Below are 55262 nucleotides of genomic sequence, written 5' to 3'. Positions count from 1 at the left end.
TTTGCTCACATCAAACAATTTAGGCGGGTTGCAACGCGATACGACAAACTCGCTGAACGATTTGCTTCATTTGTGGCAATTGCAGCTTCGATGCTTTGGTTAAAATAAATGTCAACACGCCCTAATATCTTTTTAGACTTCAAGTCTGTGAAAAACGAAGGAATGCTAATGAAACCACTGTTCTCTCTCCAATTTCTGACTGCATCTCTCCTCAGCAGTATCATTTTGTCAGCATCAGCGCAGTCTGTAAGCCCAAAAAACAAACTTCAAGAAATCATTCAATCCAAAGAATTAAAAGTCTGCATCTGGCCTGATTATTACAGCATCACTTTTAGAAATCCAAAAACTAAAACATTAACCGGCATTGATATTGATATTTCTGCCGAATTAGAAAAAGAACTTGGCGTAAAGGTCAAATATATCGATAGTTCCTTTCCGGAACTGATTGATAATCTGGTCAAAAATAAGTGTGACGTTGCCATGCATGCCGTTGGCATTACGCCAGCAAGAAAAGCGAAGCTGGACTTCTCTCAACCATACTTGCGCAGTGATATTTACGCGATCACATCAAAGTCTAATGACGCTATTCAGACATGGCAGGATATTGACAAGCCAGGACGTATCATCGCAGTTCAGGAAGGCACGTTAATGGTAACCATCATGCAGGGTAGTCTCAAGAACGCCAAGCTGTTGGTCGTTTCGCCGCCCTTGACGCGCGAACAAGAAGTTGAATCCGGACGCGCCGACGCTTTTATGACGGACTATCCTTATAGCCGACGCATGCTAGAAACCACTGATTGGGCACGCATGGTAGCACCGCCCAAACCATTTCATATGACAGATTATGCCTATGCTGTAGCACCAGGTGAGCCGGAATTTTTAGCACGTATCAATGCTTTTATTGATAAAATGAAAAAGGATGGTCGTCTACGTTCAATTGCTGTCAAACACAGGTTAGATCCCATTGTTCTTACCAATTAGCAAACCCATCATATAAGAATGCCAGTCAACACAAAGATCATTCGCGTCCTGCGCCAATTTCCGCTATGGATCATTCTGGGTGTAATCTTCAGTTTTGGCATTCTACTGGGTACCGTTTTCTTACTTAATCACGATAAAGCATTAGCTATTCAGGAAGCGAACACCCAAGGTGAGCTACTGGCAAAAATGCTCGAAAGCCATTTAACCAGAACTTTATCGTCAATTGATAACTCCTTGAATGTCATTACTGGCATCCTCAACAACAACAACAAAGATGAGATGTCAACGAATGACATCACCACCACAGAGGTTAGTCGCATCATCGAGGCGACAGTCAGCAACTCAACCCACCTCCGCTCAGTCTCCATTCTCAATCAAGAGGGTGATGTCCTTGTCAGCTCCAATCACCACGCACTGAACAAACATATCAACCTCTCGTGGTTGGGATTTAAAGAAACACTGAATACTACGCTAGAAGCGGGACGGCCCGTTTTTATCAGAGACATCAACGAACTCGACACGACAGGGATCGCCCAAGAAGACCAATCGAGTACAAACCATTGCGTACCTTTTGCCAAGCAAGTGCGTGTGCGTGATAAAAATTACATCCTACTCACTATGGTCAATCCCAACTATTTGCTGACTGATTTTAGCAACATGTTGGGTTCAAAAATGAATTTCGTCACCATTTTCGACTACGCTGGAAAAGTACTAAGTACCACACCGAATGAGAATTTCATTCTTGGAAATCTGTATCCTGAATTACCATTTTTCAAAGCACTTCAAAGTGAAACTGATTTTGGACGCGTGCACATCACCAGTAAAGATAGTTTTGCGCTACAGGATACGTTTGTCATCAATTTCCGCGCCCCGCATGCTTACCCTATCGTTGCGGTGAGTGCCATCTCGGAAAGTTATGTTGTTGCTCAATGGTCAGAAAGCTCGAGAAATCTCAAATGGAGCGGAATAGCTCTCGCCTGCTTTGTTATGGTATGCGCCTTTTTGCTCACCTGGCTTATGCGAATTCGTGACCATTTTGAAGCAGAACTAGAACTGGAAAAAATTCGAGCAGAGCAAGCGAATAATGCTAAAAGTGCATTCCTGTCTACCATGAGTCATGAGATCCGCACCCCGATGAATGGTGTAATTGGAATGACAAACTTATTACTCGATAGCGATCTCGGCGTAAAGCAAAGGGAATTTATCAAAGTGATTGATGAATCCGCGAATGGATTATTAGCGATTATTAATGACGTTTTAGATTTCTCGAAAATCGAAGCCGGGAAAATGAAAATCGAACATTCAGAATGCGACCTCCTCAACGTCATTGAGGCCAGCGCCGAAATTCTCAATGAAAGAGCAAACAGAAAAAATATCAGACTCATCACGACGATTGATCCAGCCTTACCCAAATTTGTTCACTCTGACGCAGGCAGGTTGCGACAGATATTATTAAATCTAATTGGCAACGCAATTAAATTCACCACCCAAGGCGACATTATTATCAAGGCAGGACGTAGCGACACCGCGGGTGATAAAGACATTGTTCGTTTTGAAGTTATCGATAATGGCATAGGTATTAGTCACGACGTCATACCGACTTTATTTGCACCGTTTATTCAGGCAGACAACTCCATTACCCGTCGCTTTGGAGGAACGGGTTTGGGTCTATCAATTTGCAAGCGATTGGTCGAGCTAATGAAAGGTGACATTGGTGTCGACAGTCAACTTACAAAAGGCAGTTGTTTTTGGTTTGAAATTCCACTGAAAGCTTGCGGCAAAAAGACGATATCTCTACGTCACCAACAACTAAAAAAAATTCAGCCATTGATATTTTGTGACAGTCAGCCCTTATCCGATTGCTTGACAGTTTATCTTGAGTCTTATGGGCTAGACCCTATTGTGATAAAAAATAGCGCAGCATTTGCACTCCACCTAGCACAAGTAAAAACGAATGATCTTTGCTTCATCGAACAACAAATAATTCAGAAAAACGGCATCAACATTGATGCTCACCTCAAAGAGAGGCTCGCATCAACCGTGCTCATTTTTGTTGGCAATGATGAAGCCAGCAAATCAGAATACCTAAAATATCCAGTAGCAGACACTCTTCCTGTGCCGGTTAAATACGATCAGCTATTTAATCTACTTCATAAAAATTTGAACCCACAAACACATATTTTATTGACGACTTCAACAGAAGCAATCCAAGAACCTGTTATCAACAACGCGACTATTGATCAAGCAAATTTTGAAAAAGCGTCGAAAGAAAAAGAAAAAGAAAAAGAAAAAATCCTGATCGTAGAAGACAATTTGATCAATCAAAAGGTCGCGATACACATGTTAGAGCAATTAGGCTATACAGCTGATATCGCAAATAATGGTCAGGAGGGGGTCGCCATGGCCAATGCTGGAAACTATGGATTAGTACTGATGGATTGCCATATGCCAGTCATGGATGGTTTTGAAGCGACAAGGCAAATTCGTCACCAAGAGAAAGAAACGGGACAACACCTGCCTATCGTCGCGCTGACAGCAAACGCAATGCAAGAGGAAAAACCCCGATGTCTCGCCGCAGGCATGGACGACTACTTATCTAAACCAATTACGAAACCCGAATTAAAAGCAACATTAATACGATATCTCACAAAATCAACAATCTCCCTCAGTCCGAAAGAACCGACACCATCAAAACAGGAAGTAACTGAATCGGAAACGCTGGTTGATCACAGCCGCTTGGTGGATATGCTGGGCGATGACAAAGAGGCACATCTGGAAATTCTAGGTCTCTTCTTAACAACAATGCGACCTTTGGAGTTAAAAATCCATGCTGCACTAACGACGGATAACTTTGAGGACATCAAGGCTATTGGTCACCAAATCAAAGGAGCAAGTTCTAATCTAGGCATAGAGCAGTTAAGAATGATCGGTGAAAACTTAGAACTTGCCAGCAAAGAATTCACCACAGAAAAAATCGTTGAACTCCAGCGCTCAATGACGATATTCCTAGATAAACTGGAAGCGTACATCACCACAATTGAACTATAAACGACGGTTTATTGACGGCGTGATGGTAGCTGGGTATCGAGACTGAATTTGCCAGGACCAAACATGACCAATACCAACAGCGAGATACCCCAGTAAAAGTGGTCATTAATCGCCGCAGGGCATTCAAACTGAAACAACTGGGGGTAAGAAATCACCGCCATGGCATTGACCACAAACAAGCCCAGCGCGGCCGGACGAGAAAACAAACCAACGGCTAAAAAAATCGGGAAGACCAACTCTCCACCAGCGCCCATGACGGCCGCTACTTCTGGTGGCAAAACCGGCACCTTGTATTCATCCTGAAATAAAGACAATGTTGCCGACCAATCAGAAATTTTAATTAAGCCTGCCTTAAAAAACTGCCAGCCAACAAAAAAACGCAACCCAATACTCAGCAAGCTACCACCCCAACGTTGTAATTGTTCATCAAAGCGCTGGCTTAAAGCGTGCAGACGTAAAAAGAAATCCATCAAGTTCTCCCTGTTTATAAATCATGACGACCTACTCCGTATCGCGAGTGCAATATACGTTTCACTCAATACTGGTGAGTCGGTGACATCTCTGGATTCTTACAAGCAGTCACGAAAATTTTTATTTGGAGAACACGATCTGAGTGAACGTTTCGCTAGAAAACCAACGCTGCAACCCAAGACCGATGTCAAACGTGGCATCGTCACACAATACCAACTCCAAGGCATCGCCAAGGCTCTTTCGTTCAAACAGTGCCTGAAGTCCCAGGTAATCTGCATGGGTTAGTTGAGTGAGCGATGCATGCCATTGAGGACGCGTAATCGACCCTAGATTTTCTTTGAGTAAATCTACCGGAAACACAACATCACCGTGACCTTGATGCGCCTGCCATATATCAATAGCACTTGCTTGACTCCGAAACAAAGAAGTAGCCGGGTGAACAACAAGATATGCTGTAGCCAAATCACGACCAGAAGTCTCGGCAGCAAATAACGCCTCTCTCAAACTCAAGTGTGGCGCATCAGCAGCATAATAGGTGCGATGTAACTGCCACTCCAGCCTTGCAACATCGGTGAAATATGGATACGCATCAATGAAATCACTTCCCTGCAAAAACGTTGCGAGGTGCGCTCCGAACAGATTCAGATCACCCGACTGAGAAGGGTGAGCAATACCATACGCCTTCGCTATTTCCATAAAAAAATCTACCCCGACAAGCTGTAGAAGAACTGGGTAAGCACCACTCAGGGCCGCGTTCCAGATGCCGTTCTGATTTCCTCGATAATAAGCGAAACGCTCTTGTAAGCGAGAATGCGTACTTAGTTCCTGGCTTAGCGACCCAAATGCAGTCGGATCCAGCAAGGCCTCAGAAAACGACTGCTGTATTTGGGCAAGCTTCATTTTTTAGGCGATCGAAAGCATTTATTCATCAGCAAGTGCTTGCAAACGACGAACCGTTTCAACCTCATCCAGAAGCAGCGGCAGCGGAGGGATATCCGTATCCCATTCAACCAGAACAGGAATATTCGTACCGAACAGAGCGCACGCGTCTGAAAACAGTTGCCAGACGGGCGGGCTAACGCGGCTACCATGGTTATCAACTAGGCACTCAGGGGTTTCAAGATACCCTGCCAGATGAATTTCCCCGACAGTGCCAACCGACAGCGATGCAAACCCCCGCAAAGCAGCAAGCGCATCTTCACCATGATTGACCTGATTGACGTAAAGATTATTCACATCGAGCAGCACACCGCAACCAGTTCGTCGTGCTAATTGCTGCAAAAATTCAGCTTCAGACATTGTGTCATCAACAAACCGCACGTACGTCGAGACGTTTTCAATCAACACTTGCCGACGCAAATAATGTTGTAACGCGTCGACACGATCACAGACCAAATTTAAGGCGGCTTGGGTTAGCGGCAAAGGAAGAAGGTCGTTCATACTACGACCAGCAATCGCCCCCCAGCACAAGTGTTCTGACACCAGCGCAGGCTCAATGCGATCGATAAGGCGTTTTAATTTGGTGAGGTGTTCTTGGCGAAAGCCCTGAGCTGAACCCAACCCTAGGCCAACGCCATGAACACTCACTGGCATTTGCTGCCGCAATTGCTGAAGGACAAATAAGTCATACCCACCGTCAGCAAAATAATTTTCTGCATGTACCTCGATCCAGTCGACAGCGGGACGCTGCTCCAAAAAATCGGAATAATGCAGGGTTCGCAAACCCACACCGGCCCCCTCAAGAACGAGCGGTGGGTGGTGCAATTGAGCAGTTTGCGTCAGCATATGCGAGCATATCTCTTCAGATAACCCCCGGAATTAAACGGGTTTATTTAGCTTGATCCGTTTTACCGCCAGCCTTTTCGCAAGTACCTGCTGGTACTTTTTTCCACTCGGCTGGATCGTTGTCTTTTTTACCCTGCCCTGCGCAAGAATGAGAACCAGTTTTAGTAGCGCAGTCGTTTTGACCCGCTTTTGCAATGCCATAACACTTTTCTGTTTTTGGTGCATCTGCTGCCATTGCCATCGAGGATCCGACCAAACCTGCCAGAGCGACTGCGATCATTGCTTTATTGTTCATTTGATTCTCCGTAAATGAGTTAGGTACTTCAGTGAAAAACATCTTAACTACCAACGATAGTCGAGCTAAAAGGAATAACCTTACACGTGTTATAAAAAAAATTAATTTATCGCGTTCAATATATCTATGCAATCGTTGGCAACTGTTATTCGACTTCAACGTACCAGAAGTTTGCATCCTACTAGGAATCATTAAGTTTTCAAGTACTGCATAGTATTTTTATTAATAATCAAGAAATTTACTTGCAACAAGACTCTATTCAATCGCCGAGGTCCAAACAAAAATACGACGCAACACAACACCGCGGTCGATAGTCAAGTTAAACTTAATCACAAAACGGTGACTTTTAGTGTATTCTTCGCCCTCTTTTTGAATACTCGCGTCGGAGCGCACATGCAAACATTAGATTTCAGCCTGCAAGGCGAATTTGTAGAACTTAACCAACTGCTGAAGCTAGTTGGCCTATGTGATAGCGGTGGTGCGGGAAAAGCCATTGTGGCAAGCGGCGACGTTTTTGTCGATGGGCAGCAAGAATTGCGAAAAACAGCCAAAATCCGCGCTGGTCAGGTCGTGCAGTTAGGTGATATCAGCATCACCGTCGCTGCAGAATAAGGTGTCAATCAGGCTGGCAGAGCAAGCTCTGCCTACACTGAGGTCGCAACTACTACAATTGAGCAGTTAACTCAGAGATCGATTCCGTGCTTCTATGTGCAGCCATAAAACGTGCCAGCATATTATCCATGGTATCGACGTGATGCTCAAACCAATGAGGTAACTCTTCAGCTAGTCTTGGTGCTAAATCAGCATCGCCACTCAGAACACGTTGACGCACTTCTCGCATTACTTCCAGTACGGAATCATGCTCTTGCTTATGGCAGCCAGCAGGGGGGAAAGCGGTTTCTTCCATCCATTTGTTTTCTTGCTCGAAATGGTCGACAGAATGTGCGATTAAGGCATCAAGTCGTTGAATGAATGTTTCCGGATTGTCTTCCGACAATGCGGCACATAGCATGACAAACTCTTTGTGTGTCTCGTCCATTGGCTCGTAACTTAAGACCAAGCGATCAGACCATCCCCATGTATCTTGACTCATATTTTCGTCCTCTTGCAATAAAGTGCCAAGATTATGGCCGATTGGTAAAAACTTTGCTTGTTGAAGATCATTCTACAAACAAAAACAGCGCACCTCAGGTACGCTGTTTTCAGCATTTAACTGCCTCCCGCTGTATTTAGGACAGCGATCACTACGACATCAGAACTCACCACATCACAATCAGTCGCTTAAATACGCTTCGAATGGATCGGGTTTTACGCTACTACGTCAACATGACGCCCTAAGTGTGGGGGTAAGTTAGATGTAGGCGCATTCGCCGTTGGCGCTGTCGTCGGAATTGCAGCAATTAACGCTGTCGCATTTTCGGTTTGCAATTCATTCGCTTTTTTTAGGACTGCAATATTAACAGCCTGACTTGTGCCGACCTGTGCCAAGGTCGTTGCTACTTCAGCAATTCCAGTAACACTCATGATAATCCCCCTTATCTGACAACTACTTTAACGGCAGCCTTGAGGCACTTCTTTAGTATTTTCTTTTAAAATCTGGATAGTTTTTCATTCTGCATCGCAGCAATTATCCAATCAACAATTGCTCTAGGCGTATTCAAATCCAGCCAAACGATGCCCTCTCGCAAATCACTGGGCGCCGCAATATCCGATGCGACGACGATGATATTTTTATCATCCCAGAAATTCGCATCTCGCCCAAGATCGGGTCTGAACACTTCGAGTTTAGTGATCGCAGCCCATTTATATCCTTCAACCAATACAAGGTCCGCCTCCGCAAGTCGAGGCAACAAGTCTTCCAGTGATGGTTCGGGAGTATGATGCAGTTCATGCACAATCGCATATCGGTAAGGTGAAACGAGCATCACCTCACCTGCCCCTGCCGCCCTGAACCGCGCACTATCCTTATGTGGCGGCTCCAAAATCACGTCATGATGACTATGCTTGATGACATTGAGTTTTTTGCCGTGTTTCCCCAGCTCAGAAATAAGAAACTCAAGCAATGTCGTCTTTCCACTTCCTGACCATCCCACCACACCTAATAACTGCACAGACATTACGACCTCTTACACATCGGAAATGCGATTAATAAAAATATACTCTAGCACCCATGAGCATCCGGCCCATCACCATGATTTACCCAAGCTCGCCAACCAACGTCGCCAGAAAAATACAGTTTCAGCAAGAGATGACTTAAACAGTGATAAAGCAGGCTGCGACTATGTTGATAATTTAATTTAGTGCAATATTTTTCTCTTGCATCACGGCATTTTATCGGCAATTAGTTACGCTAGCACAAGCGCCACCATATTGGCTAAAAAATAATGCAGATATTGAGCCTAAATTCACGGGTAAAACGCCGTGTGAGTAACTCAGCATCACACCTCTTTGACAACCACAATATCAGCCCACCTCCATCCATCGCCAATGAGTCACGAAAACTAAAAAAACCGCACACGTTGACGTGGTGCGGTTTTTTTTTGCATTCATTGGCAGAGAATACTCAAAGAGGATTAACCGCTATTACGCAAACCAGCTGCAATCCCGTTGATTGACAAGTGAATTCCGCGACGAACACGCTCATCCTCATCGCCGTTACGGAATCGTTCCAGTAGTTCCACCTGTACGTGATTCAGCGGTGACAAATAAGGGAACCGATTACGAATGGAGCGCGCCAACAATGGATTTGCCGACAACAACTCTTCCTGACCAGAAATCGCTGTTAACACTTTAATCGCTAAAGCATGCTCAGCAGCAATGCGGGGAAAGATACGCGCACGTAGCGCATCATCTTTGACCAATTCTGCATAACGACTCGCGATACCAATATCACTCTTCGCTAACACCATTTCCATGTTCGATAGAACGGTAGAGAAAAATGACCATTCTTTAAACATCGTTTGCAGGGTTTGGAGGCCATTTTCAGGGTGCGCTTGCAAATAATGCTGAACTGCCGCACCAAAACCAAACCATCCCGGTAACATCAGACGACATTGTGACCAGCTGAACACCCAAGGAATAGCACGCAAATCTTCGATCGCAGTAGATTTTTTACGTGATGCCGGACGACTCCCAATATTCAAGCCAGCAATTTCAGAAATGACGGTTGACTCCCAGAAATATTGCTCAAACCCCTCGGTCTCATACACCAGATCGCGATAGGACTTGAACGCATGATCAGACAATTCTTCCATCACCGATAAGAATTCAGGGCGTGGCGCCAACTCGGTTTCAGATAATAATGTCGCTTCTATTGTCGCCGCTGCTAACACTTCCAGATTGCGACGACCGACTTCAGGGTTACCATATTTTGCTGTAATGACCTCACCTTGCTCAGTCAGACGAATCTGACCTTGGACAGCACCTGCCGGTTGCGCAAGAATCGCTTGATAGCTCGGGCCACCACCACGACCAACAGAGCCACCACGACCGTGAAATAAACGCAATCTCACTTGATGGCGCGCGAATACCTGCACCAAATCCAACTCTGCCTTATATAACTCCCAACCAGAAGTCAGGAAACCTCCATCCTTATTACTATCGGAGTAGCCAAGCATTACTTCCTGTGCATTATTTCTGCTGGCAAGTAAACGGGCATACGCCGGAATGGCAAACAAGCGATCCATCACTGGTGCACTGTTTTGCAAGTCACCGATGGTTTCAAACAATGGAATGATATTAACGTCAAGGCGCCCTTCCGCTGGATGCAACAAACCAGACTCTTTTAGCAATAATGCCAACTCGAGCATGTCCGATACGCCATCCGTTTTAGAGATAATGCAGTTTGGAACAGCGCCATCGCCGTAACGCTTTTTAGCCGTTGCCGCCGCGCGGTAAATCGCCAGTTCAGATTGCGTCTCCTCGGAATAAACCAGATAAGGGGAAGCCAATGGTCGGGCTGAACTGATTTCCTGAATCAACGCCTCAATCCGCTGATCTTCGGTCATCTCCAGATAACGTACTTGTGGATTTGCCGCCTGCAACAACTCTGCGACAACGCGTTCATGCACATCAGAGTTTTGACGCAGATCAACGGGCGCCAAGTGGAAGCCAAATACCCGCACAGCACGGCGCAGATGACGCAAGCGCCCACGTGTAATTGCTGCAGAGCCATTCTCCAATAACGATTGGTGAACGATATCGAGATCCGCTGCCAGTTCTTCTGCAGTCTCATACACGTCAGCTTCACCGCTAGGAGGAATCGCCGGCAGAAAGCCTAACAACTTCGTATAAGTAGCAGCAACCCGCGCATAGATCCCACTGATGACCAGACGATACGGCTCATCAGAACGATGCGGAGAGTGATCAGGCGAACGTTGCGCCAGTGCTTGCAGATCATCCGACACTTTCACCAGCAAGGTAGCCATCGACAATTGCGACCCCAATGTATGTAATTCATCGAGATAAAACTCAAAGGCTCTCGTGCTTTGCATCGCCAGCGTTTTTTCGAGAATCGTCGCTGTCACGAATGGGTTACCATCGCGATCACCACCAATCCAGCTGCCCATCTTCATAAAGCTAGGCAATTCTGTTTGCTTAAACGACGGATCTTTACTGACCAGCAAATCTTCCAGACCCGCATACAACTGCGGCAACTCGCGCAAGAAGGTGTAATCGTAAAAACTCAGACCGTTCTCGACTTCATCCAACACCGACAACTTGGATGTCCTGAGCATACGGGTCTGCCATAAAGTCAGTACTGCACGACCCAGCGCTTCTTCATTGGCTTCAGCCTCTTCTGGCGTCAGTTGCATACGATCGCGCTCATCTAACAAACGCGTAATCACCATCTGGCAATTCAAAATACTCTTACGCTGCACTTCCGTAGGATGTGCAGTCAATACTGGCGCCACCTGTGCTGTCTGAAAAAAATCGATCAGTTGCTCAGATGTATGTCCTGTGTTGTACAGCGACTCGATGGTATGCGCCAAACTACCCGCACGTGGTGCTGATCCGGCTATCTGATGCGCGCGCGTACGGCGGATGTGATGCTGATCTTCCGCCAGATTGACTAAATGCGAAAAGTAGCTAAACGCACGAATCACCTGCGTTGTCTGGTCATTCGTCAGGCCATCCAGCGTTGCTTCCAGTTCGGAGCGGGCTGCTTCATCCGCGTCGCGGCGGAAACGGATCGAGTTTTGCCTTACTTGTTCAATCAGATCAAACACCTCGTCGCCGTGTTGATTGCGTACGGTGTCACCTAATAGGCGTCCCAGTCGGCGAATATCCTCGCGCAAACTTTGGTCTTTATCGTCGTCTTTATCGTTCATTTTAAGTTGGGGATGGAGGTGAGTATTCATGCTGACGAAATTCTACGGTATGGGTAAACAAAGAAAGATGAAAAATCTTGATGCGTTTTCCTGGATATCGCTATCCACGTTGAATCCTTAGGTATTTCAGCGTATTGAGCTTAAAACGAAGAAATGACATGAGGCTTACACACAACAAATTTCCTCATTGCAAAGTCAACAATCAGCCCAAACGAGCAGAAAGTAACATCAGGAAGCTACTTTCTTCGCCCTGAACATCTTTGCAATGAAGTGTGAACGACGAAAAACGGCCTAAGCAGCGTTTTTATATTTCTGACTACGTTTTACCGCCAGCAGCAAACCTTTGGTCGAACTATCGTAGTCTTCTTTGACCGCAGCAGGATCGAGGCTGATCAACTGTTGCGCCAGGGATTTACCCAACTCAACACCCCATTGATCGAACGCATTGATATCCCAGATCACGGACTGTACAAACACCTTATGCTCATACAACGCAATCAACGCGCCCAAGGAACGTGGCGTCAACTCATTAAGGAGAACCGTTGACGTCGGACGATTACCCTCAAACACCCGTGGCGCGAGCATTTTTTCTGGCAAATCGCCCAATTCTGCGCGCACTTCGTCAATGGTCTTACCCAGCGCCATCGCTTTAGATTGCGCAAAGCAGTTTGCGAGTAAGGCCTGGTTATGCCCAGGTAGACCTGCATCATCATCCGCGACAACAATAAAATCGGTCGGGATAATGGTTGCACCCTGATGCAACAACTGAAAGTAAGCATGCTGACCATTGGTACCTGCTTCACCAAATAAGATTGGTGATGTCGTGTAATCGACGCGCTGGCCTTCTCGGGTAACAGATTTACCGTTACTTTCCATTTCCAGCTGCTGCAAATAGGCAGGTAATCTTGTCATACGCTGATGATATGGCGCAATAGACAACGCCTGGAGACCCAGGAAATTGATATTCCAGACACCAATCAATCCCATCAGTACCGGCAAATTCTGTTCGAGCGGTGCTTGCGCAAAATGCAAATCCATCTCATGCGCACCAGCAAGCATTTCTTCAAAACGATCAGCACCCACATACAGCGCTATCGATAGTCCAATCGCACTCCACATCGAATAACGCCCCCCTGCCCAATTCCAGAACGGGAAAACATTTTCTGGAGCGATGCCGAACTCCGCTGCGGCACTGACATTCGTACTCAATGCAACAAAATGCTGACGAATCTGATCAACAGGACATCCATGTGCCAACATCCACTCACGTGCCGTGCGTGCATTGGTCAGGGTTTCCATTGTCGAAAAGGTTTTTGAAGCGACAACGAATAATGTCGTTTCAGGGTCAGCATTGGCGAGTGCATCAGCCACATGGCGACCATCAACATTCGACACAAAGTACAAAGAGAGATTTTTTTGTGACCAAGGCGCCAAAGCAATACAGGCCATCTGTGGACCGAGATCAGAACCACCGATACCGATGTTGACGATCGTGCGAATGGCCTTGCCTGTATATCCCAGCCAACGACCTTCACGCACAGCATCGCTAAAGGTACGCATTTGCGCTAACACTTGGTGCACATCGGCGGCAATATTGATGCCATTTAAATCAAACGATTCACCTTTAGGCAAACGTAAGACCGTATGCAACACAGCGCGATTTTCTGTGTGATTGATTGCTTCACCACGCAGCATCGCATCACGACGCTCTTCCACATTCTGCTGCCTTGCCAACGCCAGCAAATTTAACTTTGCTGTTGTATCGATACGCTGCTTAGAATAATCGAGCAAAATGCCACACGCCGACGCAGAGAAATGCGTAAAACGTTGCGGGTCAGCGCGGAATAATTCTTTTAAACTCGGTAAATTCGTTGCACGTTGCTGCAACAAACACCAAAGCGGAGTACGGGAAACAGAAGTAGCCATGATCTTGCTTTTACTCTTTGAATTTTGATTATTTGCAAAAAAAAGGGAGTACTACCATGGTCGTCGGATCAGTACCCGAGTTGGCATGGCGTCTCACAAATACTCCCTCTCACATCCTAGAACACAACATTAGGACAACACTGAGACAATATTACTTCTTCGCTGCGTGTGCAGCTGCAGCAGCCAGACCAGCAATCGCTGTCCAGTCACCTGCATTGATCAGCGACGCTGGACACATCCAAGAGCCACCTACACATAAAATGTTCGATTGCTGCAACAACGCCGGGGTCGATTCCACTGTGACACCGCCAGTTAAGCAAAAGCGTACGTCAGGGAATGGTCCGCCCAATGCTTTTGCCATTTTTGTGCTGCCAACGATATCCGATGGGAACAGCTTCACCACATCAAAGCCATACTCCAGCGCCAACATCAGATCACTTGCACCACCAACACCCGGGAAGTACGGCAGACCGGACTCAGCCGCTGCTTTTGCCAACACTGGCGTGATCCCTGGGCTAATACCAAAAGCCGCACCGGTTTCTTTGACTGCCTCTAACTGTGCTTGTGTCAGAATCGTACCTGCGCCCACGGTAACAGTCGGGCATGCTTTCACGACTTCACGCAAGACCGTCATTGCATTTGGTGTACGCAAGGTAATCTCGACCGCTGGCAAGCCGTTCTCTGCCAGTGTGGTTACACAACGAATCGCCTGATCGACATCATCAGTCACTAAAATTGGCAACACGCGCAGCTGTTCAAGTTGGGTAATGATATTTTGCTTAGTCAAGCTCACGGAACTCATATTGGTCTCTCCAAAATTAATCGATAAATTAATCGATAAATCAATCTATAAACAGTGTTGATGCACCATGTTCAGGGGCAGTGACTACGCGGCGTTGCGCAGCAAATAAGTCACGACCATAACCAAAAGTGGGCTCTTTACTTAACTCACGAACAGAGCGCTGGCTCCATTCTTGCTCATCCACCAACGCTCTCAACTCGCCGGTGTGGACATTCAATTCCACCAGATCGCCATCACGCACTTTGCCTAAAGGACCGCCTTGTGCAACCTCTGGGCTGACGTGCAATGCAGCTGGAATGCGGCCAGATGCGCCAGACATACGGCCATCGGTGACCAATGCCACTTGGTAGCCTGCAGACATCAGGCTACCAAGTACAGGTGTGAACTGATGCAACTCTGGCATACCATTTGCCTGTGGGCCCTGGAAAATCACCACGGCAACAAAATCCATATTCAACTCGCCTGCCTTGTAGGCCTTGACTAACGCATCTTGCGATTCAAAGATTTTCGCAGGCGCTTTCACGATCCAGGCTTCTTCTGGTACGGCTGATGCTTTTACAATGGCGCGACCGAGATTACCTTGCAACAAACGTAATCCACCAGTTGCTGCGAACGGTTCGGTGACATTGCGGACTACTGACGTATCGGTCGATAAGGCTGGCAGCGCTTGCCATTGCACTTTGTTTTCTTTAGTCAATACAGGACGACCAGTATGCGAATGCAATCCTTGATCGCCGTACACCGTCATTACATCGCCATGCATCAAACCAGCGGACAGTAATTCGCGGATCACAAACACCGGGCCACCCGCGTCTTCAAACGCATTCACATCTGCTGTGCCATTTGGATAAACACGGGTGAGCAATGGAATGACTGCGGAGAGCTCGTCAAAATCCTGCCAGTCAATCAAAATACCGGCAGCACGAGCAACAGCAACCCAGTGAATGGTGTGGTTAGTAGAGCCCCCTGTCGCCAGTAACGCAATAATCGCATTGACGATGGTTTTTTCATTCACCAGCTGACCAATTGGCTTGTAGTTACCACTTTGCTCCGTCATTTGTAGAACACGCTCAACGGCGGCGTCTGTCAATACGTCCCTCAACGGATCATTAGGATGGACAAACGCTGCGCCGGGAAGATGCAAGCCCATGGCTTCGAGCAACATCTGATTACTGTTCGCAGTACCGTAGAATGTACAGGTACCTGCACTGTGATAAGCGGCGCTCTCGGCAGCAAGCAATTCTTCTTTAGTGGCTTTACCTTGCGCGTACCGCTCGCGCACTGCCGCTTTTTCTTTATTGGACAAACCAGAGCCCATCGGACCAGCTGGAATAAAAATCGTTGGCAAATGACCAAAAGCCAAAGCACCAATCAGCAAGCCTGGCACAATTTTGTCGCAGATACCAAGGCACAAAGTCGCATCAAACGCATCGTGCGATAACGCAACTGCTGTTGCCTGTGCAATCACATCGCGTGAAAACAAAGATAATTCCATGCCTGGACGTCCCTGCGTTACCCCGTCGCACATGGCAGGCACAGCACCGGCTACCTGCGCGGTAGCACCAAAACGCAATGCAGTCTGGCGGATTTGTTGTGGATACGATTCATAAGGTTGATGCGCAGACAACATGTCATTGTAGGCAGTCACAATCCCGATATTCGGTTTTTGCGCCTGATTCAGCCAGATTTTAGTGCTGCTATCCATGGCAGCGTTGGCATGCGCCTGATTGGCGCACGATAAGCTGGCACGACGTGGGCCGCGACCACGCATTTTTTCAAGCTGAGAGAGATAAGCACTGCGAAGATGTTTGCTGCGATCAATAATACGTTGAGTGACCTGGCTGATTACCGGATGCAACGCTACGGAAGGAGATGTCGTCATAAACTCACCTGATACCCTAATGGGCAGAAATAATAAAGCTTGTCGAAGATACTGATTTAATACAACCAAAGATAGCATGAAAGATAGCATAATTCAGAAAATTTCCGTAACAAACTTTCAGAAATTTCTTTAAACGCTACTTTTTTATGCATTATTATCAAATTTCTCGTAATGAAACTACATTTCTGAAGTTTTTCTGGCATAATCAAACTGCTCGTAAATTCAGAATAGTTTTAAAAACATACCCTTACCGGAATTGAATAGAGTGCGGCAGACTAGGCAAACTCCCTTCTCGCCTTGCTTCGCGGCGCACCTATAGATTCAGAACAAAACAACTCAAAAAACATCACGGAGTCAGCATGACCACATTTGTTTTATTTGGCGGCACAGGCGATCTGGCAAAGCGCAAGATCATCCCAGCGTTATACAGCGCGTTTGTGAACGGCAGACTAGATAATGATTTCAAATTTATCGGTGCGGCACGTGAGAAGTTGACGGACGATGAGTATCGTTCACGAGTTGGTAGCAGTATTTCTGAGTACGCCTCTAAAGTAAGCGGCGCGACCGCTGCAACACTGGCCGCCTTTCTTGACTTAACGCATTACACCAAAATTGATGCACGTGTTCCTACAGATTTTGAAGCGCTGAAAGCATCGCTCAACACATCAGAAACAAACGCTACTCTATTTTATCTGGCAACGGGCCCGGATATTTTCATCCCTGTCGTTGAACAACTGTCCAAGCATGGCCTGGTTGAAGGCAATGCACGGGTCGTTGTTGAAAAACCACTTGGCCGTGATGCACAGTCAGCACGTGACATCAATCAGTCCCTGCGTAATTATCTGAACGAAAACCAGATCTACCGTATTGATCACTATCTCGGCAAAGAGATGGTGCAGAATCTGCTGGCACTGCGTTTCGCCAACTCATTCCTAGAGCCGCTGTGGAATCGCAAGTGGATTCAGGATGTACAGATTTCTATTTCCGAACAAGTCGGCGTTGAATCACGCGGCGACTTTTATGACCATACTGGCGCCTTGCGCGATATGGTACAAAACCATCTACTGCAATTAGTCTCTATCGTCGCGATGGAACCACCGGTCAATGCCAATCCAGATGCGATCCGTGATGAAAAAGTGAAAGTCTTACGCGCCTTACGTAAGTTCACACCAGATGAAGTCAGCAAGAAAACAGTACGTGGTCAATACCGCGCCGGTGCGGTGGATGGTCAGCCAGTGATTGGCTATCAGGCAGAACCAGGTGTTCCACAAGCGACCCGCACTGAGACTTTTGTGGCGATCCGTGCAGAGATCGACAACTGGCGCTGGGCTGGTGTACCGTTCTATCTACGCACTGGCAAACGCATGGCAACGCGCTGCGCAGAGATCACGATCAACTTCAAGCCAATTCCTTACTCAATTTTTGGTCAGTCTCAAGGACCGATGCGCTCGAACCGTCTGGTGATTTCTCTGCAACCAGAAGAAAGCGTTCAACTGTTCATGAAAGCCAAAGAACCTGGCGAAGGCATTCGTTTATCTGATGTCGCATTGAATCTGGACTTTGCTGAAGCATCCAATTCACGTCGCGTCGAATCCTATGAGCGCCTGTTACTCGACGCGATGCACGGCGATCTGACCCTATTTGTCCGCGATGATGAATTAAGTGCCGCCTGGAGCTGGATCGATCCGATTATGAGCGCCTGGCAGAACGACCATGAAGGCTTGAAATCCTATATCGCTGGCAGCTGGGGCCCATCGGCATCGAGCTTCTTGCTTGCGCAAAATGGTGCCGCTTGGGGCGAAGAATACGTAGACAACTGATCGATATGGCACAAATGAATTATCACACTTTCGAGAACTTCAGCGCTCTGACTGAAGCACTCAGTCAACAGTGGCTGACCATCATTGAGACAACACCGGATGGCTCCAGCTTTGCGCTCGCTGGCGGCTCTACGCCCGCCCCCATCTATCAGCGACTCGATGAGTTGTTGGCAAACTCTGGCACCAAAAATCCAGTGAAGCTGGTGGCCACCGATGAACGCTGGGTCAGCGATGCCGATCAGCAAAGCAATGAAGGATTATTCCGCCGTTGCCTGCACACGTCGGCACTGAACAAAAGCTGGAAACTGGTTTCACTCAAAAACGCCAGCAGCTCGCCAGAAGTCGCAACTGATGCGATTGATGACCGCCTACAAATACAACTTCCACGCCCTTTCAGTGCAGTATTGCTTGGCATGGGAGCAGATGGTCACATTGCGTCCTTGTTCCCCGGCGCGCCAACGCAGCACGATCATCTGACCTGCCTGGCAGCGGTACATCCACAAACCCGCCAAAGCCGCATGTCGTTGTCATTGCCACGGTTATTGAGTACAGAACGCATCTGGCTAGTAATTACTGGTGCCGAAAAGCGTCAGGTGCTGGATAATGCCTTCAACGGGGACTTGCCGGTTGCCGCGTTACTCCGCGAGGCAAGCTGCACAATTGACGTTTTCTGGTGTCCCTGATTACTATACTGAGCTACCTCACCAAATAACATCAGCAAGCAACATCAGGGCTAGTGCACATGGCAGCCTGCCACCTATTTTATTGAACCAGTCCTGATCGCGAAACGTACACCATGGCCATTCCTTTTTCTGACAACAAATCTTCAACCCCTTCTGAAAAAGGGCTATTGGCGCGCATCCGCACCGCCAGCACTGCCTTAAGCCGCGCAGAACGGCAAGTTGCTGAATTTTTACTACAAAAACCGCACGATGCGCTTGAAATGTCGATCCGCGTCTTGGCGCAAGCATGCGATGTGAGCGAACCTACCGTTGCCCGTTTCTCGCAGAGTCTCGGTTTTGATGGCTTTAAGAGTTTTAAACTTGCCTTCGCCAAAAGTTTAGCGACCGGAATCCCGTATCTGCATCTGGACGTCAATCAAGCTGATCACGTACGAGACGTGTTGCCGAAGGTTTTTGATAGAACCATCGCCACCTTAATGGAAGCACGCAATAACGCCAACACCGCAAGCTTTGAAGCGGCAGTCAGTTTATTGGCGCGCGCACGTCGGATAGAATGTTATGGACTCGGCTATTCAGGCGCGTTGGCGATAGATGCGCAATTAAAATTTTTCCGCTTTGGCATCCCCACCACGGTCTTCTGCGATGCACATTTGCAAGCGCAATCCGCCTCATTGCTCAATAGCGACTGTGTTGTCGTGGCATTTTCCCGAACTGGCCGCACACGAGACCTGATTAACAGCGTACAACTAGCAAAACAAGCGGGCGCAAAAGTCTTAGTTTTGTGCGCCAGCGGCGGCCCCTTAGCTGATTACGCCGATGTGCACATCAGCGTCGACGTGGAAGAAGATCCAGATATCTACACACCAATGACCTCACGTCTGGCGCACCTGACCTACATTGACGCACTTGCCGTTGCCGTCACCCTCTTACGTGGCCCTGCCGCTATCGATATGCTCGAGCGCGCCAAAATCAGTATCAGCGAAAAACGCATCGACTCTAAAGTGTAAGTAATACCACCGTCTTTGACGACGTCAAGACCGCCACCATGGCGTAAATGCGACAAATACGTCCCACAAACTAATGTGGCGACACGCCTCGGCACGTTTTAGGCAATACTTAGACATGTTAGCGAGTGACATCATCCTTCATTCGCCATAAAGCACTGTACCCGCAAGTATCAGACGCACATTCAGGAGTAAAGCATGGCGCAGATTGCAATTCAGGAAATTATTGACGATGTAAAAGATTTACCTACGCTGCCCGCAGTGGTCATGGAGATCCTTAACAACATCGACAAAGAAAACCTTGATACGATGGAATTAGCAAAAAAAGTGACGCATGATATCGCTCTCACTGCAAAAACTTTACGCTATGCCAATTCTGCGTATTACTCGACCGTCATCAAGGTAACGACGATACAGCAAGCTATCGCCATATTAGGTCTCAATACCGTCCAGCAAATTATCGTTACCGCCTCACTAACAGGCTGCTTCCCAGAAAACAATTGCCGCGGCTTTAGTCATAAAGAATTTTGGAAACACTCAAATATCGTTGCCATCGTCGCAAAATCAATCGCCTCCCAATTAAATTTCAATCAGGATGTCGCGTTCACCGCTGGCTTATTGCATGACATCGGCATTCTTGTTCTTGTCACATACCACGGGGCTGATTACGAGCAAGTCCTGGCATGGCAAGCGAATCACCAATGCTCCCGATTTGAAGCAGAAAAACATGTCATTGGCATCACACATGCGATTGTAGGCGAAGCGCTGGCAAACCAATGGAATTTTTCAGAGCAAATGACGCATGCCATTGCTGGACACCATCATCCGGAAACGCCAGGGTTACGGTTTCTGGCCTCCATCGTCAACCTTGCCGACCACATTGGGCACATACTCAATACCCACGAGAAGCTCGACGATGTCATGCCAGATATTACGGCACTCCCCTGGGAAAAACTAGGACTGACCCATTCGTCACTCAACCAAATATTGACACATGCCAGTAAAGAATTTCAGCATCTCCAAGAGAGTGTTGACTTGTAGAAAATGGTAATGATTAAAAACTGCTAGCGAACTTTGCAAGCCGCTAACAAAAGGAGCTAAAAAAGCTTTAATCCGGCAAGACCTCTTTTTTAACTCAAACCTAGAGGCTCCGAGAAATTGAATCAGGGCCTCTTTATTTTTAGTCGGAAAGAGTTTGTGAAGAATTAGCCAATAGTTAGTAACCCAAAACAACTTTCTTTTTGCCACCAATTTGACTTCAATAAATAGCGCGCGATTTCGGATGAAATAAGCCATCGAATGGCCTTTCAAAAAGGTCACCCAGACGCATTTAAAGGAGCCAGTGATTGGCGCCAAAAACGACAAACCCACCTACAAAGTTGACCTAATTGAGTCTACTCAATTGAGCCACAGTCCAACGAATATTTTTTATTGATGACTGACCGGTGAACAACAGTTTGTAGTCATTGATATTTTTCTGCGACTGCCTGCTCCGTGCCAATAGCCATCATTGGATTTTTGAAAAGCAAACAGTCAGTTCGCTGGATAGCAAGCAACGAAGTTGTTTGTATTCACGTTGAGCTCAACGGAACTGCGCACTAAGCGCAGCAGCCAAAGAGCAGATGGTTGAAATAATGCTGAACATCGAAAAATCCAGATGCGCAGATCCCGCGTTGAGTGTCGTGTTAAAAGTCATAGTGCGATGAAGTCTCCCGATTCAGCATCATCTTCAACCGTAAGTATTAATGCCAATGGCGTGCCATCATTCGAAACACATTTCTCAATGGAGAAAAAAACCACCTCATGTGAGCCTAGCTGCTGAGGTACCCAATCAAGTGGTAGCGACTCCAACTCGCGATCTGCTCGAACAATGAGGGCAGTACTGCTCATGATTTTTAACTTGAAGTTAACCGAACCACCAACACAAGCGGCGAAGCCGCCTCATACTGTTGTGGGCCCGTGTCGATTGATAAGTTATCCATCTTGCAGTAGCTTCTTGATCATGTTCTTCCTCGCCGTATCCGAACGATATGGGACAAATTTCTCAAGCAACTCGAGCAACTCCAGCCAGCTTGTGAGAAACACTTTATCCTTCGCGAGATTAGTCTTTGAATCTTCCCACTGTTCCGCGCAGCCGACTAGCTCCTTACGGATTTCGAGAGACTGGCGCCAGCAATCGTTGCAGAGAATTCTGCGCTGATCGATTGACGCCTTTTTCACTTCAAAGACGTGCTTCTGATCTTGCGCCGTAAATACAGCCGGTGAGCTACACCGCCAGCATTGATATTCGATGTCGCGGTATTACTTCGTCCAAAAGACGCTGACGAACCTCTGACTTTGCTCAGACCAGAGATTTGTATCAGCAGGAGCGACGTCAAACCGAATTGGTGAGGTCATGGTGATGGATGCTGCCTCTAGTTAACCGGCGCCGGGGCGCGAAGCGCGGAGGGAATTGTTAGCGAAGTCATTGACTGATTTGGAGATGGCTTTACGAGCCTATTTTTCATAATTGTTCTTTGCGCGGGCTAGTTCGGCCGCTACGTAGGCTAGTTCAAAGTTTCTTTCTACAGGCTCAGGAGGATTGAAAGCTTTGGTATCCGGCGCCCGTTCTTCTCCGACTTTGAAGCCGGCTCTATGAATCGAGGATGAGTGCGTTAGTAAAACACGACCGCCGCCCAATCTTCCGGTTAACCTTTCACATAATCCCGTCATTAAATGGCGTGCGAGCAATGGCTGACTGTTGTGTGTGACAGAGCGTTGGTTTACTTTGATGATACCCAATCTTCTAGTTCGCACTTTTTGTTATAGGGCATAGCTGTGTTTTCTTGAATTACAGCACTTCGGACGGAGTTTCCTTTTATCATAACGGCTACCAGCATTTGATATGGCATTGTGGTCATGCCTTGAAAATTAATCCGAATAACCGCTGAGCGCTCAGCTCCATATTGCCATGCTCGATCCCAAGGTGTTGCGACCACATCCGTTTGCCTGAATTTCGCCGTTCGGTGATAGCAAGTTAGTATTCCCTTGGAAAGGTCTACGAGGTTCCCTTGCATCTTTTCGACATCGACTGTTCCGGGTTTGAGGACGGCTCCGGCGGCTGATGCAGCGAGTTCGGGATTTTTGGCCAATGCCATTACAAGAAGCGAGACCGGATCCATTTTTTCTCCTTTGCGCTGGGATGTCCAGCGAATTTGATTGTGATGCCTAACTTTAATTAGGCGGACAGATGCCGTCCACCTAATTCAACTGGTTACCACCTAATTCAACCAATCAAATCCATGAATAGGCTTGTCACACGGTCATTTGAACAATGTACTGTATAAAAAAATAGTACTAAATAACCATGAAAAGCGTTACTCCCAATGTACAGCCTTCAGACACGGCTTTAAAACCAAAATTGCTCGAAAAACTTAAACATTACATTCCTGATAAGTACTATAGCTTACGTACCGAAGAGGCCTATGTCTAGTGGGCGCGTTGGTTTATTCGTTGATTTTCTCAATGACTGGTGACGCCGAAAGGCCGCGAAGTGCCGACAACCGCCACTCTCCCCGAACGCCAACCGACTCTTCGCCACATATTGCAGCCACGCATCAACGAGAACAGTAATTTAAATTTTTAAAATAGCAACTTCATTGCAGGCACATTTCAAATAGAGCATAGCAAAACTTTCACTATGCGCACTAGAGTTACTGAGCTATATGGTTAAACGCCGTGCGTAGCATTGTCATGATAATCAATGGCTTATTTGATATGTCAAACAGCGAGATATTTTATGCGCATAGGCATGTTGAGATGGAGGTGCAACTTGACAAGGTGCACGAATGGCTAAAAAGCTTTGTAGACTTGGACTAATGGCAGGCATTTTCCTAGGCTGGCCATTCCATTGGCAAGCCCAGTATTTTCTTCGTCAGTGGAGGTCAAGCAGTGATCGGTTGCGAATAACGTACCCTACCGAGACCGAATCCTTACGATCTTCGGTACGCTGCCCCGATTTTCAACGGCTTCTTTCAACAGCTTGCGAAATTTTCTGGGATTTTTAAGTCAGTTATAAACCAGCCTCGATGAGGTGTCCCAGTTTTGTGGCTTTCGTATTCAAATAGCGGTTGTTGTATTGATTGCGCTCGATAATGAGTGGTACATGCTCTGCTACTGTCACATTCAGGCCGGCCATGGCGGCGAGTTTGCGCGGGTTATTAGTCATCAAACGCAACGCATGAATCCCGAGATGCTTGAGCATCGGATCACACAAGCCGTAGTTGCGCATATCAGCCGCAAAACCTAACAATTGGTTCGCCTCAACGGTGTCTGCCCCCTCATCTTGTAAATGATAAGCGCGGACTTTATTGAGCAAACCAATGCCGCGCCCTTCTTGGCGCAAATACAGTAGAACACCACGACCTTCCTGTGCGATTTTCTGTAAGGCCATTTCAAGTTGCGGACCGCAATCACAACGCTGGCTGAATAAGGCATCGCCAGTGAGACACTCAGAATGGATACGCGCTAGCACTGGTTCGCCGTTCGCAACATCACCCAATGTGAGCGCGACATGCTCCTTCCCTGTTGCCGGCTCAAAAAAAGCGTGCATACGGAAATTAGCCCAAGTGGTCGGTAATTGACAGGAATCGACAAATTCCAAGACCTGCTCTTTATTTTCAGCAGGCGAGTTGTTGCTTGACATACGTTTCTCGCGAATTCTTTTTATAACAGGCCTTTGGCAGTCAACTCACTAACAACAAAGCAATGCAGAAGCCTGAAAGAGGATGCTATTCAATTTTAAAATGGCAAAGATGATAACAAAATGTATCATCAAAAGGGAGAGTATAAACGACCTGCGAAAAACATACCGGAATCGCTGTTACTTTTACCAGAAACCAGCGTGGTAGATTGACATCCAACGTCCCATTGACGGGGGACGTTGAGTTCTTATTTTCTTGCAGTGATGGCTACAACGTTGACTAAAATAAACGTTGTAGCCATTTCTTGAACTTATTATTTCCGTTTTAATTGGGAGATATCACGCACCGCACCACGATCAGCAGATGTTGCCAATGCAGCGTAGGCTTGCAAGGCCTGCGACACATAACGTTCACGATTCACCGGCTGCCATGCTGCATCACCACGTGCTTCCATCGCAACGCGACGTGCAGCAAGATCAGTATCACTCACTTTCAGATGAATACGACGTTCAGGAATATCGATTTCAATGATGTCACCCTCTTCCACCAAACCGATAGCACCACCCTCTGCGGCTTCCGGCGAAGCGTGGCCGATGACCAGTCCTGATGAACCGCCTGAAAAACGACCGTCAGTAAATAAAGCACACGCTTTACCTAAGCCTTTGGACTTGATGTACGAGGTCGGGTACAGCATTTCTTGCATACCAGGGCCACCTTTAGGGCCTTCGTAACGGATAATGACCACATCACCTTCATGGACCGTATCACCAAGAATCGCTTCCACTGCAGCATCTTGACTTTCAAAGACACGCGCTTTACCAGTGAATTTCAGGATACTTTCGTCTACACCTGCAGTTTTAACGATGCAACCTTTTTCTGCCAGGTTGCCATACAACACCGCTAGGCCACCGTCTTGTGAATAGGCGTGCGCTTTATCACGGATGCATCCCGCTGCGCGGTCTGTATCTAAACTGTCAAAACGTTTGTTTTGCGAGAATGCAGTTTGCGTAGGAACACCACCTGGTGCAGCCATGAACAAGGTTCTCACTGCCTCATCGTTGGAAACCGCAATATCGTTTTGCGCAATCGCCTCTGCCATCGTTGCACTATGCACGGTTGGTCTGGTGGTATCCAACAGACCGGCACGCGCTAATTCACCCAAAATAGAAATAATGCCACCAGCGCGATGAACATCTTCAATATGATATTTATCGGTCATCGGCGCTACTTTACACAGACACGGTACGTTACGCGAAATGCGATCAATATCGGCCATCGTAAAATCAACACCGGCCTCATGCGCTGCCGCCAGTAAATGCAAGACTGTATTGGTTGATCCACCCATCGACACATCCAGCGCCATCGCATTTTCAAACGTCGCTTTTGTGGCAATAGAACGCGGCAATACCGAGTAATCATCCTGCTCATAGTGGCGTTTCGCCAACTCAACGACCAAGCGACCAGCGCGCAAGAATAACTCTTTGCGATCAGCATGCGTTGCCAGAATCGTGCCATTACCTGGCAGGGACAAGCCGAGCGCTTCGGTCAGGCAATTCATGGAGTTCGCGGTAAACATACCAGAGCATGAACCACAAGTTGGACATGCAGAGCGTTCTATGCGACCGATTTCTTCATCACTGACGTTGCTGTCACCTGCTTTAATCATAGCATCGACTAAGTCAATTTTCATGATCTTCTGCTCACCCGTTTGCTTAGGATGCAGCGTTTCGAGCACTTTGCCAGCTTCCATCGGACCACCGGACACAAATACCACTGGAATGTTCAAACGCATCGCCGCCATTAACATGCCTGGCGTAATTTTGTCGCAATTGGAAATACACACCATCGCATCGGCGCAGTGTGCATTGACCATGTATTCAACCGAATCAGCAATCAACTCGCGCGATGGCAATGAATACAGCATCCCACCATGGCCCATCGCGATGCCATCATCAACAGCAATCGTATTAAATTCTTTCGCAACACCACCCGCTGCTTCAATCTCACGCGCCACCATCTGCCCTAAATCTTTCAGATGTACATGACCTGGCACAAATTGGGTAAATGAATTTACGACAGCAACGATTGGTTTATCAAAGTCACCATCTTTCATGCCGGTAGCACGCCAAAGGGCGCGAGCACCGGCCATATTACGGCCATGGGTGGTAGTGCGTGAACGATATACGGGCATGTCTGACTCCTGTTTAACTTTGATCGGCGAACAAATAATAAATGACTTTGCCTTGCAAATAACGATATGTCAAATATGAATATAATCAATAATTAAGTTTTTTTGCATATTAATCATTTTTTCATCATTCATTGACGATCATCGGATTGGCAGATACACCTCTGTCACCATTTCTGGCTCAAGCACGCTCGGTCCAACATTGACGTAATGAAAAAACAGCGGAAAGCCTCTTAATGCCTCACCACTTGCAGGCAACCAGGTGTTGCATAAGTAGCGTGCAGCGTTGATATTTTCACGAGAGCCAATATGTCTCACCTTAGCGCAACGGCCACCCGGAATCGTCTTGTTGACGACGCCAAACGCGTTAACCGCTACTTCGTGCTCTACCGAAATGCAGAAGTCAGCACGGTACAGCTCAGGCTTTGTATTAAAAGGATCATCGTAATGCACGCCATAAGTGCGATGACGTTCTGGTGAATACCCAAATTCAATCCGCCAAGCAATCAAACGGCGCACACTATCATGTTCAACATCGGGCGGGCCACGATGCTCAATCGCGGCGACCAACGTCTCAGGGAAATCGATAATTTCTACGTGCATTTTTGATCGGGAAAATTGAGTTCCATAAAATGCCATTGCGCCTGTAAGACGAGTGGCACTTCAGTACCGGAGTAAGGTGCACGATCAACAAACCCCGCGGAACGATAAAGCTGTTGCGCAGCCTTCATAAAGGGGGCGGAATCAAGCCTCACACGCGCATAACCAAACGCTTTGGCATCGCCAATGACTTTATTTAAAAGCATCGTTCCCACATGTTGCCCGCGAAAAGCTTCGCGTACGTAGAGTCGCTTAATTTCGGCAACGTCATCGCAGAGCGAGCGCAATCCAACCATACCAATGACTTCATCGTCTTGTCTGAGTAGATAAAAAATACCGCGAGGTGGCTTTTCGGCACAAACTTTATCAACGGATCCCTCGACATAATCTGCTATAGACTGGCCACTCACGGCAACGATAGAAACGCCGCAGCTTGCCTCCATCCCAGTAGCCACCCACTCCATATATTCAATATTGATGCGGACAATCATCTCACGATCAACTATCGCATCGGCCACTTTAAAATGGAGTACGGTCATGTTTCTCTTCTTCAATCTCTGATGTCATTGATACAAAAGCTATTTTGGTCGACGTACTTTTTCTATCAATTCAAACAACAACATACCCGCAATCATTGCAGCCACAAATATGAATGCCGAAGACAAGCCCATGCCAGCACCGACCAGTGCAGGGCCAGGGCAAAATCCTGCCAGTCCCCATCCGATGCCAAACAAAGCACTACCAGCAACCAATCGAACATCGATCTTAGTCCCGTGGGGCAAATCGATTTTTTCACCAATAAAAGTGACCGCTCTCTTTTTTGCGATAGTAAATGCCACCAACCCGACTGCTATTGCACCGCCCATGACTAACATTAAAGAAGGATCCCAAGCGCCAGCGAGATCAAGAAAGCTCTGTACCTTACCCGGATTAACCATACCGCTGACGATCAATCCTAAACCAAACAATAAACCGGCAAATAAAGAAGTTAAATAAGTCATTTTTTGTTCTCACCAATTAAGTATGTGACGCACGACAAATACGGTGACAAAACCAGCACCCATGAAAGTCAGTGTTGCCACCAACGAACGCACAGAGAGTCTCGATAAGCCGCACACGCCGTGGCCGCTCGTGCAACCTGAACCATAGCGCGTACCCAGTCCGACGACAAGACCAGCTAATAACAAGCGACCTACTCCCGCGTCTATCTGCAGCACTGGCAAGGGACTAAAGCAACCATATACTGTCGGCGCAATCAACAATCCGAGTAAAAAACTCAGACGCCAGTATCCATTACGATTAAACGGCTTAAGAACGCCTGCCAGTATGCCGCTGATACCGGCAACTTTTCCGTTCATTAGAATCAAGATTGCAGCGGCGAGTCCGATCATGACTCCGCCAGTCAAAGCAGACCACGGGGTAAAAGCATTCCAAGCGATGGACATTATTTTCTTTCAACAATAATCATAAAAAAACGTGCCGATATACACTCTGGCACGTTTTTATTCTACAGCACAGGATTTTGTTTAGCGACCCACGAAGCCAACCTCATGAGGTCTCGTGGGGCAATTTTTCAAGATTCGGTAAAAAAGCAGCCATTAAACCGATCAATGGCAAGAACGAGCAAACTTGATAGACGAAATAAATATCCGTCATATCAGCCAACCTACCCAGTGCGGCAGCACCAATCCCACCCATGCCAAAAGCAAAACCGAAAAACAAACCAGAAATAGTACCCACTTTACCTGGCACCAACTCTTGTGCAAAAACAAGAATAGCGGAAAATGCCGATGCGAGAATGACGCCAATGATCACCGATAAGACGCCTGTCCAAAACAAATTAGCATAAGGCAGCAGCAGCGTAAATGGAGCTACACCAAGAATAGAAACCCAAATCACGAGCTTGCGACCTATTTTATCGCCGATAGGTCCGCCTAACACGGTGCCGGTGGCGACAGCAAATAAGAAAATGAATAAGTGAATCTGCGCATCCTGCACCGATAAATGAAACTTACTCATCAGATAGAACGTGAAATAACTACTTAAACTTGCCATGTAAAAGTACTTTGAAAAAATCAATAACAACAAAATACCGATAGAAAAGATCACTTTTTGGCGCGGCAAAACAGCATGTGAATGGCCAGATTTAGTTGGTTTTGCCTTCGCTTCACTGCGTATGCGTTTATACCAGTTACCGATCTGCCACAGGATAACAATCGCCAACAACGCGGCCAAAGAGAACCAGGCAATACTTGTTTGACCATGCGGAATAATGATCCAAGCAGCTAGCAATGGCCCCATCGAACTCCCTGCATTCCCCCCAACCTGGAATATCGACTGCGCAAGGCCATGGCGACCACCAGAAGCCATCCTGGCTACACGGGAGGATTCTGGATGAAAAATAGACGACCCAGTCCCCACCAAGGCGGCCGCAAGTAACACCAACGCATAGTTTGGCGCAACCGACAACAGCAATAGACCAACAAGTGTAAAACCCATCCCCAGTGCCAAGGAATAGGGTTTTGGATGCTTATCGGTGTAAATCCCGACCACCGGTTGCAGAATGGATGCCGTAATTTGATAGGTCAGTGTAATCAACCCGATCTGAGCAAAGTTGAGATTAAAATTCCCTTTGAGCAATGGATAAATGGCGATAATCAACGATTGAATCATGTCGTTGAGAAAGTGGGCAAAGCTGATTGCACCTAAAACTCGAAATCCTGTTGCCTCAGTTGCAGTGGGTGCGGCAGTGACATGTTCAGTGGCTGTTTGCATAATATGATCGAAAAATGAAAATAGAGCGCTTAATCAATATTTACGTATCAATTCGAGCGAATACACACAGTGTAGAGAAATTCGCATCGGCAGTACTGCGACATTTAGTCATTATTTGTCGCCAATACGCCATTACGCCACTATGTCGTTCAGTAGCATTTGCCCGAATAAAGAACGACAGCAAAAAACCATCATCTCAATGGTTCAGTATTACGGCGCACACAACGTTAATTAAAGGAGAAAGTGTAATTCACATCAACCGCCGATTCGCTCCCTGTCCGGCCGATAATGGTGATCCGTCGTGTCAATTGCCAACTCAATTTAACTGCGCCACTCGCATCTCCCAAACCACGCTCCACTGCCAACACCAGTCCAGGCATTAAATGTTTGCCGACACTCACCACCTGATCGTTGCTAGTGGCCGTGGATGATGCTGTCGATGTGTTACCAGCAACTGTCCGCCCAGGGACATGAGATGTAGGGGCGCCACTCGAATTACCAATTGAAAACTCGTCAAAGCCCAGCCCTTGAACAATGTCTTTTGGCACGTTACGACTGCCGTCTCCACCAAAAATTGCAGTCGCAGCAGACATCAATAATGAGGCATCACCACCCGCTAATTGATCAGAGCCACGTCCCAATACCAACCACGTTAACTTCTCGGCATCTGGCACGTCTGGCTCTGATACCAATCGTACTTGCGGAGCTACCACCGTACCAACCACTTCAACACCCGCCTCAACGGCAAGTCCCTGACGCAGAGCGCGAATATTCAAGCCAGGATTGGCGGGAGGCCCCTGAAAGTTCAATATCCCCCGATCAATCGTCAACTGTTGACCGTAGCCTTCATAAAATCCTTTGACGGTATTAATTGAACCGGTTGCTTGCAAAGGACTTCCATCGATGGATCGTAGCCGCAGACTTCCGGTTAAACCAGTATCAAGTCCACGTCCGACAAAAACAAAGCGAGAGCCCATGTCAAAACTAACATCAACACGCGTTTTAAGACCTTTTTTGGTCGTAGGCGTATCAGCATTTTTTGCCGCAAGCTTGCCTACCTTACGGGTCACATGCACATCACTGGACAAACTAGGCGGTGGAAGTTTTGGCAATTTAAAATAAGCGCCGTCGGCCAACACTTTACCATTCAGGCTCCAGATACTGTTCGCTTCAACAATACTTGCCTGCCCTGAAATTTGCAGCCATCGGTCTTTCCTCTGCAGGAGTGGGAACTGTTGCCATTGTGCGGTAATCGATCCGGTTTCTTTTCCAATATCAAGCTCACCGCTGGCGTTAAATTCACCACGCTGACCAATGGCATCCCACCCTTTAAATTGATCGTGTTGCGGCAACATGCTGACTTTGTTTGAAAACTGCAAACGATTGAGCTTTAAATGTGCGTCGTCAATTTGTGCATCTAAGACCCCATTGGGTAGTAACAAGCCTTCTGAGGCGAACGCCAGCTCAAGCTCTCTACCAGCAAGATCGACATGATAATGTGGCTGTCGCAATTGACCCGCGACAGTAGCATCCAGATTTAACTTCCCCTTCAAAACAATGCCGGGATTAATCCAAGAACCAACCCATTCCAAGTCGGGCAATACCGCGCTGACTTTGGCATTGAGTGGTGCGCTAGATAAAACAGTCCAAGCACCATCTTGTTTTTCAAGTAGCGTATCGCCTTTTAAATGCAGCTGACCCAAGCGAGTACCATCAGCATCCAAGGTGAGCGCCATACGTTGTCCATTTGTACCAGCGACCAGACCGCCGATACGCAATTGCGCTTGCATATGACTGATCCCTAACGGAATCGGCGTTCCTGTGCCATCAGGGTCATTAAAACGCAAATCACCGCTTTGCCTTTGAATATTGACTTCGCCGCGAGCGATGTCACCTAGCTGAATATTCCAATCCGCATTTAACTTAAGACCACCTGTCAACGCATACTGGGGCTTAAAGAGATTGACGAGATCAGTCACTTTTGCGCCATTCACATGTCCGTTTGTCTTGAGTGCCTGAGGCGTCCATTCAAGTTGCTCCAGAGAGAAATTACCTAGGCTACTCTCTAGGTACATACTTCCCATACTGACCTTGTCGGGGGAAATACTCACGACACTGGAATTCATTAAACGGGCGTCGGTCTTCCCATGCAAAAGCAAAGACTGCAACCGGCCATCCCAACCTTGAGGATCCGCCTTCCCTGCGGACTTGGCCCGTAATCCACCGCTGAACTGCGCTGAGATAGTACGCTGCTCAGGGAGTTGCAACGCGACTGAAATTTGATGCGCAGTACGGTGACCGTTAACATGCAATGTGAGTTGCTCAATTTTATCCTCAGGATCCGCGATAGAACTGGCATCGGCGCGTAAATGTCGCGCAACAATGTCACCTTCAACCACACCATCTGCCGCCGGCGACAAACTCACCTTACCAGCAACATCACTGACCGAATAAATTTGCCGTAACTTCGAGACTTGCAGATGACTAGACTGCATCGTTAATTGACCAGCAGGCTCAGAAATTGCCCCCTGCAAAACAAGGTTAGCTTTGACATCGCCATCCAATGCTAATTGGTTATTGCTTAGCAATGCGGTTAATTCATTGAGTTCAGCGAGTTGCGGTGCATCCAACTGCACTTTCAGCGCATCGTTAACACCGCCCCATGCGCCCTGCATATTCACGGCGTTACTTCCCCAATGCAAATCTAACTGATGCACCTGCACTTGCCGAGCATGCCATTGGAGGTCCATATTGCCCTGCACTGTTTTACCAGCGTATTGCCCCATCAAATGTGGCACGGTCGCAGATAAACTAAGATCAGGAAGTAGCTGCCCGGTCGAGCTAAAATCCGCATTCAAGCGACCAGATGGCACTGCCAGCCATTTAGCAGGATTAAAATTACTTACGACGCCTTTTAAATGAAAAGCCTGATTGCCGGCAAATGAGATATCCCCTTGGCTGTCAATATGTGAATCCTGAGAAACCAATTTGATTTGTTTTAAATTCAGCAGTTGCTGATGCATATCGTAATTCAGATCAATATTGAGCTGCGTGCCGACATCATGCAGTTGTGCCTGAACCTGAATATTTTCTTTCTCGTGTGTCTGGGCCGTTACCTCGCCAGTAATTTTTGTCTGCCGCAAGTGCTCGTCGATTTTCACTAAATCAACGTTACTTACTTCAATTCTGGCGTCAGCGCGGGGGTCTGCAGTTTGCCAATCGATATGTGCCACACCTCGCACTGAACCATTTCCCGCCACGGCAATCTGCAGGCCAGATAAACGTAAATCAGTGCGTTGCAATACAAACTGCGTATCAACTTGAGTCAGTGGCAAGCCATTCATATTGAACGGTGCAGCGGCATGATTAACTGCGTGCAACTGACCGATCAGCAGATCCGTTTTGTTTTTTTGCCCTGCATCAGGATGAGCACTGAGGACCACGTTTAAATCAGCTGAAGGTGCGAAAGCGGCCCATACCGCTGGATTCAGATGGTGAATATCAATATCTAATTGCGTCACAACTTGTTGGCCGAAGGGTGACAATGTAGCACTTGCACTCCCTCGCAAAGCGCTCGTATCAGTGCTGATGCGGTGATCTTTATTCTGCCCATCTGCCACGACTAGCTGCGCTAACTGTGCTTGCAATTTCAGCTTCAAAGACTGCAAATTACCACTTGCAGCAACCGCCACGTCGACAGCAGGCTTATCTACCAACACCTGCCCCGACCATGTGGCGTCACCTTGCAGTGCGTAGGGTAATGTCGCATCCAGATTTAACGAGCGCACTTTGATATCTCCCCAAGGAGACTTGAGAGACACATTCGTCTGATATTGTCCTTGATGAAAACTGAGTTGTCCCGTTAAAGCACTGAGTTTCACCACGTCCCTCTGCTGATCATGCTCCAGCAAGTCAGCAACCACTAACTCACCAAGTGCCATGTCTTTCACCGACAGATCCAATGGTAACGCCAGTCGTTGCGGCATCGTTGCTGGTGAATTATCAGACTTACTGGCAACCAGAAGCGAAGTCACATAAAAACGATCGATCAGAAACTGTTGATGCCACAACGCAAGCGGTTGCCAAATGAGATGAATACCACGTGCTTCTATTTTAATCGTCGCAGTATGAAATGAGAGTTGCGCTACCTCTAGATCGTCGCCTACAGAGCCATGTATATCGTTGGCAGTAAGACTTCCCGCCGTCAGGTAATGTAATGCAGAGAATAAGACCTTTGTCCCACTTTCAGTTTTTCCAGCCCAATAGACGACACCAGCCAGCAATAGAACGAAGCCCAATAAAACGGAAAACAATAAGTTCCTGAGACGAAAACCCTGACGCTCCTGAACAGGGGTCTCGTTGTCGGCGACTGGCTGTGGCGAATGATTTTCCATATCAGAACGCAATCGCAATAGAGAAGTCTAACCGTAATTTTTTGGTTTGACGGCCATAGGCAAGATCAAGGGCAATCGGCCCTGCCGGTGTCCGGTAACGTCCACCCACACCAACAGACTCAACCATTTTGAGACTTTTCCAGTTATCGGATGCGTCACCTGCATCGACAAAAGTTGCCACACCCCAGGTGGTATCAAGCCAATGCACATACTCGGCACTAGCTGCCGTCATGACACGTCCGCCTGTCACTGCCGTCCCCTGCTCTACGCCCAGACTCTGGTAAGAATAACCACGAACAGTTGAACTACCGCCCGTTCGAAACAGATAATCTTCTGGCACACCATTACCCCCTCCCGAAAACACCTGACCAGCCTCAGCGCGCAAGATGACATTGTCAGCGTGTCCTACTGGTATCCAGCGCTGATATTTTGCATACACGCGTAAAAAGCGCTGATCTGAGAGCAGGGCTTTTTCCGAACCTGCCAAATCTAATTGGTAAATTTCCCCCTTGCGCGGCGCGAAGGTGTCATCCACATCACGCCATGTCCACCCAACGTTCGCAACGAGAGCTTTACTTACCTGTGCACTTACACCTTCGATGGTAATTTTTTCGTGGACTAAATTAATTCCTAGACGCTGCTCAACATGGCCGTTGGTGGTAGTGCGTTTGACACCAACCGCCTGTTTTACAGTCAAAACACCAGAGAGATTTTCTCGATCAATAATCACACCAAATGAATCAAGTTTATTGTCATGCGGTGGCAAATAAATATCTGCGTAGCCCACTTGGCGTTTTTGCTCTATGCGAATTGCACTACGCAAATCCCATGCTTGACTCAGGATATCGCGATCGCGATACGCGATTTCACTACGAAAGCCGGTATTAGTGCTGTAACCCAGACCAAAACTGAGATCACGCGGTTTGCGCTCTACTAGGTTTACGTTAATCGGCACACCTTGCGCCTTTTCTGGATCGGCTTCAATAGCAACAGCAACAGAGGCAAAATACGGAGAGTTTTGTAGTGCACGCTGAAATTCCAATAACCGCGCACGCGAGTAAAGGTCACCCTCACGTGGGGGCTGATAGCGATCTAGAATCCAACGCTGATAACGCTTTAAACCTGTGACCTGCAATGGACCAAAACTAAACACGGGCCCACTGTCGACAGTGACATCTAGTAACGCTGTCGCAGAATCAGCATCAACATTGGCATCGCTCTGACTTAATTTTGCAGCCGCGTAGACATTTGTACGCAATGCTTCTGTTAATTGATTTTTGGATTTACTCCAGTCATCTTCTCGGAATGCATCGCCAGTGTTGAGGCTCCACGCTTTGAGTGCGTCATTGCGTCTCTGAATCGCCGGGGACTGATTTGCATCAACCGCCTGTTTTAGCGCTCCCTCGAACTGAATATTGACGCTGGTAATTTTTGTCCGAGGACCAACATCAATATTGACATGAATGATTTTATCAGCATCGGATCGCGCATCACGCAATGCGACTTCATCGACGTTTTCAAACTGAATCTGTGGTGAAAAGTACCCCTCTGTCGCCAAAATATCGCTGATATCCTGGCGCATACGCCTGATCAGCGATGGCGTTATATTTTGTGGTTCGGGGTTAGGTGCAAATTCCGGTATATGCTCTCTTAGCAACAAGGACCAGTCAGTCTTTGCTGCTTGCAAACGAAAGCTGCCACTCAACCTAGCCGAACTACCAGAAGAAGATGTGGCTTCCTCAGCTTTTTCAGACGAAACAACATCCGATTCAGCAATCGATTTAGCAGCCGACGTTAGCACGGGCGTAAATTGTCCTGATGCGGTCACTTGCGCTGGGTCTGACGTCAATATTTCCCCCGCCCATCCAGATGCACTCACCAGACCTACAATCAGGAGAGTCAGAAGCGAGGGGAAAGTTACTAATGCCATCAGCGCTATTTGGTCGCTAAACCAACGCGACTAAAGCCAATTTTTTTGGCGTCCGAAATGACTTGTACTACATTGTCGTATTCGACTTTTTTATCTGCCGACACCAGCACCGCCATATCCGGTTTGGCAGCATGATATTCACGCAATTTCTGCATTAACTTATCGCGATCCGACGTCTCTTCTTTGTCTTCAGCAGCATTACTTCCGCCAGCTTCCGCTTTCGTTTTGATGGCAATAGCCCAAGTATTATTTTTGACAATGGAGATCTCTATGTAAGACGATGGCGGTTGTGTTGACTGACCTGCTGTCGGTAAATTAATCACGCTCGGATTTGTCATTGGTGCACAGACCATAAAAATGATCAACAGCACCAACATGACGTCAATGTAAGGAACGACGTTGATTTCCGCCTTAAATTTGCGTTTACGTTCGCCACGCAGATAACTCATGCTCACTCACTACTTAGCGTGATTGACGTTGAAGAATATTAGAAAATTCCTCAATAAAAGTTTCAAAGCGGATCGCTAAACGGTCAATATCATGAGAATAACGGTTATACGCTAGCACAGCAGGAATTGCTGCAAACAAACCAATCGCCGTCGCAATCAACGCCTCTGCAATACCCGGTGCTACTGCAGCCAACGTTGCTTGCTGGACATTTGCCAAACCACGGAAGGAATTCATAATCCCCCAGACAGTACCAAACAACCCGATGTAAGGAGAAACCGAACCGACCGACGCTAAAAAGGACAGATGCGACTCTAATAAGTCCATCTCACGCTGATACGCAGCCCGCATCGCACGACGTGCACCGTCAAGCATCGCACCAGCATCCAACGATACTTTATTGGCATTTTTGACTTTTTGGTACTCGCTCATACCGGCTTCAAAAATGCGCTCCATCGCTCCCATTTTGCTACTGGCATTCCTACGATTGCTCACCGCTTCTTGGTATAACTCAAGCAGATTGCCACCAGACCAGAAGTTACGCTCAAATTGCTCCGTCTGCGCACGCGCCTTTTTGATCGCGAACATTTTGCTAAAAATATATGTCCAACTCGTCAGAGACACCCCTAACAAAAGTACCAACACCAGTTGCACCAAAATAGATGCGTTGCCAATCAGGCTTAAAAATGAAAGATCTTGTGTAGCAGTCATAAAATCGAAAAGAGAACAATAAAGAAAAACAAATAAAGAACGACATGAACAATCAATGACAAGACAAAGGCCCTTACATCACTGACGCACCACTGAACTAGCTGGATTAGACAGAGATGCTTGCCAATATAACACCAGGGATCGGTGCCGGGCGCAAACTCTCTACCCCAACACACCCCACCTTGATTTTTCCGGTTGTCAGCAAACGCTCACCACACCACGCTTCTTGAATAAATTGCACCGACGCTCTACCTAGCTTTTCGACCACAACAGTCAGTCTTAGTTCATCGTCGAGCCTGGCGGGAGAGTGATATTCAACAGCAGTCGACTTAACGACAAACATAAGCTGATGCTCTTGACTCATTTGTTGCTGACTAACACCGGCGGCTCGCAGCCATTCGGTACGAGCTCGCTCAAAAAATTTCAGATAGTTGGCGTAAAACACGATACCACCCGCATCGGTGTCTTCGTAGTAGATCCGAGCATTCCAATTAAATATTTCTGACATTGTTTGGTATTTTGCTACTAAAAAGGAGTATCAGTCATTTTACTTCTAAATCCATGACAGATAAATGATCTTTAAAGATACTCCCCGCCAGTATCAATAACTATTGTTATTCATCACTGATAAAAAACACGAATCCTCAGACAGCTTGACGCTTAATAGTCAACGGACCAAAACCCTGACAAGTCGGCATCATTTCGATGTAATTGATATTCACGTGAGCGGGTAATGTCGCAATCCAGTACGCAGTCTCGGCAATATCAACTGCTGTCAGCGGTACGGTACCTTCGTAGACTTTGGCTGCCGCATCATCATTGCCCCGGAAGCGCACATTTGAAAACTCAGTTCCCCCACACAGTCCAGGTGCGATATTTGTTGTCCGTACCCCTGTACCGACCATATCGGCACGTAAGTTCTTAGTGAACTGGTCAACAAACGCCTTTGTTGCTCCATAGACGTTACCGCCTGGATACGGCGTTGAACCAGCAATAGAGCCGATATTAATGATCATTCCCGTATTACGCGCCACCATCTCAGGCAAAATGGTACGCGTCATCGTTACCAAGCCTTTACAATTCGTGTCGATCATCGTATCCCATTCATCTTGAGATGCTAGATGCGCGGGTTCAGTCCCTAATGCAAGGCCGGCGTTATTGACCAAAACATCAATGTTTTTCCATGCCGGTGGCAAACTAGCAAGTGCATTTGAAATTGATACTTTATTGGTGACATCGAGCTCGACTGGCAATAAGTCATCACCTAACTCTGCATGCAAAGCAGCCAGACGGTCCTGGCGACGCGCCGCAGCAATGACACGATGCCCTCCACGCACGAATTTTCTTGCTATTTCTTCGCCGAATCCTGAACTTGCGCCGGTAACTAATACGATCATACAATTTCCTTTAAGACAATAATTAACAAGCAATGAGCATTTAACTGCTGCTATTCTAAGTGCTTTTTGGTATCGCAGCTAAATTGGAGCACCATTACTTACGTCAACGGCACACCAATCCATGCGTTACCCACGCAAAAAAAAGGCAGAAAGAAAGCAATCACGACACATCTTCCGATCACGTTTGACAATTTCCCCCTTACTAGTTCACTAAGTAGATTCCACAACCAAAGAAAAGATCGTACGCCACACTTGCCCATTCATAAGGCATCACGTAAAATCTACGCACCATTTCGTCTCACGTGACTGGCGAAAACGATGACCGATCTATATAGATCGTCAACAAAAGATGGATATCCATCGGGAAGCGTGAGATTTCGAGGTCGAAAGACCTCAGCCGTGCGCCTGGGTAGCCTGATGGTAAATTTGTGAGGCTGCCACTCTACGACCACGTCCGACTGACACCTCATAGAAAACAATCACCAATCTCGTTTTTTACATTAACAGGAAAATCAGGAAAGCCATGTTTGCTAAAAACCATACACTCGCCAATATCGATCCAGAATTGTTCGCAACCATCCAACTGGAAAACCATCGCCAGGAAGAGCACATCGAACTGATCGCCTCTGAAAACTACACGTCTCCAGCAGTCATGGAAGCCCAAGGCTCCCAGTTGACCAACAAATATGCTGAAGGCTACCCAGGCAAACGTTACTACGGTGGCTGCGAACATGTTGACGTCGTTGAGCAACTCGCTATTGATCGTCTGAAACAATTGTTTGGCGCTAATTTTGCTAACGTTCAGCCAAATTCCGGCTCCCAGGCAAATCAAGGCGTATTCTTCGCTTTGCTGAACCCAGGCGACACCATCATGGGCATGAGCCTCGCTGAAGGCGGTCACCTGACACACGGCATGCCACTAAATATGTCAGGCAAATGGTTCAATGTTGTTTCCTATGGCTTAGATGCGAATGAAGACATCGACTACGATGCAATGGAAAAACTGGCCCGTGAATCCAAACCAAAACTGATCATCGCTGGTGCATCTGCATTTGCACTGCGTATCGATTTTGAGCGTTTCAGCAAAATCGCTAAAGAAGTTGGCGCGTACTTTATGGTTGATATGGCGCACTATGCTGGCCTGATCGCTGCTGGCGTGTACCCTAACCCAGTTCCATTTGCGGACGTCGTCACTTCAACAACGCATAAGAGCTTGCGCGGCCCACGCGGCGGTATCATTTTATCTAACGACGAAGCGATCGCAAAAAAAATCAACTCTGCGATCTTTCCAGGCTTGCAAGGCGGCCCACTGATGCACGTGATTGCTGGTAAAGCAGTTGCTTTCAAAGAAGCACTGACACCAGAATTCAAAGCGTATCAAGAACAAGTCGTTAAAAATGCTGCCGCACTGGCACAAACACTGACTGAGCGTGGTCTGCGTATCGTTTCCGGTCGTACAGAATCACACGTGATGTTGGTTGATTTGCGTCCAAAAGGTCTAACTGGTAAAGAAGCTGAAGCAATTCTGGGTTCTGCACACATGACTTGCAACAAAAACGGCATCCCGAACGACCCACAAAAACCAATGGTCACTTCTGGGATTCGCCTGGGTAGCCCAGCATTTACGACACGTGGTTTTAAAGAAGCCGAAGCGATCAAAGTAGGTCACCTGATTGCTGACGTGCTGGACAATCCAAACGATGCAGCGACGATTGAACGGGTGAAAGAAGAAGTCAAAAAATTGACATCTGCTTTCCCTGTCTACGCGAAGTAAAATAACGCTACACGAATCAAAACGCCACTCCTTGAGTGGCGTTTTATTAAGTTCAACAGATCGTATATACTGAAAAATAAAACTAGAAAGACACCAGTACCTACATGAAATGTCCCTACTGCCATCACGACGACACTCAAGTTATCGATACCCGCGTTTCCGAAGAAGGTAACGTTATGCGCCGCCGTCGCCGTTGCGCGCAATGTGATAAGCGCTTTACGACCTATGAGCGGATCGAATTGATTATGCCGGTTATCGTCAAAAAGAATGGTAGCCGCACAGAGTACGAATCCGCAAAATTACGCGCAAGCTTGATGTTGGCATTACGTAAACGCCCTGTATCAGCAGAGGCGGTCGATAATGCCGTACAAAGTATCGAAGAGAAATTGCTCGCCAGTGGTGAGCGTGAAATCATGTCCGTACAACTGGGTGAACTGGTCATGCGCGAACTCAAACGCCTCGATAAAATCGCTTATATCCGCTTCGCTTCTGTCTATAAAAGTTTTGAAGATATTTCAGAATTTGCCGAAGCAATACAAGAAGTCGACATAGAAAATCGCGCATCAAGTAAGAACAAAAAGTAATCAAAGCGCATCCTCGGGCTAGACAAGAGACCTCTCGTGAGGCCACTACTTGTAAGACCGAGGAAAATCTTGATATAACTTACGACCCAGTAACATCTTCAGACAGCCATCGTTTTTTATTGCCCTCAATAAAGGCAAAAGTTACGTTCGAAGTGGCATCATCACTGTTATTGACTGCATTGTTAAAGTTTGTTTTACCTATGCACTCAACTAGTTGCATCAAGTGCCGTTAATGATAGAAATCATCATTCGGAGAATGATATGAGCACGTCAACTATTCCACCTCTGCAACCAACAACCCCGGTTAGCAGTGTCTCACTAACGCCGTCACCTCACGCTCTGTCGCAAGTCATTCATCCGACAACAGAAGCGGGAAGCGTGGTGGAGTTGTCTACGCTGGCACGCATCCAAAGCTTGCTTCAACCCAACACACAAACTCAAATCAATGCGGCAAACACCCTACAAGTAACGACACAAGAAAACGCGTTAAGACAACTCGACGTAGTCGCCGCGACAAAGAGTGCAAACACGCCGATCAATTATCCCGCCACTACCCCACTACAAAATACAGCGCTACAAAATGCAACTGAAACCCTACTTAGTGCCGAATTTCAGACCACATTGAGTAGCGAAGCACTACTGAGTGCAATTGCGGTCGAAAATGCCAATTCAGTGACAAACGAAATCAACCAAGCACAACTTGCACAATCAACGCCCAGTGCACCACCTTCTATCACTCAGAATAACATCGCCCAGACAGGCTCTAACAATCCGCCGCAAGCACCAATAGCAACCAACTACGCCACAGACATGTTGAGCAACCCCGCTATCACCGCAGCCATTGCCGCGTATCATTTAAGTGATGGCATGATAAGTCATCAGACTGAGCAAATAACCAGAAGTCACGACGACAATGAATTGACAGTCAAAGGGGTTCCCTTGCTTGATCCAACCGAGAAGATCAAAGAAGAAGATGCAAAACGGCGCGCTGGCCGCCAAACATCGTCGCTCTGGAAACGCGTACTGAAAATCACAAACAAATTAATTCAACGCTTCCCCAACCAAAATAAACGGACCAAACCAACTCGCTGACCGATGCAATAAAGAGCGAATGATCTGGCAAATACGTTTTCGATTTAAATAAGGATAAAGTGGCCGAGAAACGGAACATGGAAGATACTGCTATGGCCAACCTACTCGGTTGCAAAATAGATCAGCGCGATGATGGGCAATGAAAACCCAAAACACGACGCCAACCACCAGCCACCATAGGCATACGCCCAAGCACCTACCGCTGAGCCGACCGCGCCCCCCATGAAAAACGTCGCCATATAAATACCGTTCAAGCGTGAACGATGTTCAGCCCCCAGTGCAAAGATAGTCCGCTGTCCCAAGGTAAGATTCCCTGATACGCCAAAATCGAGCACGATCGCGGCAACGACTAGCAGCCCCAGCGCCCACGGCGAACCATAAGGAGCAATATGCGTCATCAAAAAAGCCACCGCCACACACAGCATCGCCACGCACGTAGCGGGACGCGTCCAGCCCTTGTCTGCGAGACGTCCCGCAATCGGTGAAGCAACAGCACCAGCAACACCCGCCAACGCAAATAAAGCAATGCTTGCCTGCGAAAGATGGAATTCTGGCCCCGCCAGTAACAATGGCGTTGTCGTCCAGAACATGCTAAACGAAGCAAACAGGCATGCATGATAAATCGCCCGACGGCGTAATGGCGGCGTGTGAAGTGCTAGGTGCCACATTGATTTTAGCAAATCAACATAGTGCAACCTGGCAACTGGAACTCGTTGTGGTAAGGCACGCGACAAGACGAGCGCTAACAAGACCATGATCACGGTAGAGACATAAAACACCACGTGCCACGACGATATCTGCGTAATGAAACCAGCCACCGGACGGGCCAGCATGATACCCATCATCAACCCACTCATGACGTTACCGACGACTCGCCCGCGAATCGCCTCAGGTGCCATATGCGCCGCCAGCGGCACCAAGATTTGTACCGCAACGGAGCCAACACCAATACAAAAAGCGGAAGCCAAGAAAAGTAACGGCGTGCTCGCCGTCGCTGCAGAGACCAGCGCTACGGTACCTATGACCATCGTTCCAAGAATTAACTTGCGATTTTCAATTAAGTCACCCAGCGGCACGATTAAAAGCAATCCGATACCGTAACCAATTTGCGTGAGTGTCACAATTAACCCAGACGCTTTAGGGTCAAGACCAAGCGCCTGACTAATCGGACCAACTAATGGCTGCGCGTAATAAAGGTTAGCGACAATCAAACCGCAGGAAACTGCAAGCAAGAAAGTCATCCAGGTGCGAATCATTGGCATGCTGTGGTGCGCGCCATTTGACATGGGCAATGGTGCTGACTGCGCAACAGACGTTGACTCTGTGGCATGAGAATGGTTTGGTGATACTGACATTACTGACCTCAATTCGGGGAATGTGACTTCCCATATCTATGAACTTCCTGCAGAGGGCATCAATGACTAGCAAATAGTGCCAGAATGTCCTCTCTGAATGAAGATTGAGGGCAATTCTAGAGCAAAATGAAAATTAATTCTGAAAGGACAAATTTTGGGGCATTCTTATTCGGAATCGGCTAAGGGCTGAACCCTATTTATCGCATTACCTCTTACGTCCTCTACAGCAATTCATACGTGAGCTCACCCAGCAATTTCAAGCCTCGCTCCATGTCTCGCCCCCAAGGTCGGGCAATATTCAGACGTAAATAATGTGAGAATTTGTCCGCATTCGAAAATAATACGCCCGGCGTAAATGACAAACCAAGAGCAACTGAGCGACGCAACAAGATCAACGTATCCACCTGTTCAGGCAACGCCAGCCACAACCACCAACCACCCGCACCACTGATGAGCTGCGTCCCTAACGGAAAATACGTTTTAACAGCGTTGACTGCTAAGGGAACATTTGACGTCAGGCGTTCACGCAACTTTCTCAAATGGCTATGCATTGCACCACTTTGCATAAACTCTGCCAGCACCGCCTGCTCAAACAATGGCGTGACCAAGGAATGACTCAGCTTGAGCGCAGCGACCCTCGCATGGAACCGACCACCCGCTACCCAACCGATTCTAAATGCAGGCGCCATGCTTTTACTACATGAACCACAATAAATCACTCTCCCATGCTTGTCCCACGCCTTTAAAGGTTGTGGACGTTCTATGCGTGAAGAAAAAGGGGAGACATCGGCAAACACATCATCTTCAATAATGCCAACATCAAATTGCTCGGCAAGACGCAATAAGCGTTTTTTATTTTTCTCCGGCATACAGCATCCCAGCGGATTCTGAAAATTCGGCATGACCACAATTGCTTTGATGCCAGACTGATGGTCAAGGACATATTCTAAGGCTTCGATACTCATTCCCTGATCCTCAGTGCACGGCACGGCAATGGCGCGCATACCCAAATTTTCGATTACTTGCAGCAACCCAAAATACACTGGCGACTCAACAACAATGGCATCCCCCGCCTGCGCTACGGCACGCAAGGCAATACTCAACGCCTCCGTAGAACCATTTGTGACCAACAAATCCGCTGGCTGCACATCAACACTCAAGGTCGCCAGCCATTGCACTAATTGGTCCTTAAATGCGGGCAAGCCAGAACCTGTTGGATATGCACCAAGCATTTCAGGCTGTTGCCGGAGCAGGCGTTGCGCAATTTTTGCCAACTCCGTGGTCGGATACCACTCTGGCGCTGCACTAGCGAGATGCAAACCCCAATGCAAGGGCTGCTCAGTAAGCGAATACAGCTCCGACATTCTGTGCTGCAATGAACGCAACTTATCGTAAGCAACGGGTCTTGGCTCATCCTGATCGCGTTGCGGTAGCTGTTGCTGTGAGTGTTGTTTTGAATGTCGCTGCAGATTCATCCCTGAACGACCCGACTGTCGCATTTTCCAATCCGAGACAAATATCCCAGACTTAGCACGCGCCTCAACCAATCCCTGACCTTCAAGGTAGCGGTAGCAACGAATCACCGTCGATACACTCACACCGTGCAGCATTGCAAATGACCGAACAGAAGGCAGACGTTCTCCAATGTGATATTGGGACGTTTGAATAGACTGCGCCACCTGCTCCGCAAGCTGACGATAACTGTACTGCATAACAGATCCATTTTTGTAGAATCTGTACAGCATAAACTACAGGTCGGCTGTGCGCAAACAGCAATTCACCGTTACCTATACTGTCGCTATGAAAACACCTCCCTCCCCCGCCGTCGATGCGAACGTAAGAAGTACGCATTTTTCTTATCTCATCAAAGACTACTTCCCAGCAGTTGTGGCAGGGATGATTGCTGTCTTAATTTCCTATGCTGGGCCCATGCTACTCATGCTACAAGCAGCACAAGCGGCGCATCTGAGTGACGCATTGAGTAGTTCATGGCTATGGGCGGTCTCGGTTGGGTCAGGACTATGCGGCGTCGGTTTAAGCTATCGTTACAAGATCCCCGTCATCTGCGCCTGGAATACGCCCGGCGCAGCATTGCTTGTGACCGGACTAATGACGGTTCCCTACCAAGAGGCAATTGGCGCCTACGTCGTCGCAGCGGCACTGGCCTTCATTATCGGTATAACGGGTGCATTTCAAAAGATCATGTCAGCGATACCAAAGAGTTTATGCGCGGCGATGCTAGCAGGAATTTTATTCAGATTTGGTGTTGATATTTTTGCCAATGCACGCAGCGAGGTCTCAGGAGCGCCGATACTGACTGCGACATTATTTCTCGCTTACTTACTTTTTAAGCGTCGATCAACGCGTTACGCGATTGTACTAACACTGCTAACAGGCATCTTGCTCAGCATCCTTTTTGGATGGGGCAACCCGCCTATCATCCATCTCGGCAACGAAACCAGACTATGGTCGTTAGCACTCACCACGCCTGTCTGGACTACACCGCAGTTTTCATTCAACGCCATCATCAGTCTCGGGTTACCTTTGGCGCTGTTATGTCTGACGGGTCAACAGGTCCCAGGGATCGCCGTCCTACGCGCTGCAGGGTTTGAAAAAGCACCTGTTAGTCAATTAATTAGTATTACCAGCATCACTAGCCTCTTACTTGCACCATTTGGCTCCCATGGCATCAATCTGGCTGCGATTACCGCCGCCATTTGCACTGGGCCAGAGGCGCATCATCAAATCCAGAAGCGCTGGATAGCAGGTATCGCATGTGGGATTTTTTATATCTTGATTGGCTGCTTTGCTGGCTCACTCAAAAGCTTGTTTTTACTACTACCACACGCATTAGTGACGACTATCGCTGGACTAGCGTTGTTGGGCGCAATACAAAATGGCCTGAGCAACGCGATGGAAAACCCTACCGAAAGGGAACCAGCACTCATTACTTTTATTGTCACGGCATCCAATATCACCGTAATGGGGTTAGGCGCTGCGTGTTGGGGAATTATTCTCGGCATCTTGAGCTACCTCTTACTACGCCAACCTAGGAAACAGGCAAGCTAACAAGCGCGAAAAGTAATCATAGCCAAATAAAAAACCCGCGAAATCTGATTTTCGCGGGTTTTTTAAGGCCATCTGTTTAATACGGTGTCAGTCCAGTTTAAAGACAGCAACAGTACTCGCTAAATTCTGTGCTTGCTGTTGCAAACTTTGCGCTGCGGCAGCGGCCTGCTCAACCAATGCTGCATTTTGCTGAGTCATATCATCCATGTCAGCAATGGCGCCGTTCACCTCACCAATGCCAGTACTTTGCTCTTCACTGGCAGACGCAATTTCAGCGATGATATCGGCAACGCGCTTAATCGCCTGAACGATCTCTTCCATGTTTTTACCTGCATCGTCCACCAATGCGCTACCTACATCAACTTTCGCAACGGAATCACCGATCAACTCTTTGATTTCTTTTGCGGCACCAGCAGAGCGTTGCGCCAGATTACGCACTTCAGAAGCAACGACAGCAAAACCACGGCCCTGCTCACCCGCGCGAGCCGCCTCAACAGCAGCGTTGAGCGCAAGAATATTGGTTTGAAACGCAATACCGTCAATGACGCCGATAATATCAACAATCTTCCGTGAGCTATCTTTAATCGAGCCCATGGTTTCCACCACGCGTGCCACGACTTCACCGCCAGATAACGCGACTGAAGAAGCAGCCAGTGCCATTTGATTTGCCTGACGCGCATTATCGGCATTATGTTTAACAGTCGACGTTAGCTCTTCCATGGTGCTTGATGTTTCTTCCAACGATCCCGCCTGCATTTCAGTACGCGATGACAGATCAGCATTGCCAGCAGCGATTTCGCCAGAAGCACCCTTGACTGATTCACTGGCGTGACGAATTTCGAATAACACAGAAGAGATTTTATCGACGAAGCGATTAAACGCACTTGAAATTTGCGCCAACTCATCTTGTCCATCTTCATTCAAACGTCGCGTGAGATCGCCGTCACCCGATGCAATATCAATCATCGCGTCTCGGACAGTTTCCATACGCTTGAGAGACTGAGTGATCAGGAAAGTCAGAATAACGAAAGCAGCAATCGACAACACAATCGCCGTAATTGCGGAGGAGACTAACAACGCATCAAGCACATGCGTCGCCTGCGCTTTATCCAACACAATCACTAACATCCAATCAGTGCCGTCGATCGGTGTCATGTACAACAAGCCAGCGCGTCCATTGAGGCGCATTTCTTTACCGCCACCCGATTTGGCAATATCTTCCAAGCTATCAACAGACAAGCCCTCATCGATATCTTTCAAAGGTTTTAATATCAAATCCTTGTTCGGATGGGCAATGATATTTCCTTTACTCTTATCAACGAGAAATGAAAAGCTGTCAGGTGTGGGTTTAATCGCATTCACACTATTAATGACTGAATCAAGCAATACGTCCGAGGCAACAACTGCACTCGCTTGACCACTAATACCGACTGCTTCAGCAAAAGTAACCAATAATTTACCTGTACTCGCACTGGTATAAGGTGCAGTCAAAACGGGACCAGCAATCTGCGAAGCTTTTTTGTACCAAGGGCGGGCAGTCGGATCATAATCGGCAGCACGCTTACGCTCCTCCGAAAAAACAAAGTGCTTGTCTGCATAGCCGATGTACGACAAATCGAATCCCCCCGCCATTTGCGCCGCTTTGACTGCAGGCAAGGGATCAGGTGACTCTACGGCCAACTTTAACGAAGAAACCACCGTCTTTTGTGATTTGGCCCAATCGGCGATAGATGCCGCACTCTTTTGCGAGAGCTGCGACATTTGCGCATTCATAGACTCCAACATGCGCGACTTGGTGGTATAAAAATTGGCAATAACGACGGCGATCATGCCGAGAATCATCGTTGACACACAGATTGCGATGAGTTTTTGGCGTAAGGACAAAGAATTCATAGTTAATTCCTAAATTAAAACGTTTTCCACTCGCTTCACATTACGTAAAACCAAGACCATAGCGCGAATATAACTTCTATCTTGAATCATTTCTATTACAGAAGCATATTGAAACATCTCATCGATACACACAATGAAACAAAGCAGGCGATCTTTGCGGTATTGCAGGAGACTGTCAAATAAGAATTTAGCTACGATTTATTGCCATTGAATGACTATTTGATTGATAAGCTAGACAGAATCGTGCATCACATGCAATGCGAAGAAGGCAGCACTGATGCGCAGCGAAATACAATTACAGTATTGAACCGTCTTTGCGACCATCTTGTCATTCTGCATTGAGATATAACATTGCTACGATCATTGGCGTCAGCGTTTTGTCTGCATCTCATACATCGCAGTAAATACATAGTAGTAAATACATAAGCATGCAGCAAGTCAAAAAAAACAGCAAAAAGCGACCGAATGACTATTTAAGAATTACAGAATAACACGGCAGAGAAAAGCTTGCCGAAAACCAATAAACACTCCCCCCTTCAATGGGTGCAGGTTTCGCTCTAGGAGAGATACGCGCATCAATACCAACCGCCCCCAAGTGCTTTATAGAGGGCAATCAAACCACTCAAGCTTTGCATTTGCGCTTGCAAAATTTGATCTTGCTGTGACGCAACAAGCTTACGGTTTTCGATGAGAGTAAGTCGACTGACTTCACCTACCGTTAATTGCCTCTGGATTCTATTCAGTGTCTGCTGCTGAAGATGTAAGGCGGCTAATAATTGCTGCCGACTTTCCTCACTCCGCCCCACCCGCGACAAGGCAAGCTCAACATCACCGACCGCATTCAAGACGACTTTCTTGTAATTTGCAGATGCGCCATCGAATACCGCTTGATTGGCTTTGATCTGATGTTGCAAACGCTGGCCATTCAGAATCGGTAACGTGAATTGCGGCCCGATACTCCAGCCACGGCTGGCATTCTGGAGCAAGTTATCAGACCCAATAGATGACCAGCCCGCATTGCCACCGAGGGAGAAACGTGGATAAAGATCACTCACAGCCACGCCAACGTCGGCACTTGCCGCCGCCAAGTCACGCTCTGCGGCCTGTACATCGGGACGATGCACCAGCAAATCCGCTGGGATACCAATAGCAGGTGGCGGAGGCACTGGCAAGAGATCGCTTGTATGACTTAAACGCTGCTCAAGCTCAGTCAGTGATAAGGTCGTCAAATTACTTAACGCGACGATATTCTGGCGCATCGTCTGATGAAAATTTGGTAAGCTTGCCTGAAAATTGTTTTTTTGCGCCTGCACTCTTTCAACATCCAACTGGTTCAACTCCCCATGCTGACGGGCGAATTGTGTGAGGCGTAGAGATTCATCGTAATTCCGACCATTCTCAATGGCGAACTGCAAACGCTGCTGTGCAGCACGGAACTCAATATAATTTCGCGCTACTTCAGCCACTAGCACCAGCTGCACATCGTGCATTCGGGCCACACTAGCTTGGGTCCGCGCACCCGCCGCCTCAGATAAGCGTTGTTGATGTCCCCACAAATCTATTTCCCATGATGCGTCAAAGCCAATTTGACGGTTCGTGAACTCGACCAGTGGATGCTTTAGCGGCACGTTTGCAAACTGTTCACCGTTCTGACTTAACGTATCTTTTGATACTCTGCCCGTCGCATTAACAGTTGGCGCTGTCGCCGAATCCTGGATCGACTGAAATGCCCGCGACTGGCGTAATCTAGTATCTGCCATGGCAACATCAGGATTTTGCGTCAAGGCATCTGCAATCAGTGCGCTCAGTTCGGCATCTCCAAAATGCCTCCACCACTCTTTGATTTGCTCGGACCCAGCGTCATTACCCGCTGTCGTCGCGCTAAACGCTTCTGGCAAACGGCTAGCAGGAACGACGTAATCAGGCCCCACCGTTTTGCAACCAGCAAAGGTAAAGCAGATGCTTATTGTACTGACAAGTAATAAGTTATGTTTCATGGCTGGTTTCATTTAAAGAAGCAAATAATAAAAAAAATGGTCAATCAGGATCAATCAGGATCAATCACGCTATGTGACGACGGAACAGATGCAAGGCAGAAGTCAAACTACCAAAGGCGATAAGTAGCAATGGCCAGATGTAGGGCCATGCGCCAGCAAAACCCAGCCCTTTCAAAAACACACCCTTGAGTATCAAAATGAAATACGTCAATGGATTGAGATGCGCAATCCATTGCAGAACCAAGGGCATATTTTCAATCGGCGCCACATAACCGGATAACATCACGGCTGGCGTCATAAAACAGAACACACCCAAAAAGGCCTGCTGCTGCGTTTCAGAGATCGAGGAAATGAATAGTCCCACACCTGCCAGAGCGAGTCCGTAACCAATCATCCCAGCGAATAACAACAACAGCGATCCAGTAAAAGGCACGCCATAGACCCAGTGTGCTACCGAAGCAATAAAACTCCCCTGAACACATGCGACCATCACGCCAGGAATCGCCTTGCCAGCCATGATGTAAGCAGGTGTTAAAGGTGACACCAGAAGCTGATCAAAGGTCCCCTCCTCGCGCTCACGTGCTACTGATAACGCAGTCACAATCAAGCATCCTATTGTGGTGATAATGGCCACCAGACTTGGCAAGACATGCCACTTGTACTCAAGATTTGGGTTGTATAAGTTCCGTAAGACGATGTTAGCAACTGGCTTGGCACCAACCTCGACACCATAATCATTCACCACCTGCAAGGCATAAGCACTGGCAATTTGCCCGCTATTGGAGCGTCGTCCATCGACGACCATCTGTATCTTTGCTGGATGATGTGCATTGAGTTGGCGCGATAAATCCATCGGCAATATCACCGCCAGCAAGGCACTTTGGGCATCAACAATCTGATTGAGCTCAAGCTGACTGTGCACCATGATGATGTGGGTAAAAGCGGCGGTATGCGACAAACGCTCCACAAGCTCACGCCCCGCTTTACCGTCATCCTGATTGTAGATAGCCAGACTGGCGTTCTTTACTTCCAGCGTTGCCGCAAAAGGGAAAATCGCCGTTTGCAGAATCACTGGCATCATTAACATCATACGACCTTGCTTACTACCTAGGAGTGCCTGCAGCTCTTTACGAATGAGCCTAATCAGTCGATATATCATCATTTAATCCAAAGTCCGTTTGGTTTTTACTGCTGTTAAACCAACCCAAAGTACGCCAAGCAAGCTCAGATACAAGGCATTCAAATACAACGCTGAAGTCACCAGATCGGTTTGAAATAGGGTCTGCAAAGAATTCGCGAAATAGCGCGCCGGAATAATCCTCGTCAGCCATTGTAAATAGCGTGGCATACTAGAAATTTCAAAGACAAATCCAGATAACATCATTGCTGGCAAAAAAGCGATCGTCAGCGCTGCCTGCGCTGCATTGAACTGATTTCGCATCACTGTCGACAGATATAAACCCTGCCCCAGCGCACACGCCAAAAATAAACTTGAAATGCCGAACAGTGCCAACAACGACCCACGAAACGGCACTGACATAACAAACACCGCAACGAGCAGACATAACAGCATTGCAGCCATACCAAGCACGTAGTACGGAATGATTTTGGACAACAGTAGTTCTGTTTTAGTCACTGGCGTTGCCAGCAGTGCCTCCATCGTTCCACGCTCCCATTCGCGGGCCACCACCAGCGATGTCAGCAATGCGCCAATAATCGTCATCACTACCGCAATCGAACCTGGCACTAAAAAATTACGACTCACGCTAGACGGATTAAACCAGGTACGCGTCTCGACGGCGATCGTCGTCCCCATCTGCAATCCACGATTTTGCGCTAGCATTTGCTGCCATCTCGCCCATGCACCGCTGACATAGGCAGAAACGAATTGTGCCGTATTTGGCTCAGAACCATCTGCCAGCACCTGTATCGATGCCGCGCCCTGACCTTGTTGGACTTTAGAAGAAAAATCGCTGCCAATGACAATCATGCCTCGGATCTCACCACGCACCAACGCCGCCATCAATGCCTGACGACTATTGCCGCTATGAATCTGAAAGCCATTTCCGGCACGTAGCGTTTGTTCAAACTGTAAAGCTGCCGTACCCGAGTCTTCCACCAATAAACCCACGCGCAGATAATTGGCATCCAAATTAATGCCATAGCCAAAAACAAAAAGCAAAATAAGCGGCATGACAAAAGCGATAAGAATACTGCTAGGGTCACGTACAATCTGGTAGGTCTCTTTGCGACACAATGCCAATAAACGACGCGTTGAGATAGCACTAAAAAAATAGCGGCTCATCGATCAGCCTCCAGTACTAATTCGATAAACGCATCTTCCATCGTCGGATTGGGACGCTCAGGTGTCACCACTTTCCGCTTAAGATCATCTGGTGTTCCGAGCGCCAATAACTTGCCACGATAAATTAAAGCGATACGATCACAATATTCAGCCTCATCCATAAAATGGGTCGTCACCATGATCGTTACCCCCTTATCAGCTAGACTATTAATGTGCGTCCAGAATTCGCGACGAGTGACCGGATCAACCCCAGACGTTGGCTCATCCAGAAAAAGCACTTGTGGCTCGTGCATCACAGCGCAAGCGAGTGCTAAACGCTGCTTAAAACCCAGCGGCAATTTTTCAGTTGGGCTATCCAAATAAGGCTGCAAGGCAAATGCTTCTACCATCTGCGTTATTTTTTGTTTTTGCACCGTCCCGGACAAACCATAAATACCCGAAAAAAATTCCAGATTTTGCTGCACGGATAACTGCGCATACAGCGAAAATTTTTGCGCCATATAACCTAGTAACTGACGCGCTTTAGAAGGACTGTCTTTTAAATTATTACCCATGACCAACGCCTGACCCGATGTCGGTTTTAACAACCCACATTCCATCTTGAACGTCGTCGATTTACCCGCACCGTTTGGACCGAGCAGCCCAAAAATCTCGCCGCGCGCCACTTTAAAACTGACGTGATAGGTCGCAACAAAATCACCGAAGCGTTTCGTCAACTCGCGAGACTCAATGACGGGGATAGCCGCCTCGCCACGATCAGGGTGCAATTGGTACAAGTTTGGCATCAATGAAGCCAGAACAGACTCTCCACCGGGACCGCCGCCAAGCGCACTGATGAATGCATCCTCAAGGCGCGGTGCGACTTCTAACAATTCAGCGTCCGGCCCCGCATCGAGCGACAGCATGTCGGGACGCTTCTCTTTATCGCGCAGAACAATTCTGACATGACGGCCTTGAATCACGCCATCCATCACTTCTGGCAAACGTAAAGCCCTGCGCAGCACGTCACGTCTGTGACCAGCGATACCAGCAACATGCAGACATCGCCCCTGCATCTGATTCATTAAAGTTTGCGGTGCGCCACTTGCCAGAATCTGGCCATTACTCATCAGGCGCACATCGTCGCATAACTCAGCTTCATCCAGATAGGCGGTACTCCACAAAACGGTCATCCCCCCTTTGGCTAACTCGCGCACCATTTTCCATAATTCACGCCGTGAAATAGGATCAACACCCACCCCTGGCTCGTCAAGCAACAGCACTTGCGGCGTCCCTAGCAAAGCACAAGCAAGCCCTAGTTTTTGCTTCATCCCGCCTGACAATTTACCCGCATGGCGATCAGTAAACTTACTCAAATCAGTGAATGCCAACAATTTAGTAAAGCTCTCGTTACGTTCAGCGCCAGTGACATTACGCAGATCAGCGTACAACGTCAGGTTCTCAATCACACTCAAATCTTCATAAAGACCAAATTTCTGGGGCATATAACCGACATGCTCATGCAACTCATCACTTTGCGTGAAGGGATCGAGGCCATTGATATTGATCTTGCCGGAAGTCGGCTGCAAAAGTCCCGCCAGCAGCCTTAGAAAGGTCGTCTTACCGGCGCCATCTGGCCCAACCAGACCAGTGATCGTACCGCGTGCAATGTTGGTATGAATTTGTGCAATCGCATCCACATGCTGCCCTTCAAACCGTTTCACCAGATCAGTAATCATGATGGCGTCGCGGTCTGATTGGGCAACTGGCACAGCCTGCGCGGACGATACCACGGTCATTGTGCAGACCTAACGGTGACTGGCATCCCCTGCCGCAATTGCGTGTCAGCATCTTCTACGACGACGCGAATACGATAGACCAGCGACGTGCGCAGGTCTGTTGTTTCTACTGATTTTGGCGTGAACTCAGCAGCAGGCGATACAAATCCGACTGTCCCATGATAGGGTTTCCCTGGACGAGAGTCCGTTTCTAATGTGACGTGCGTCCCAGCAGGATAGCGGCCCAACTGCGGCTCAGGGACATAAGCCCGTACCCAGACGGGC

The 55262-nt window shown here is 47.6% G+C and carries 46 protein-coding genes, 1 pseudogene and 1 riboswitch (1 of these 48 only partly in view); of the genes and pseudogenes, 12 read left to right on the top strand and 35 right to left on the bottom strand.

The window, feature by feature from the left end; translation table 11 throughout:
• The 3 genes and pseudogenes from ACO0KV_RS06045 to ACO0KV_RS06035 form a co-directional block, all read left to right on the top strand.
• Positions 1-108 (top strand): annotated as a pseudogene (locus ACO0KV_RS06045) (IS5/IS1182 family transposase); the annotation flags it as partial.
• Positions 109-981, top strand: coding sequence for a substrate-binding periplasmic protein (locus ACO0KV_RS06040; RefSeq protein ID WP_423040906.1), 873 nt, complete (start codon positions 109-111; stop codon positions 979-981).
• A gap of 234 nt (positions 982-1215) precedes the next feature.
• Positions 1216-4029 (top strand): response regulator, encoded by a 2814-nt coding sequence (locus ACO0KV_RS06035; protein WP_423040904.1) that lies wholly within the window; start codon positions 1216-1218, stop codon positions 4027-4029.
• Between the two features lie 8 nt (positions 4030-4037).
• On the opposite strand, the gene ACO0KV_RS06030 is transcribed toward ACO0KV_RS06035, so the two are convergent.
• The 4 genes from ACO0KV_RS06030 to ACO0KV_RS06015 all read right to left on the bottom strand — a co-directional run bounded on the left by ACO0KV_RS06030 (position 4038) and on the right by ACO0KV_RS06015 (position 6580).
• Complete coding sequence (locus ACO0KV_RS06030; protein WP_423040902.1) at positions 4038-4499, bottom strand: DoxX family protein; 462 nt, start codon at positions 4497-4499, stop codon at positions 4038-4040.
• A 121-nt stretch (positions 4500-4620) separates the two neighbouring features.
• A complete protein-coding gene (locus ACO0KV_RS06025; protein WP_423040900.1) occupies positions 4621-5400 on the bottom strand; it encodes a putative DNA-binding domain-containing protein in 780 nt (259 codons plus the stop codon).
• Between the two features lie 21 nt (positions 5401-5421).
• Positions 5422-6285 (bottom strand): DUF692 domain-containing protein, encoded by an 864-nt coding sequence (locus tag ACO0KV_RS06020; RefSeq protein ID WP_423040898.1) that lies wholly within the window; start codon positions 6283-6285, stop codon positions 5422-5424.
• 43 nt (positions 6286-6328) lie between these two features.
• A complete protein-coding gene (locus ACO0KV_RS06015) occupies positions 6329-6580 on the bottom strand; it encodes a DUF2282 domain-containing protein (RefSeq protein ID WP_423040896.1) in 252 nt (83 codons plus the stop codon).
• 393 nt (positions 6581-6973) lie between these two features.
• On the opposite strand from ACO0KV_RS06015, the gene ACO0KV_RS06010 reads away from it, so the two are divergent.
• Positions 6974-7192, top strand: coding sequence for an RNA-binding S4 domain-containing protein (locus tag ACO0KV_RS06010; RefSeq protein WP_423040894.1), 219 nt, complete (start codon positions 6974-6976; stop codon positions 7190-7192).
• Positions 7193-7244: 52 nt separating this feature from the next.
• Here the strand turns inward: ACO0KV_RS06010 and ACO0KV_RS06005 are convergent, their stop codons facing one another.
• From ACO0KV_RS06005 to edd, 7 genes are all read right to left on the bottom strand, one after another.
• Positions 7245-7673 (bottom strand): hemerythrin domain-containing protein, encoded by a 429-nt coding sequence (locus ACO0KV_RS06005; protein ID WP_423040892.1) that lies wholly within the window; start codon positions 7671-7673, stop codon positions 7245-7247.
• A gap of 215 nt (positions 7674-7888) precedes the next feature.
• On the bottom strand, positions 7889-8104 hold the full coding sequence (locus tag ACO0KV_RS06000) for a YjfB family protein (protein ID WP_423040890.1): 216 nt from the start codon (positions 8102-8104) through the stop codon (positions 7889-7891).
• A 65-nt stretch (positions 8105-8169) separates the two neighbouring features.
• Positions 8170-8697: a molybdopterin-guanine dinucleotide biosynthesis protein B gene (gene mobB / locus ACO0KV_RS05995; protein WP_423040888.1), complete on the bottom strand. Its 528-nt coding sequence runs from the start codon at positions 8695-8697 to the stop codon at positions 8170-8172.
• 456 nt (positions 8698-9153) lie between these two features.
• On the bottom strand, positions 9154-11940 hold the full coding sequence (gene ppc, locus ACO0KV_RS05990) for a phosphoenolpyruvate carboxylase (RefSeq protein ID WP_423040886.1): 2787 nt from the start codon (positions 11938-11940) through the stop codon (positions 9154-9156).
• A gap of 261 nt (positions 11941-12201) precedes the next feature.
• Positions 12202-13836, bottom strand: a complete 1635-nt coding sequence (gene pgi, locus ACO0KV_RS05985) for a glucose-6-phosphate isomerase (protein WP_423040884.1) — start codon at positions 13834-13836, stop codon at positions 12202-12204.
• Positions 13837-13987: 151 nt separating this feature from the next.
• Positions 13988-14638 (bottom strand): bifunctional 4-hydroxy-2-oxoglutarate aldolase/2-dehydro-3-deoxy-phosphogluconate aldolase, encoded by a 651-nt coding sequence (gene eda, locus ACO0KV_RS05980; RefSeq protein WP_423040882.1) that lies wholly within the window; start codon positions 14636-14638, stop codon positions 13988-13990.
• A 40-nt stretch (positions 14639-14678) separates the two neighbouring features.
• Positions 14679-16520: a phosphogluconate dehydratase gene (gene edd, locus ACO0KV_RS05975; RefSeq protein ID WP_423040880.1), complete on the bottom strand. Its 1842-nt coding sequence runs from the start codon at positions 16518-16520 to the stop codon at positions 14679-14681.
• Between the two features lie 359 nt (positions 16521-16879).
• On the opposite strand from edd, the gene zwf reads away from it, so the two are divergent.
• From zwf to ACO0KV_RS05955, 4 genes are all read left to right on the top strand, one after another.
• A complete protein-coding gene (gene zwf / locus ACO0KV_RS05970; protein WP_423040878.1) occupies positions 16880-18340 on the top strand; it encodes a glucose-6-phosphate dehydrogenase in 1461 nt (486 codons plus the stop codon).
• Positions 18341-18354: 14 nt separating this feature from the next.
• Positions 18355-19023: a 6-phosphogluconolactonase gene (locus tag ACO0KV_RS05965; protein WP_423040876.1), complete on the top strand. Its 669-nt coding sequence runs from the start codon at positions 18355-18357 to the stop codon at positions 19021-19023.
• Positions 19024-19136: 113 nt separating this feature from the next.
• The gene (locus ACO0KV_RS05960) at positions 19137-20030 is read left to right on the top strand and encodes an SIS domain-containing protein (RefSeq protein ID WP_423040874.1); all 894 of its coding nucleotides are present in this window, start codon (positions 19137-19139) and stop codon (positions 20028-20030) included.
• Between the two features lie 195 nt (positions 20031-20225).
• Entirely contained in the window at positions 20226-21068 is an 843-nt protein-coding gene (locus ACO0KV_RS05955; protein ID WP_423040872.1) for an HDOD domain-containing protein, read from the top strand.
• Positions 21069-21719: 651 nt separating this feature from the next.
• On the opposite strand, the gene ACO0KV_RS05950 is transcribed toward ACO0KV_RS05955, so the two are convergent.
• From ACO0KV_RS05950 to ACO0KV_RS05875, 16 genes are all read right to left on the bottom strand, one after another.
• Positions 21720-21917, bottom strand: a complete 198-nt coding sequence (locus tag ACO0KV_RS05950) for a hypothetical protein (protein WP_423040870.1) — start codon at positions 21915-21917, stop codon at positions 21720-21722.
• Positions 21918-22001: 84 nt separating this feature from the next.
• On the bottom strand, positions 22002-22319 hold the full coding sequence (locus ACO0KV_RS05945) for a zinc-ribbon domain containing protein (protein WP_423040914.1): 318 nt from the start codon (positions 22317-22319) through the stop codon (positions 22002-22004).
• A gap of 470 nt (positions 22320-22789) precedes the next feature.
• The gene (locus tag ACO0KV_RS05940; protein WP_423040868.1) at positions 22790-23188 is read right to left on the bottom strand and encodes a hypothetical protein; all 399 of its coding nucleotides are present in this window, start codon (positions 23186-23188) and stop codon (positions 22790-22792) included.
• An 890-nt stretch (positions 23189-24078) separates the two neighbouring features.
• The gene (ribA, locus tag ACO0KV_RS05935; protein ID WP_423040866.1) at positions 24079-24711 is read right to left on the bottom strand and encodes a GTP cyclohydrolase II; all 633 of its coding nucleotides are present in this window, start codon (positions 24709-24711) and stop codon (positions 24079-24081) included.
• Positions 24712-25022: 311 nt separating this feature from the next.
• Positions 25023-26900: a dihydroxy-acid dehydratase gene (gene ilvD / locus ACO0KV_RS05930; RefSeq protein WP_423040864.1), complete on the bottom strand. Its 1878-nt coding sequence runs from the start codon at positions 26898-26900 to the stop codon at positions 25023-25025.
• A 138-nt stretch (positions 26901-27038) separates the two neighbouring features.
• Entirely contained in the window at positions 27039-27500 is a 462-nt protein-coding gene (locus ACO0KV_RS05925) for an AraC family transcriptional regulator (protein WP_423040862.1), read from the bottom strand.
• Positions 27491-28036 (bottom strand): GNAT family N-acetyltransferase, encoded by a 546-nt coding sequence (locus ACO0KV_RS05920; RefSeq protein WP_423040860.1) that lies wholly within the window; start codon positions 28034-28036, stop codon positions 27491-27493. Before ACO0KV_RS05920 ends, ACO0KV_RS05925 begins: the two co-directional genes overlap by 10 nt.
• A gap of 39 nt (positions 28037-28075) precedes the next feature.
• Positions 28076-28498, bottom strand: a complete 423-nt coding sequence (locus ACO0KV_RS05915) for a DUF6691 family protein (protein WP_423040858.1) — start codon at positions 28496-28498, stop codon at positions 28076-28078.
• Positions 28499-28507: 9 nt separating this feature from the next.
• The gene (locus ACO0KV_RS05910) at positions 28508-28942 is read right to left on the bottom strand and encodes a YeeE/YedE family protein (protein ID WP_423040856.1); all 435 of its coding nucleotides are present in this window, start codon (positions 28940-28942) and stop codon (positions 28508-28510) included.
• Positions 28943-29045: 103 nt separating this feature from the next.
• A complete protein-coding gene (locus tag ACO0KV_RS05905) occupies positions 29046-30272 on the bottom strand; it encodes an MFS transporter (RefSeq protein WP_423040854.1) in 1227 nt (408 codons plus the stop codon).
• Positions 30273-30499: 227 nt separating this feature from the next.
• Positions 30500-34666 carry a translocation/assembly module TamB domain-containing protein gene (locus ACO0KV_RS05900; protein WP_423040852.1) on the bottom strand — a complete coding sequence of 1389 codons (4167 nt, stop codon included), beginning with the start codon at positions 34664-34666 and terminating at the stop codon, positions 30500-30502.
• A gap of 1 nt (position 34667) precedes the next feature.
• A complete protein-coding gene (locus tag ACO0KV_RS05895; RefSeq protein ID WP_423040850.1) occupies positions 34668-36596 on the bottom strand; it encodes an autotransporter assembly complex protein TamA in 1929 nt (642 codons plus the stop codon).
• Positions 36597-36601: 5 nt separating this feature from the next.
• On the bottom strand, positions 36602-37045 hold the full coding sequence (locus tag ACO0KV_RS05890) for an ExbD/TolR family protein (protein WP_423040848.1): 444 nt from the start codon (positions 37043-37045) through the stop codon (positions 36602-36604).
• 13 nt (positions 37046-37058) lie between these two features.
• Positions 37059-37754: a protein TolQ gene (gene tolQ / locus ACO0KV_RS05885; protein ID WP_423040846.1), complete on the bottom strand. Its 696-nt coding sequence runs from the start codon at positions 37752-37754 to the stop codon at positions 37059-37061.
• 106 nt (positions 37755-37860) lie between these two features.
• A complete protein-coding gene (gene ybgC / locus ACO0KV_RS05880) occupies positions 37861-38262 on the bottom strand; it encodes a tol-pal system-associated acyl-CoA thioesterase (RefSeq protein WP_423040844.1) in 402 nt (133 codons plus the stop codon).
• Between the two features lie 136 nt (positions 38263-38398).
• Positions 38399-39151 (bottom strand): SDR family NAD(P)-dependent oxidoreductase, encoded by a 753-nt coding sequence (locus tag ACO0KV_RS05875; protein WP_423040842.1) that lies wholly within the window; start codon positions 39149-39151, stop codon positions 38399-38401.
• A gap of 292 nt (positions 39152-39443) precedes the next feature.
• A riboswitch (ZMP/ZTP riboswitch) is annotated at positions 39444-39569 on the top strand.
• Between the two features lie 105 nt (positions 39570-39674).
• On the opposite strand from ACO0KV_RS05875, the gene glyA reads away from it, so the two are divergent.
• From glyA to ACO0KV_RS05860, 3 genes are all read left to right on the top strand, one after another.
• Complete coding sequence (gene glyA, locus ACO0KV_RS05870; RefSeq protein WP_423040840.1) at positions 39675-40925, top strand: serine hydroxymethyltransferase; 1251 nt, start codon at positions 39675-39677, stop codon at positions 40923-40925.
• Between the two features lie 104 nt (positions 40926-41029).
• On the top strand, positions 41030-41509 hold the full coding sequence (nrdR, locus tag ACO0KV_RS05865) for a transcriptional regulator NrdR (protein WP_423040838.1): 480 nt from the start codon (positions 41030-41032) through the stop codon (positions 41507-41509).
• 261 nt (positions 41510-41770) lie between these two features.
• Complete coding sequence (locus tag ACO0KV_RS05860) at positions 41771-42601, top strand: hypothetical protein (protein WP_423040836.1); 831 nt, start codon at positions 41771-41773, stop codon at positions 42599-42601.
• Positions 42602-42702: 101 nt separating this feature from the next.
• On the opposite strand, the gene ACO0KV_RS05855 is transcribed toward ACO0KV_RS05860, so the two are convergent.
• Together ACO0KV_RS05855 and ACO0KV_RS05850 are read right to left on the bottom strand one after the other, a co-directional pair.
• Positions 42703-43887 (bottom strand): MFS transporter, encoded by a 1185-nt coding sequence (locus ACO0KV_RS05855; protein WP_423040912.1) that lies wholly within the window; start codon positions 43885-43887, stop codon positions 42703-42705.
• 290 nt (positions 43888-44177) lie between these two features.
• On the bottom strand, positions 44178-45668 hold the full coding sequence (locus ACO0KV_RS05850) for a PLP-dependent aminotransferase family protein (RefSeq protein ID WP_423040834.1): 1491 nt from the start codon (positions 45666-45668) through the stop codon (positions 44178-44180).
• An 88-nt stretch (positions 45669-45756) separates the two neighbouring features.
• Here ACO0KV_RS05850 and ACO0KV_RS05845 point away from each other — a divergent pair, with 88 nt between their 5' ends.
• Positions 45757-47025, top strand: a complete 1269-nt coding sequence (locus tag ACO0KV_RS05845) for a benzoate/H(+) symporter BenE family transporter (RefSeq protein ID WP_423040832.1) — start codon at positions 45757-45759, stop codon at positions 47023-47025.
• An 87-nt stretch (positions 47026-47112) separates the two neighbouring features.
• On the opposite strand, the gene ACO0KV_RS05840 is transcribed toward ACO0KV_RS05845, so the two are convergent.
• From ACO0KV_RS05840 to hlyD, 6 genes are all read right to left on the bottom strand, one after another.
• Positions 47113-48918 (bottom strand): methyl-accepting chemotaxis protein, encoded by a 1806-nt coding sequence (locus tag ACO0KV_RS05840; RefSeq protein WP_423040830.1) that lies wholly within the window; start codon positions 48916-48918, stop codon positions 47113-47115.
• 575 nt (positions 48919-49493) lie between these two features.
• Complete coding sequence (locus ACO0KV_RS05835; RefSeq protein WP_423040828.1) at positions 49494-50915, bottom strand: efflux transporter outer membrane subunit; 1422 nt, start codon at positions 50913-50915, stop codon at positions 49494-49496.
• Between the two features lie 64 nt (positions 50916-50979).
• Entirely contained in the window at positions 50980-52077 is a 1098-nt protein-coding gene (locus ACO0KV_RS05830; RefSeq protein WP_423040826.1) for an ABC transporter permease, read from the bottom strand.
• Positions 52078-53220: an ABC transporter permease gene (locus ACO0KV_RS05825; RefSeq protein WP_423040824.1), complete on the bottom strand. Its 1143-nt coding sequence runs from the start codon at positions 53218-53220 to the stop codon at positions 52078-52080.
• Positions 53217-54998: an ATP-binding cassette domain-containing protein gene (locus tag ACO0KV_RS05820; RefSeq protein WP_423040822.1), complete on the bottom strand. Its 1782-nt coding sequence runs from the start codon at positions 54996-54998 to the stop codon at positions 53217-53219. The genes ACO0KV_RS05825 and ACO0KV_RS05820 overlap by 4 nt, the downstream gene beginning before the upstream one ends.
• Positions 54995-55262 carry the 3' end of a secretion protein HlyD gene (gene hlyD / locus ACO0KV_RS05815; RefSeq protein ID WP_423040820.1) on the bottom strand. The gene runs 710 nt beyond the window's last position, so only the last 268 of its 978 coding nucleotides appear in the window; the start codon falls outside the window, past its right edge; its stop codon occupies positions 54995-54997. Before hlyD ends, ACO0KV_RS05820 begins: the two co-directional genes overlap by 4 nt.

The organism is Undibacterium sp. RuRC25W (assembly GCF_049339825.1).
Classification (GTDB): domain Bacteria; phylum Pseudomonadota; class Gammaproteobacteria; order Burkholderiales; family Burkholderiaceae_D; genus Undibacterium.
Note: the sequence above shows the minus strand (reverse complement) of the source record. Positions and strands in the feature narration are given on the sequence as shown.

Excerpts from the sequence above, each read along its gene's own strand:
- ACO0KV_RS05830 (WP_423040826.1), bottom strand. The coding sequence starts at position 52,077 with ATGATGATATATCGACTGATTAGGCTCATTCGTAAAGAGCTGCAGGCA.
- ACO0KV_RS05855 (WP_423040912.1), bottom strand. The coding sequence starts at position 43,887 with ATGTCAAATGGCGCGCACCACAGCATGCCAATGATTCGCACCTGGATG.
- ACO0KV_RS05910 (WP_423040856.1), bottom strand. The coding sequence starts at position 28,942 with ATGTCCATCGCTTGGAATGCTTTTACCCCGTGGTCTGCTTTGACTGGC.
- ybgC (WP_423040844.1), bottom strand. The coding sequence starts at position 38,262 with ATGTCAGAAATATTTAATTGGAATGCTCGGATCTACTACGAAGACACC.
- ACO0KV_RS05950 (WP_423040870.1), bottom strand. The coding sequence starts at position 21,917 with ATGAGCAGTACTGCCCTCATTGTTCGAGCAGATCGCGAGTTGGAGTCG.
- ACO0KV_RS05875 (WP_423040842.1), bottom strand. The coding sequence starts at position 39,151 with ATGATCGTATTAGTTACCGGCGCAAGTTCAGGATTCGGCGAAGAAATA.
- ACO0KV_RS05835 (WP_423040828.1), bottom strand. The coding sequence starts at position 50,915 with ATGAAACATAACTTATTACTTGTCAGTACAATAAGCATCTGCTTTACC.
- ACO0KV_RS05960 (WP_423040874.1), top strand. The coding sequence starts at position 19,137 with ATGGCCATTCCTTTTTCTGACAACAAATCTTCAACCCCTTCTGAAAAA.
- ACO0KV_RS05825 (WP_423040824.1), bottom strand. The coding sequence starts at position 53,220 with ATGAGCCGCTATTTTTTTAGTGCTATCTCAACGCGTCGTTTATTGGCA.
- ACO0KV_RS05920 (WP_423040860.1), bottom strand. The coding sequence starts at position 28,036 with ATGACCGTACTCCATTTTAAAGTGGCCGATGCGATAGTTGATCGTGAG.
- ACO0KV_RS05965 (WP_423040876.1), top strand. The coding sequence starts at position 18,355 with ATGAATTATCACACTTTCGAGAACTTCAGCGCTCTGACTGAAGCACTC.
- ACO0KV_RS06000 (WP_423040890.1), bottom strand. The coding sequence starts at position 8,104 with ATGAGTGTTACTGGAATTGCTGAAGTAGCAACGACCTTGGCACAGGTC.
- ilvD (WP_423040864.1), bottom strand. The coding sequence starts at position 26,900 with ATGCCCGTATATCGTTCACGCACTACCACCCATGGCCGTAATATGGCC.
- pgi (WP_423040884.1), bottom strand. The coding sequence starts at position 13,836 with ATGGCTACTTCTGTTTCCCGTACTCCGCTTTGGTGTTTGTTGCAGCAA.
- nrdR (WP_423040838.1), top strand. The coding sequence starts at position 41,030 with ATGAAATGTCCCTACTGCCATCACGACGACACTCAAGTTATCGATACC.
- ACO0KV_RS05890 (WP_423040848.1), bottom strand. The coding sequence starts at position 37,045 with ATGAGTTATCTGCGTGGCGAACGTAAACGCAAATTTAAGGCGGAAATC.
- ACO0KV_RS05850 (WP_423040834.1), bottom strand. The coding sequence starts at position 45,668 with ATGCAGTACAGTTATCGTCAGCTTGCGGAGCAGGTGGCGCAGTCTATT.
- ACO0KV_RS05840 (WP_423040830.1), bottom strand. The coding sequence starts at position 48,918 with ATGAATTCTTTGTCCTTACGCCAAAAACTCATCGCAATCTGTGTGTCA.
- ACO0KV_RS05925 (WP_423040862.1), bottom strand. The coding sequence starts at position 27,500 with ATGCACGTAGAAATTATCGATTTCCCTGAGACGTTGGTCGCCGCGATT.
- ACO0KV_RS05905 (WP_423040854.1), bottom strand. The coding sequence starts at position 30,272 with ATGCAAACAGCCACTGAACATGTCACTGCCGCACCCACTGCAACTGAG.
- ACO0KV_RS05820 (WP_423040822.1), bottom strand. The coding sequence starts at position 54,998 with ATGACCGTGGTATCGTCCGCGCAGGCTGTGCCAGTTGCCCAATCAGAC.
- ACO0KV_RS05940 (WP_423040868.1), bottom strand. The coding sequence starts at position 23,188 with ATGGATCCGGTCTCGCTTCTTGTAATGGCATTGGCCAAAAATCCCGAA.
- ribA (WP_423040866.1), bottom strand. The coding sequence starts at position 24,711 with ATGTCAAGCAACAACTCGCCTGCTGAAAATAAAGAGCAGGTCTTGGAA.
- ACO0KV_RS06025 (WP_423040900.1), bottom strand. The coding sequence starts at position 5,400 with ATGAAGCTTGCCCAAATACAGCAGTCGTTTTCTGAGGCCTTGCTGGAT.
- ACO0KV_RS06005 (WP_423040892.1), bottom strand. The coding sequence starts at position 7,673 with ATGAGTCAAGATACATGGGGATGGTCTGATCGCTTGGTCTTAAGTTAC.
- ppc (WP_423040886.1), bottom strand. The coding sequence starts at position 11,940 with ATGAATACTCACCTCCATCCCCAACTTAAAATGAACGATAAAGACGAC.
- ACO0KV_RS05860 (WP_423040836.1), top strand. The coding sequence starts at position 41,771 with ATGAGCACGTCAACTATTCCACCTCTGCAACCAACAACCCCGGTTAGC.
- zwf (WP_423040878.1), top strand. The coding sequence starts at position 16,880 with ATGACCACATTTGTTTTATTTGGCGGCACAGGCGATCTGGCAAAGCGC.
- ACO0KV_RS06030 (WP_423040902.1), bottom strand. The coding sequence starts at position 4,499 with ATGGATTTCTTTTTACGTCTGCACGCTTTAAGCCAGCGCTTTGATGAA.
- ACO0KV_RS06015 (WP_423040896.1), bottom strand. The coding sequence starts at position 6,580 with ATGAACAATAAAGCAATGATCGCAGTCGCTCTGGCAGGTTTGGTCGGA.
- edd (WP_423040880.1), bottom strand. The coding sequence starts at position 16,520 with ATGACGACATCTCCTTCCGTAGCGTTGCATCCGGTAATCAGCCAGGTC.
- ACO0KV_RS06010 (WP_423040894.1), top strand. The coding sequence starts at position 6,974 with ATGCAAACATTAGATTTCAGCCTGCAAGGCGAATTTGTAGAACTTAAC.
- mobB (WP_423040888.1), bottom strand. The coding sequence starts at position 8,697 with ATGTCTGTGCAGTTATTAGGTGTGGTGGGATGGTCAGGAAGTGGAAAG.
- ACO0KV_RS05915 (WP_423040858.1), bottom strand. The coding sequence starts at position 28,498 with ATGACTTATTTAACTTCTTTATTTGCCGGTTTATTGTTTGGTTTAGGA.
- tolQ (WP_423040846.1), bottom strand. The coding sequence starts at position 37,754 with ATGACTGCTACACAAGATCTTTCATTTTTAAGCCTGATTGGCAACGCA.
- eda (WP_423040882.1), bottom strand. The coding sequence starts at position 14,638 with ATGAGTTCCGTGAGCTTGACTAAGCAAAATATCATTACCCAACTTGAA.
- ACO0KV_RS05955 (WP_423040872.1), top strand. The coding sequence starts at position 20,226 with ATGGCGCAGATTGCAATTCAGGAAATTATTGACGATGTAAAAGATTTA.
- ACO0KV_RS05895 (WP_423040850.1), bottom strand. The coding sequence starts at position 36,596 with ATGGCATTAGTAACTTTCCCCTCGCTTCTGACTCTCCTGATTGTAGGT.
- ACO0KV_RS05900 (WP_423040852.1), bottom strand. The coding sequence starts at position 34,666 with ATGGAAAATCATTCGCCACAGCCAGTCGCCGACAACGAGACCCCTGTT.
- ACO0KV_RS06020 (WP_423040898.1), bottom strand. The coding sequence starts at position 6,285 with ATGCTGACGCAAACTGCTCAATTGCACCACCCACCGCTCGTTCTTGAG.
- ACO0KV_RS05845 (WP_423040832.1), top strand. The coding sequence starts at position 45,757 with ATGAAAACACCTCCCTCCCCCGCCGTCGATGCGAACGTAAGAAGTACG.
- ACO0KV_RS06040 (WP_423040906.1), top strand. The coding sequence starts at position 109 with ATGTCAACACGCCCTAATATCTTTTTAGACTTCAAGTCTGTGAAAAAC.
- glyA (WP_423040840.1), top strand. The coding sequence starts at position 39,675 with ATGTTTGCTAAAAACCATACACTCGCCAATATCGATCCAGAATTGTTC.